Genomic DNA, 55,934 nt, shown 5'->3' with positions numbered 1-55,934 from the left:
CGCGCGGGCGTCGGCACCACGGACATCGCCGATGGCCATCAACTGTTCGAGCGACGTGCCACCCTTGGTGGCGATGCGCGACAGCACGGCGAGCGCATTGCGGTCACCCTCGAGCTCACCCTGGCCGCCGAGCTGCGCGCTGATCCGCTGCGCTGCACGGGAAATGCCGAGGAGGCCGTTGCTGCCGCGATTCTTGGCGTACGTGGGCAGATCGACGATGTCGTCCGAGGCGGATTCAGTCGGCGTCCGGCCGGCAGACGTAGCGTCGATCGACGTGTTCAGAATGCCGTAACGCAGCGCTTCGCTCACGTCCTGTGCGGCGCGCTGAGCGTCGCGATCGTGCGATCCGTGCTGCAACGCCGTGCGCAGTCCCTTTTCACCGGGAAACGCGCCTTCACCCGTGAGCGTGTCGCCCGTCGATTCATCGGTGGTCTGCTCGGTGGCCGCGTCGTCGAGCAGCTTGTCCACGAGCGATGCGCCTTCGGCCGGGAGCTGCTGAATCAAATCGGAGCGAACGCGCGATCCGGCGCCAGAGATGAGCGCCAGCAGCGCGGAGAACTCGGCGCGCGACACGCCGCGCTTTTTCTCACTCTCGGCCGTCGATTCCGTCTCGGTGTGGTCGGTATCCGAGCGCGTGGTGCGCTCGAGTGCCCGCTCGGTAGCCCGTTCCAAGCGTGGTGCGGTCGTGGTGACGGCCGTTGTCACGTTCATAGCGAGCCTCCGGGGGCCTTGCCGCCACCCTTCGTGATCGCAGCGGCGCGCGTTGCGGACATCGACGTCAGGATGGCGGCCGCCTGGCGGTCGTTCATCATGCCGAGAATCGTTCGAACATCGCCGTCGGTCATCTGGTCGAGCACCTTGACTGCGTCTTTCGCGGCCATCGCCGAGAAGATCTTGGCGAGTCGCTGCTCAGGGAGTGCCGTCTGCATTGCGGCATCACGTGCACCTTTGACAATGTTGGCGGCCGCTGTGGTGCTCGCCTTCGCGTCGATCGATGACGGTGGCGGCGATTGCGTCTGCGACTTCAGGCTAGGCGTCGAGGGTGCGTCCGGGGCCGACTTGGCGAGCGTCGCGTGACTGTTGACGGCTTTCCCCGGGGCCGACTTCGACGGCACCGACTTCAGGTCGCGGCGCGCGGCCTCGAGCAAGCGAATACTGTCGGCCGGCGTTAGCGGGGCGACGGATTCATGTGAGCCCGGTACGTCCATACCGCGTGAGGCACTGTCTGCCGGAACGCTGTCGTGCGCTGCTGCGTCGGTGGGCGCCGCCGCGCCGGGCGCGGAATCCGTATGCGCGGAATCCGTATGCGTGGAGTCGGTCGGATGTGCTTTGAGGCTATCGGCGAGCTGCGTCGAGTCGGCCGTGAACTTCGCCGCCGACTTCATGTACGAGAACCCCGTGCCGCCACCAAGGCCGGCCAGAAGTCCTATCACGATCGGGATGATCAGCTGCTTCATGAATGCGAACCATCGATGGGGGTGTTGGTGCTCGCGGCGTCATCCGCCGCATTCAGCCCTGCTTTACGCGAGAACTGCGCCAGAGCGATCTCGTCCATAGCGACACGATCGCCGTGTGCCCTCTCAGCTCGCCAAGTCTCAGCGTGGCGGGACTTTAGGCGATCGAGCACGCGTCGGTCGCGAGCCGCTTCTTCCAGCATTCCTTGCGCTTTCTGCACGTCGTCGTCGGCAAGCTTTGCCGCATCGACGGCCAAAAGCACCCGTTGATCGAGTGAGGCGAGTACGAATCCGAGCTGGTGGAGGTGCCCGATGCGAGGACCGCTGTTCGCGGTCGTCGTGATTTGCTGCTTGCTATGATCTCGCAGGTTCGCGATCGCGTCTTTCGCGAGGTGCGCTGCAACGGCGTTGTCACGGGCAGCGCCCAAGGCGCGGGCCTTCGCCTGCTCATGCTGCTCGCGCAGTTCGAGAATGCGCTGCAACCGGAACTTGAAGCTCACGGGCGTCTCCGCACCGACGACTCAATCGCCTCGGCAATCTGGGCGAGCGCGCTGTACGTGTCGCCGTATGGCGTGGTCTCGTCGGGGCGCTGTTGCAGGAATTCGAGCACGCGCTGTCGATAGATGATGGCCGCGTCGACGTAGGGATCGCTCCCTTTCTGATAGGCGCCGACCATGATCAAATCTTCCTTTTCGCGATACGCCGCTTCAAGTCGAAGCATGGCGCTTCCCGCGCGGCGCTGGATGTCGTTGGTGATCGCGTCTTTCACTCGACTCTTCGAGTCGAGCACGTCGATTGCCGGGAAGTGATTCTGCGCCGCGAGGCGGCGCGTGAGCACGATGTGGCCGTCGAGAATCGAGCGCGAGGCGTCGGCCACCGGCTCGTTGAAGTCGTCACCGTCCACCAGCACGGTGTAGATGCCGGTGATCCCGCCCGTGGTGGCATTCCCGGCGCGCTCAAGGAGGCGCGGCAGGTTGGCGAACACTGAGGGCGGATAGCCTTTCGTAGTGGGGGGCTCGCCGGTGGCGAGTCCGATTTCACGCCAGGCCATCGCGACCCGAGTGACCGAGTCCACCATGAGCAGCACGTGCTTGCCTTGATCGCGGAAATACTCAGCGATCGCCGTTGCCACGAGCGCACCGCGGGCGCGCACGAGGGCGGCCTGATCGCCGGTGGCCACAATCACCACGGAGCGGGCAAGTCCTTCTTCACCCAGCGAGTTCTCGATGAACTCACGCACTTCACGACCGCGCTCACCAAGCAGCGCGATCACGTTCACGTCGGCCTGTGCATTTCGCGCGATCATGCCGAGCATCGTGGACTTGCCCACGCCAGAGCCGGCGAAAATGCCGATACGCTGACCGCGGCCGATCGTGAGCAGTCCATCGATGGCGCGCACACCCGTTTCCAGCGGACGATCGATCGTGTCGCGCGTGAGGGGATTGGGCGGTTCGGCGGAGAGCGGTACGCGCTCCACCGTATCGAGCTTGCCCTTGCCGTCGATCGGATGACCGAGACCGTTCAGCACGCGGCCCAACAGTCCCGGGCCTACATCTACTCCGAAGGTGCGACCGAGCGGCTGCACACTGGCACCGGCGTGCAGTCCATCGAGTTCGCCGAGGGGCATGAGCAGTACGCTGCGCTCGTTGAATCCCACGACTTCGGCAAGCACCGACCGTTCGCGCGAGTGACTGGTGATGCGGCAGAGTGAGCCGAGTCCGACATCGATGCCGGTCGCTTCGACCACCAGCCCAACCACGCGGGTCACACGACCGTACGAACCGAAACGCTCGCTGTGCGCGAGTCGGTCCTGCATTGCCTCGAGCATCGAGTGGTATCCGTCCCCAAACGGCGCCGTGGCGCGTGTTGGCGTCACGACGGCTGTACTCCGCCGAGGCTACGGTACGCACGTTCGAGCGCCGTATCCACACGGCCGTCGATGATTCGCTCGCGTCCTTCCGTCAAGCAGCCGCCGCGCAGGATCGATACATCGCTGATCCAGCGGATTTCGCGACGACCAGCTTCTTCGATCGAGGCGCGGCAGGCGTTGAGATCTTCCGGGTTGATGCGGATCGTGATCTCCTGATCGAGCGGATACTGCGCCATCGCACTCTGCACCACGTCACGGACAAACGACGGATCGGCGTGCACCTCACGCTGCACGATGTGTCGCGCCACCATGACTGCCAGCGCAGCAATGTTCTCTTCGGCGTTGCTGACCCAGCGTGACTCGTGCAACTGCACATTGTTGACTGCTTCGGACAAGAGCGCCATCGCCGACGCGATCTCTTCGTCCACACCGACGCGGGCCGCGCGTTCGCCATCGGCTCGGCCGCGGCTGTAGGCCGTCGCTTCGGCGCGCGACCGCTCAACGGCGAGACGAGCTTGGAGATCCGCTTCCAAGTCGTCCGCCGACTGCGCGGGGATCCGCCGTTCCGCGGGGGTGAATTCGCCGAAGCCGTCGGCCACGGCGAATTCGTCGAGAGACCAGGCTGTTGCTCGCATCGGTCGGTCCTCAGATGATGACATCGTCGGTTCCGGCGCTCAGCACGATCTCGCCGGTCTCTTCGAGTGCGCGGACCTTCGATACGATGTCCGTCTGTGCCGCTTCAACATCGCGCATCTTGACCGGGCCCAGGAACTCCATCTCCTCCCGGAGGCCAGCGACGGCGCGCTGCGACATCGTCTGCATGATCTTCGCCTTGAGCTCGGGGCTGGCGGCCTTGAGGGCCAAGGCGAGCTGTTTGACGTCCACTTCGCGCAGCAGGCGTTGCAGCGACTTGTCGTCGAGCGAGGAGAGATCTTCGAACACGAACATGAGGTTCTTGATCTGATCGCTGAGGTGCGCGTCCTTCTCGGCCACCAGGTCGAGCACTTCCTTCTCGAGCGACGTGCTGACGAGGTTGAGAACCGCGGCCACGGCCGCCGGACCACCGACACTGGACATGCCCTGCGAGAAGGCGAGGTCGGCTTCGCTGCCGATCGCGCGTTCCACCAACGAAATCATTTCGGGCGACACCTTCTCCATCTTCGCGATACGGAACATCACATCGCCCCCGAGTGCGGGTTCGAGCTCGCGCAGAATGGCGGCCACATGGCCCGGATCGAGGTGTGCGAGAATGAGCGCGATGGTCTGCGGATGTTCACCGCGCAGGGTGTTGCCCAGCTGCTGCGGATCGGCACGACGCAGGCGACCGAAGCGATCGCTGTCGGCGAGCTGCCCCTGGATGCGCTTGAGAATCTGCTGCGCCTTGGCTGTTCCGAACGCGGCTTCGAGCACGTCCTTGGCGAACTCCACGCCACCGGCGCTCAGTGAATCGACACCGAGCGTGAGCTCGAGCCATTCGGCGAGCACGGCGTCGACGGTCGACGGCGGAACACGATCGATCTGCGCCATCTCGAGGGCGACGATCTCCGCCTCCTCAGGGTGCAGGCCGGCCGTGATCTTGGCGGCATGCTCCGTACCGATCGCCATGCACACGATCGCCACCTTCTGGCGACCGGTGAGACGATCGGGAGCGTACTTGTCCGCGTTGCTGCTGCCGCGAGGGAGAGCGATCATGGAAGCACTCACGAACGAAGCCAGCCGCGCATCACACGAACGGCAGCGTCAGGACGCTGGTCCACGGTGGCCATGGCCTGCTCACGTTCGGGGGTGGTCGGCGGGGGAGGAAGGCGCACGGGGCGCTTGGGCTCCTCAAGTTCGTCCGCATCGTACTGGTTCATGCCCTGCATTGCGGACTGCATCTGCGAGCTGGCGGGCAGTTCCGGATAGCCGGAGCCTGGCGGCAGCAGATTCGACGCTCCACCCGCGACAGCCTTCGACCTCTTGGGCTTGAGTGCGCTCACACTCACGAGTGCGATGACGAGCAGCACGACGAGCGCAGCGATCGCCACGATCGGCTTCGGGTTCGCTTGCAGCTTGGTCACCATGTCTTGCGGCGGCACTACGGTATCCCGCTGCACGATCGGGGCCGGTATGTCGAACGGGGCGCTCACTACGGAGATCATGTCGCCGCGGGTGGAGTCGACGCCGAGGGCATTGCGCACCAGCGTTTCGATGCGGGCGATCTCGTCGGGCGTGCGCACGGTGATGATCGGTGCCTGCGCCGTCTTCCCGGTGGTGTCGAGTAGTGGCATCGTGACTTTATCGGCTACGAGCACCGCCACGGTGAGCTTCTTCACGTTGCCGATCGCGCCGCTGAAGCTTTCGACACTCTTGGTGTTTTCATAAGACGTGGCGGTCGTACTGTAGCCGGCGCCCTGTGATGGATTGCTCGGCGTGACCTCGGCCTTTTGTTCCGTGGACAGCGCCTGGCGCTCAGGGTCGACGGCCTGCACCGTGCGCTCGACCTTGTCGAAGTTGATCGATGCGGCGACTTGCACGCGAGCATTACCGACGCCGACGAGGCTGTTGAGCAACTTGTCGGCTTTCAGTTCCATGTACGTCTCGACGTCGCGCTGCACGGAGAGCTGACGGCTGGAGAGACCGGCCACCGAGCCTTCGTCCTCGAGCGTGAGTGCCTGTCCGCGTTCGTCGACGATCGTGACGTGCTCGGGATCAAGTCCGCCCACGCTGTTGGCCACCATGCTCGCAATGCCGTGCACGGTTTCGGCGCGCGGCGTCTCGCCGCCGGCCATCTTGAGCGTCACCGACGCCTTCGAGGGCCGCTCGTTCGCCTTGAACATCTGCGCGTCTTCGAGTGCGAGGTGCACCTGCACCATCTCGACGTTCTTCAACTTCCCGATCGTGCGCTCGAGTTCACCTTCGAGTGCGCGTCGGTAGTTCACTTTCTGCGTAAAGTCCGTCATGCCCCACGACGGCTTGTCGAACAACTCGAGGCCGGGACGGCCGCCGGTCGGCATCGCTTCGGCCGCGAGATTCACGCGGGCCCGCGCCAGATCGGCGCTCGCCACCATGATCGTCGAGCCGGTCCGATCGAGTTCGTACACGATGCCTGTTTCGGTGAGCTTGTCGGTCATCGCCTTCACATTCTCGACGGGGATGTCCGCATAGAGCGGCACCATCGTCGGCTGCGTAGCCCAGCGCGACACGCCGAACACGAGCGCCGTGGCAATGACGCCGACCGCGATGATCGCGATCTGCCGTCCGTTGCCCATGCGTCCGAAGAGAGATTCCATCAGAGAGTTCATGACGATCGCTTACTCAGGACTGCATGGCGATGACGGACCGATAGGCCTCGACCATCTTGTTGCGCAACTCGATCATCATGTCGAGCGCGAGTCCGGCTTCTTCCCCGGCTGCCATCACCTGGTGGAGTTCGACGTTCTCGCCGGCGGCGAAGCGCTGGGTGAGGTCACCTGCGCGATCGCGCGCGTCGGACACTTCGTTGATGGCCTTCGTGAGCGTATTGCCAAAGGAGTTCTCGCCTTCACCGATGACCGGGACCTGCTTGGCGATACCGGTGTCGCGTCCGCCGAACTCGGGCATCGCCCGTGTGAGAAGATCGATTCGATTTTGCATGATGATCAGTCGGTGGAAGTCAGAGATCAGGCGCGGACGTCGAGGCGAATCCCGCGCGCCGCCGGCGGCGCAGGATTCGTGACGGCCTTGATGCGGCTATACGTCAATGGGCCGAGCGCGGCGGACTTCGCGAAGAAGTTGCGCTCGTCATTCGTCAACACGCTCCACAGCGTCGGATCGGTTCCGGCGGGCGCTTCAGCCGGCACGGTGCTCTGCGCCGTAGACTGACCAGCGATCGGCGTCTGCGGCTTCAGGGCAGCATTCGGCGACGCATTCTGCGACGCGCGAGCGTTCGTCGTGGCCTGCTGCGCGCGCTCGGCGCCGTTCTGCGCGCCGTTCTGCGTGCGTGCCGTCTCGGGTCGCGACAGCGAGCCGAGGGTGGGAAGCAGCGGGGTGTTGTTGATGCCGTTGACGCTCATGTGAATCTCTGGTGTTCGGTTGAAGCGAGTGCATCGAGTGCAGCGGGACGCGCGGTACTATCAGAAATGCTGCGGGTCGGGGACCGAGTGGTTCGGAGAGGAGGAGGAGGAAGAGCCACACCGATCCCCGGGCCCGCAGCGGACGTACGGTTATGTCATCAGATATCGATCGACGCGCGCAGCATGGACTTGGCGGTCTGAAAGACGGCGGCGTTGGCTTCGAAGATGCGTTTCGCATCCATGAGCTTGACCATTTCTTGTGTGGTATCGATATCGGGGTAGCGCACGTAGCCGGCGTCGTTGGCGTCTGGGTGGCCGGGCTCATACACGAGACGGCCTTCGCCTTGATCTTCGGCGATGCCCGCCACGCGGACACCGAACTCACCGCCCATCGTGCCATTCACGCCGCCGGTGGTCGGCAGCACGGGCACTTCGATCGCTTTCCGGGAATCGCCGGTCGCGATTTCGAAGGCGTTGCTACCCATCACATTGTTGCTGACGGCGGCCGTGCCCATGGTCGACGCAAAATCCCCGGCGTTGTAAAGCGCGTTCTGCGACGTGGCGGCTTCCATCACGACGTCTTTCCGCTTGTACGGCAGTCCGTCGGGGCCGCGAGTCACATCGGCGTTCGCCATGTTCTGGGCGATCGTTTCCATGCGCTGGCGCTGCGCGCTGAGTCCGCTGGCCGCGATGCCCAGCGAGCGGAACATCGGGCGGATCGTCTGCTGGCCCGGGATCGGGAGCAGGGCGGGTCGGCGGGTCGGATCAATCGACATCAGCCGTTACCTCCCTTGATCGCGGTGCGGAGGCTCGCGTACGTCTTCTCGAGAAGGCGGGCGGTGGCGAGGAAGCGGATCTGTTCATCCGCCAGCGCCGTCATCTCGTCTTCCACGTTCACGGGATTCAGGTCGGCCTGAGCCGTGCCGGCTTTCGCTTCGAGGGCGAATCCGTCCGCATTGCCCACGGTTGCTTTGGAGACGCGATCCGCGATGCCACGGGATCGCTCCACACTCTTGTCGAGTGCGCCTTTGAGCGAGGTGGCGGATGTGGTGCGATCGATGAGTCCGAAGAGCATTTGCGTATTCCCGGTGTGAAAGGGCGAGCCTATCCACACCGCTAAAAAGCAATGGCCGGGCCACACGGGCTCGGCCATCCAGAACGCATCTCTTTTTGTTTGTTAACTCGTTAATACTATGAGTTTTAAGTGGCGAGTACCGGCCGCGAACGGGGAGTGATTCCAAGCAAGAGTGAGGTGGCGAATCACGTCAGTGTGGCAATTCTTGCCGGGGGTCGTGACGACTAAATTTGCCGACCACCGCGACTCGACGACTACGCGTCGTCGCTGTCGGCGTCCTTGCCGGGACCGTTGAGCTTATTGCGGAGCGTGCGCACGCTGATGCCCAGCAGTTCGGCGGCCTTCGTACGGTTATTATCGGCCGCTGCCAGCGCATGCTGAATAAGCACACGCTCCGCGTCGGCCACATTCAGCGAGGCGAGCGCGATGTTGCCGTTGGTCGCACTACCAGCGACGAGACCGGCGGAGGGCGTCGCGCGGCTCGCGCTGGTGGCGACACCCGGCACGACGCCTGGGGTGGGGATGGTGCGCGGGCGGATGGAAGGCGCGCCCAGCGAGTGCGCCAAGCCGAACCGTGTCCCTTCCAGGCAGTGCGCATGAATCATCGGGTCCGGCGTCAGAATGACCGCGCGTTCGATCACATGCTGCAGCTCGCGGATATTACCGGGCCACGGATAGTGCTGCATCGCGTCGAGGGCGTCGGGTGAGAGCCCGTCGATCTTCTTGCCCAGCTCGGCCGCGGTCCGCATCGCGAACCGAAGCGCCAGTACCGCGATATCCTCGGGGCGATCACGCAACGGCGGGATCAGGACCGGAATCGTGGAAAGTCTATAGTACAAGTCTTGTCGGAACGTGCCTTGGTCGGCCTCGGCCGCCAGATCGCGGTTCGTGGTGGCCACGATGCGCACGTCCACCTTGATGGGCGAGGTGCCGCCGACCCGCTCGAATTCCTGCTCCTGCAGCACGCGCAGCAGCTTGGCCTGCAGATCGAGCCGCATCTCCGAGATTTCGTCCAGCAGCAGCGTGCCGCGATTGGCGCGTTCAAAGGCGCCCTCAACCCGCTTGATCGCACCGGTAAAGGCGCCCTTCTCATGACCGAAGAGCGCTGATTCGACCAACCCCTCGGGGAGTGCGGCGCAGTTGAGCTTGATGAACGGCTTGTCGCGACGGTCGCTCTGGTCGTGAATTGCCCGGGCGAAAAGCTCCTTACCAGTGCCCGACTCGCCCTGTAGCAGCACCGTGGCCCGCGTGGGGGCCGCCATGGAGACCGTCTGCAGAATCCGACGGATCGCCGGCGAGTCGCCGATGATCTGCCGCTCGTTCCGGAACTGCATCACTTCCTTACGAAGCGTCTCGTTCTCGCGCCGCAGGCGGACGAACTCCAGCGCCTGGTCGACCGCCAACTCGAGCTGCTGAGGACGGACCGGCTTGGTGATGTAATCGATCGCGCCGGCCTTGATGCTGGCCACCGCGTGCTCGATGCTGGCGTGTCCCGTCAGCATGATCAGCGGGATGTCATACCCCTCGCGGCTGAGCAGCTGGATGAACTCCAGCCCCGTCAGTCCCGGCATTCGATAGTCGGAGATGATCAGGTCGATACCGCCCCGCTCGAGGATCTGGAGCGCCTCCGGCACGCTGCGGGCGCCAATCGGCGTGTGGCCGGACTGGGCGAGCGAATCGTCAAGAATGAGTCCGACGCTTGGCTCGTCATCGACGTACAGAATTGTGGCCATGGCGGAGCACTGCTGGGACGAAGGGAGGCGTTCGCAGGGTGCCTCAGCAGGGCACCCGGCAAAAATAGCCGCCTGCTCTGAAAAACGCGAAACAATCAACATCCGACGGACCAAACTGGCCGAGTTGCTAAAGGACGGGCTCACCCGTCCGATACTGGTAGAGGAGTGCCGGCACCGTGTTGCAATCCTTCGGGGATGTAACGGTCACCGATTCCACAGGTCAGATGCGCGTTACCAATTCGATCATCACCCGAAACAGCCAATCGCGCCTGCAGGCCAACCTGCAGGGGCTCGATCGTATTCGGGATGACATTTCTTCCGGCATTCGGCTGCGGAAGATGTCCGACAACCCCACCAGCGGTGGTGAACTCGTGCGCATCGGCAGCTCGATGCGCGCGCTCTCGCAGTTCAAGCGCAACGTGGACAGCGGCATCGCCCGCGCCTCCGCCGAAGAGAACGCGCTCGAGCAGCTCACGAACGCGCTCACCCGCGGCATCGAGCTTGGCATCGGACAGGCGAGCGGAACTGCGAACCCGCAGTCGCGCCTCATCGTGAAGGCCGAAGTCGATCAGCTCATCAACTTTGCCTCAAACCTTGGCAATACGCGCATCGGCGACGAATATCTGTTCGGCGGGAATCGCGCCGGAGAGGCACCGTTCGCGACGCCGGCTCCGGCGACGGGTAGCTTCTCGCGGTTGACGCTGGCTGGCAACCCGGTCAATCCGAGCGGCAATATGACGCTTGAGATCGGTGACAACACGTTCGTCACGCCCACGCACAACGGCACGGAAGTGTTCATCGACACCGACGCTCTCGAGTCGCTTCGCGCCCTCTCGACGGCACTCGGCAACAATGATCCGACGGCCATTCAGGCGGCAGCGGACCGCCTCACGACGGCGAACAGTAACGTGCAGTCGCTTATCGGGACGCAGGGCGCGCGCATCAACGAGTTGGAAACGGCCACGGTCAACCTCAATTTGATGGAGTTGAACCTGAAAGCGTTTCGCTCCGACCTGCGCGACACCGAGATCGACAAAGCGATGGTCGAACTCGTAGGCAAGCAGACGCTGTATCAGGCGGCGATGAGCGCGACTTCGCGTATCCTCGGACTCAGCCTGGCCAATTACCTTTGACGTTGATGAGTCACGCCGTGATGGAAGCCCAAGATCGTAGCACCACGACGTACACGATCACGTCGCCGGCCGTTGGCACGATCGAAATAAGCGGAGAAGCCGTGATGCATTTCACGGAAGCGTTGTGGGGTTTTCCGGAGCGTTCCGCTTACGCGCTGCTGCCCGCGGCGCGACACGGTCTCTGGTGGCTGCTCTCGGTCGACGAGCCGCAGACGACCTTCGTACTCGCCGATCCATTCGTGGGACATCCCGAGTACGGCATCGATCTCGGTGACGCCGAGCGCGACGCCCTGCAAATCGTGGAGCCGACCGACGCACTGGCGCTGGTGATGGTCGCGCTTCCGATGACGCCCAGCGAGCCGATAACCGGGAATTTCCGCGCGCCGATCGTGTTCAACCTCCGCAAGGGCCTCGCGCAGCAGGTGGTGAATCGCGACGAGCAGTATTCCTTGCGGGAGCCGATGGATCTGGCGGACTATCCGGCGCCGGACGACGGTCTGCGGTTGGGGTGAACATTTATCCGAGTACTTCGGCTCACCGGCAGTTCTTGCCGGTGTTCAGATTCGGTGAAATGACTTAAGCGCTGTATTTTCAATGGCTTACAGATTGGCATGGTTGCTGCAATTCTACACTGCATGACAGTTTCGCTCGCTCGCTCCGAACTTCGACGGACGCCCCAGCCCACGCGGCGCGGTCCGGTCGCGATTGGTCGTCCTCAGGTTGGAACGGCAGGAGGGACCGCGTGAGGGACAGCCTAAGGGATTGCACGTCGAATGGCGGCATCGGCAATCACGATCGGTCTGACCTTCCCGTAAGGCTGGTACAGCGGCGAGAGAATCGCGATCTCCTGCAGCATCGACATGAGCGGCCGGTCGTCGAGTTGCACCATGAGCCGGTACAGGCAATTCACGGCGCACTGCCACGGCTCGTTGGCGAAGTAGATCCACTCGATGGACTGTCCGAGCTCCGCCTCGATGCGCTCACGCCAATCGGTGCGGCAGAAATTGATTTCCGAAACCACCACCGGCGTCCCCGCGGCGAGACTCTCTCTCGCGCGCGCGACGTGCTCATCCCAATGCTCACCGAAGTCGTCGTAGCTCGCGTAGCCGGACGCGATGTACTCGCGCATCAGCGAACTCTTTCCGCTGCCAGGTAGCCCCACGATGCCGATGACGTTCATCGTATCCGCGCGGCAGACCGTCCGCGCGATGTTTCAGAATACACGTCCTCACTGCAAACTCTCATGACTGCTCCGACGGTGCCCGGCGATATTGCGGCGTTGGTACGTGCGCTCCCTGAAATCTATCAGTCCATCTACGGACATCCAGAGTACGCTGTCTCGGCGGCGCGCGGATGCGAAGACCGGCTGACCTATCTCGTGGCGATTCACGACCAGCTGCGCGCAGCGCTCGGACGGCCGGTGCGCGTGCTGGATCTTGGATGTGCGCAGGGCTACTTCTCGATCGCGCTGGCCAAACGCGGTGCGTCCGTGCTTGGCGTAGACTTCGCATCGCAGAATATCGACCTCTGCAACGCGTTGGCGACCGAGCATCCCGAGGCGGACCTACGCTTTGTGCACGGCACCGTCGAGGAAGTCATCGGCACGACGTCTCCCGATGCGGTGGACATGGTGCTTGGCCTGAGTGTCTTCCATCATCTGGTCCACGCACACGGCGTCCCTGCCGTGCGCGCGCTGCTTTCGTTCCTCGGAGCGCGCGTCGCCGTGGGCGTCTTCGAGATGGCGATGGCCACGGAACCGCTGTACTGGGGTCCGTCACAGCCCGTCGATCCGCGTGAATTGCTCACCGGCTGGTTGTACATGGCGACCAGCAGCCACTGCACCACCCACCTGTCCAGCGTGGCACGACCGCTGATTGTGGCCCAGGGACACGCTACCGATGGCGGCTTTTGGGACAGCACTCCGCCACTGGCGGCGGGGCTGGGCCTGGCTGACGGCATGCGGTGCGTACCCAGTGTACAATTGAACGCGAACGAGCATCCGCGCTTTCATGTGTTCATATCGGAGAGTGCCTCACCGCTAGGTGCGGTGCAAGAAGCAGAGGGCGGCGTCGAACCCTCCATCCGGCTCTTTCTCGATGCGCAGCTCGAATCCGATGATGTGGTTCTCGACCTCTCGCCGGGAGACGGGTTTGTTGCCTTGAGCGCGGCCACGGCGACCGTCGCACCGTCGGTGTATTGCGCGACCTCGGACAGTGACGCACGTCGGCATCTCGAGCGAGCCGCCCGTGCGGCCTCCGTGGGGCTCACCTTGATCGACAGCGGAGCGACGATCACCGAGAGCTCGCTTCAGGAATTGCGCCGTGATGTGCAGCAGGGTGGGCGAATCTTCGTGCACTCCACGGCCGACGATGTCGCCGCATGGGGCGCGCGTCTCGCGTCTGTTGTGGCGTCAGGACGGCTGATCGCGTGGTGTGTGGGAGGGCAGGGAAGTGATTCGTCGCGCCGCCGTGCACTCGGGATGCTCCGCTCCTTCGGCTTCCTGCCCATGATGCTCGTGGATCGCGATGGTGACCTCGAGTTGTGCGAGGCGGACGAACACGCCGACGCGTGGATCGCCATTCATCAGCCCACGGAAGAACCGATGCGCGAACGCCTGGTCGGCGACGACCCGGTTACCAATCATGCGATGCACAGTGCGGTCATGTCGGACACGCCTGCCCTGAACTTTATCGCGCCGTTCTGTCGCACCGGGTATGGTATCGCGGGTGCGCATCTGCTGCACGCGATGATCGGCCTGAACGCCGACGTGAGCTACTTCCCTCTCGGAGCGGTCGATCCGAGCATCCTGCCATTTCCCGAACTCGAGTCAGCGTTAGCCGCGCAGGATCGCTTCGACACAACGGTGGCCAGCGTTCGCCTCTCGCAGCAGTTCGACTTGGCGCTCCACGTCGGCAAAGGCCCTCGCATCGGCTTCCCCATTTTCGAACTCGATCGTTTCGATCAGCGCGCCCTGCATCATCTCAAGTCGCAGGACCGGCTGCTTGTGTGCTCCGAGTGGGCGCGTGGCGTGCTGCTGCAGAATGGCATCTGGAAGATGCCGGTGGATATCGTGCCACTTGGCGTGGACCGCAGCATTTTCCATGAAAAGCTGCCGACTGGGACGACCGTCGATACCCAATTCTTGAGTGTCGGCAAACTGGAGCCGCGAAAGGGGCAGCTGGAGCTGTTGCGTGCGTTTGAATCGGCATTCACGCCGTCTGATCCGGTGCGGCTCACGTTCATCTGCGCCAATCCCTTCCTCACGGAAAAGGAGATGGAGGCGCGGTGCAAGCCGTTCAGGACGTCGAAGCTGGCACGGCGCATCACGCTCGTCACGCGCTCTTATGCCACCCAGTCTGAGGTCGCTCGGGCCATGGCGATGTCGGATTGCGGCGTATTCATCTCGCGCGCTGAAGGGTGGAATCTCGAAGCGCTTGAGATGCTGAGCTGCGGACGTCAGGTGATTGCGACGAACTACAGTGCGCACACGGAGTTCTTAAATGGGTCGAATGCGCGCCTGGTGGAGATCGACGGCGTGCAACAGGCCCGTGCCGACGCGCTTGGCGCGTGGGCGGCGTGGGATACACGTCAGCACGACGCGCTCGTGGAGCAGTTGTGCGCCGTGCACGCTGCTCGGCGTTCTGGGCCCCTCCCGCTGAACGAGGCGGGGCTGGACACCGCGAAGCAGTTCAGCTGGACGTCGGCGGCGCGGAGCCTTTTGGCGGCCGTGCAGCGCGTTTGATCGCGTCGGCCTGCCGTTGGCGCCAGACCTGTGACAGCAGCGTCTGCACCACCGGCATCCCGATACGGCGAGCCGCGTGCGCGAGCGGCGGGTCGTCAAAACCCACCACCACCTGGCACGCTGCGAGGAGTGCCTCACGCGCCGCCGCGGTGATCGCGTCGGGCAGCAGCACGATCGGCGGTCGCGTGTCCGCGCTACGTCCGGCCAGCTGCGATGCCTCGTTCACCATGCGCAGCAGCGCATCGCGGGACACGTGTTGCGCCGCGTCTTCGGCCAATACGAGCACCACGTCGTCGTCGGCGGTAAATGTCTCGCAATAGCTGCGCATGATGCCTGCGCCCTTCCCCGAGCACCAGTCTGGAAAGGCAAGGAAGCGCGTGGTGTGCGCCGACGGAACCACAGCCGCGGCGACGCCGCTCGTGCGCAACGTGCGAGGTACCTCGTAGGTCGGCGGCACGAGAAGCGCGGACAGCCGCTTGCCGACCTGCTCACGCAGTGCGTCGTAGCTGATGATGTCCATCCGTCCGACGCTCGACGTACCGGATGTCGTCACCTCGAGCGTCAGCTGGGCGGCGGCGGCGTCGCCTGAGGCGGCGAGTTGAACGGCTGGCCGCTCGAACAGGAGGGCTAGGCGATGTACGATATCCGCGCGCACGGTCGTGTGCGGCGACGTGATGACCACGTCCGCCGAACGCACGAAGGCCGCCGTTTCTTCAAGTGTCAATGAACGCCCGTCGACGCGTACCGGCACGCGGTGTTCAACACTGCCCTTCGCCAAGAGGGTCAGTAGTCGGTCGCGGCTGCGCGGGCTGCGGCGCGTGCCCTCATTCGGCAACAGCACCAGCAGCGTCGCCGTGTCGCACGCGAGTGCGCTTGTGGGCCACGCCTCGACCAGGCGAGCGAGATCCGCTTCCTGTTGTTCATCGAACACCGGATAGAGCACCAGCTGACCGGCACGCCCCTCAATCGGCATTCGAGGACCATCCGGCGGACAGCGATCATTTGGTGTGACGAAGGGGGCCTGCCAGAGGCGGTCCGGGTCGACCCCAACCCGCAGGCAGGCGTTTAACGCGTCGTGCGTCGGGGTCCACACTTCCGTGGCCTGATCCCGGAGCGTGCGCACCCATTCGCTCGGCACCGTGTCGGCGACCACGTCTCCCGTATAGACGATCCATGCCCCGTGGGTCGGTGGGATCACCTCGTGCACATCGTCGCGACTCAAAAAAGTGAGCGTGATATCCGACGCAGTGGTGTCGCGATCGTGGCGTTGCATCGCCTGCCATGCCGGGCGCACGCGATCGGACCACGAGGGACGCAGGGCATGGTCGGCGCTGTTGTGAACGACACAGGCGGCCCCGGAAAACTCAGCGACCGCCGATGCCAGCTGCTCCGACGGATAGTGCCACGCGTTGCCGTCGAAGAGCCGGGCGGCGAGCCGGAGCTGTCGATCGGCCGTTGATGGGGCGCTGGGCACTGCTGGTAAAAAGGCCTGATGGCCGGCGATCTGCCGCAGTCGCCCTCTGATGGCATCGGCCGCGCGGCTCCACGGCCAATCGCGCACCATGTCGGCTCGCGCGCGCGTGCCGACAGCACGCGCCTCGCCGGGGTCACCATGCACGCGCTGCAGGAGTTGTGTCAGGTGCGCGGCGCTGGGGTTGGCCCACTGCTGTTCGGCGTAGAGCGGCACTTCGATTCCATCAGCGGGTCCGACATCGTCAAGGTCTATCAGATAGCCGTTCTCGTCATTCAGGAATGCCAAGTGCGCGCTCCAGCGCGTGGCGATCACAGGCACGCCGGACGCCATCGCCTCCATGAAAGGGCGCCCCCACCCTTCGCCGCGCGTTGGCGACACATAGGCATGCGCAATGCGATACAGCGCTGGCATGTCGCGCGCGGCAATCTTGTCTGGGAGCACCACGATCGGTGCCACGTCCGTCCGCGTGCGTCCCCCGCAGGAATGATGCAGGAATTGCGCGATCTGCTCGTTGATGATCGTGAGGTTGTCGCGACCGTCGGCGCGATCGATAGGGTAGGTGCGGATCACCAGTGTCACGTCGTCCGCAGGGGTAAATGCGTCCACCCAGGCGCGCAGCAACACGTCCCAACCCTTTCTCAGCCGCCACTCGAACACCGACAGGAATATCGTTCCGCGCAATCCGGCAATCGGCAGTGGCGCGATCTCGGGGCAATACGTGGTACTGTCGATGCCTCCCGGCACCAGATGGATGGGCACCGTGACGCCCGCCCGCCGGAATGTTTCCGCATTGAATGCACTGGGGAGCCACAGTTCGTCCATCGCATTCGCCGGCTCGACCCATGTAGGAGGAAGTGAGTCGGTCTCGAACATGGTGCGCCCCACCATGTATTCCACGCTGCTCGCTCGATAGAATCCATCGGCGGTCACGTGCTGCACCATGACATACGATTTCGGTAGCGGCTGTGCGATGAGACGGTCCAGAATTGCTCGCTCCGCCGCCGGTAGCCCCTCGCGGAAACCGACCGAGACCCGCTCCATCGGACGCACGGCCACAGGCACCTTGGCCCCGTCAAGCGCGCCAAGGATACCTCGTGCTTCGTCGGCGTAGCCCGACGGGTCAAACACGGGTCCCAGCCAGACGATACCGGGCGTTGCACTCATGCTGATGACGTGGGGAGTGGAAGGGTTTGGCGCAGAAGATCGTGGAGGGGGGTGATCACGCTCTTCCAATCTCGTGGTGCACGCTGGCGGACCAGCCGAGCCGTGGGATACCACGGCGTGTGCACCCCTGCCAGCCCCCAGCGCCAGTCGGGGGAGTGGGGAAGGAGTACGAAGGTGGGCAGCCCCAACGCACCCGACAGGTGCGCGAGCCCAGTATCCACGGTGACGATGCCATCGAGCGTCTCCAGCAGCGTGGCCGTTTCCAGCCAATTCGATGACAGCGTCGGTGTTGCCAGCCGCTCATGCTGCACCGGTGGCGTGGCGCCGTACTGTAGCCACACCCATTCGATTCCGTCGATATCGAGCAGCGGCGGTAGTAGCGCCGGGTCGAAGTCACGCAGCGTCGTGGCGAGAAACGCCGGATTGCCCTGCCACACCACGCCCAGGCGATGGCGACCGGATTCCTGTCGCGCGAGCGCTGGCGACGACTGGTCTGACTCTGTGCGCAGATACGGAACGCGTGCGCCCGCGACGTCGCGTCCGATATCCAGTCGATGCGGCAGCGACAGCATCGGGACATACCAGTCGGTCACTGGTGCCTGACCCATGGGGACCGCGTCGAATCCGCTGGCGATGAACAGCGACCGCGCTCCGACGTGGCATTCGACCACCACGCGCGAGGCGCCACGGGCGACCAGATCGCTCACGAAGCGGATGAACTGGAAATTGTCGCCCTGACCCTGTTCCGACGTAACCAAAATCGTCTGTCCGGTAAGCGGCTCGCCCTGCCACGACGCGGCGCCGGTACTCGGCGGCGTCGGCAAACCCCGGTGTTCAAAGTCCGCCCAACCCGCCGCGGAGGGACCACCAAGCAGCGACGTGAGCGCGCGCTGCAATCGTGTGGGGCTGTGCTGAGGGCGCGCAGCCTCGGCACGGTCCAGCCAGTAGCGCGCTCTGGTGAGGTCGCCCAAAGCATGACGGATCTGCGCGGCGGTGAGCAGTAAGGCCGGCTGCTTGGCGGAGATCGCCATCGCGCGCTGCACGATCGGCCACGCACGCTGCGGATCGCCGGCGGCGCGCGTCGCCCCCGCGAGGGCACCCAGCGCCGCCGGGTCCTTCGGTCGCTGGCGCACGACACGCTCGAACAGTCGCCGCGCTTCGTCGGGGGCCCCGGCATCGAGCAGCGCGGCTCCGAGCTCGTAAACCGCGGTGATGTCGGCGCGCTCAATGGACGCCGTGCCGGACGCCGTCGCGGTCGCGTGATGGAACACCGAGAGCAGCGATGTGCGTACGGCCACCGTGTTGCCGGCGAGCCGCCAAGCGTTGGCGACCATGAGGGCCGCGGTGATCTCACCCGGCAACGCGTCCTGCACGCGCATGAACGTGGCGGCGGCGTCAGCATGGTGACCGGCATCGAGCGCCACCTGGCCAGCCAGGAGCCACGCTTCGATCTCGCTGGGGCGGGACGTCATCGATGATCGACCGTATGCGTGACGGTCCGCGCCAACGCCGAATCGAGTGCACCGAAACTGTGATGATGCGTTCCATTCCGGCCGGGCATTCGAAATCCCTCGCTCAAGTTCTTTCGGGCTCGGACGACAATATCATCTGACCGCGATTCGAGAGTCGGATCGAGGCGAGGCACGGATGCCTCAGAGTATACATCACGGAGGATAGTCTCATGCGTATCAACACGAACGTCGGCGCCATCACTGCTTCGAAGAACATCTTCGTCAACAACATGGCGACGGAGAACAGCATGCGGAAGCTGAGCTCTGGCCTCAAAATCAGCCGTGCGGCTGACGATGCGGCTGGTCTCTCGATCGCAAACAAGCTTCGTACGCAGAGCCGCTCGCTCACGCAGGCGGCTTCGAACGCCGAGCAGGGTAATGCGATGCTCCAGATCGCGGAAGGCGCAGCGTCCACGATCCAGCGCATCATCGAACGTCAGAAGGAACTGATCACGCAGAAGGCGTCGACCGGCAACAACAGCACCGTGTCGGCTACCCTCGGCACCGAAATCGCTACGCTCCAGACTGAGTCGGCTCGTATCCTGGCGGATGCGGACTTCCAGGGCGCCTCGGTGTTTGCATCGCTCACGTTCCAGGTTTCTGACTCTACGAGCAACGGTTCGGTGACGGTGAACGCGGCGCTGACGCTGACCTCGCTCTCGGCGTCGTCAACGCTGGCCGATGCGGATACGGCGCTGACGGCGGTGAACTCCACGCTCGCCAACATCGGTGCTGGTCAGAACGTGCTCGACTACACAGTGCAGAATTTGAAGTCTGCAGTTGTGAACGTCCGCGCGGCCGAGTCGACCATTCGCGACGTCGACATGGCGGAAGAAATGGCCAATTTCACCAAGAACAACATCCTGACGCAGGCTGCACAGGCCATGCTGTCGCAGGCGAACCAGGGCAGCCAGAGCGTTCTGCAGCTCCTCCGCTAAACCCGAAGTTTTCCAGTGGGTGAGTAACCCCGGGGTCGGCGAATTCGCCGGCCCCGGGGTAAAGCCTTAGAACGCAGTCAGGAGGCGAGTATGTCGAGTCCGATCAACATCAGTGGACTGAGCACCGGTATTCAGTGGGGCGACATCGTCGACACGACGATCAAGGCCTATGAATCCCGCCAAGTCAAACCGATCACCGATCGTCTCACGAAGCGCGCGGCGCAAAAGACGGCGTGGACCAAAATGCAGGGCCTCGTCGAAACGCTGAACACGAATGCGCGCAATCTGCGGCGTACCGGGTTCGGCGGATTTCTCGCGACCGTCCCCCCCAGTCCGAGCACATCCCGCACGCTGCTCGCCGCCACCGCATCGCTCACGGCGACGCCGGGGCGTTATCGCGTGGAAGTGCTGCAGCTCGCCGACACGGCGAAGATCGGCGGGAGCTCCGTCTCGGATACGACGGCAGCGCGTGGATTGACGGGATCGATGTCCATCAATGGGACATCGATCGGCATCGTCGGCACCGACACGCTCGCCGACATCCGCACGAAGATCAATGATGCCAACATCGGTGTCACGGCTTCCATTGTGAGCGACGGCGGAACCGCTGGTCGACTGGTACTGACAGCCAAAACCGCCGGCGTGAGCGGTGTGTCCATCACCGATGGCACTGGTGGTATGGCACGCGAGCTCGGCTTCCTCGACACGCGCTCAAAGCCCATCTCGTCGGCGACAACCGCCGCGGCGGTGGCGCTGGGAATGGCCGTCTCCCCGCAGCCTGCGAGCATCCGGGTGGGGAGCACGGTCATTACTGCAGATCTCGCGACGGAGTCGATCACCGCCATCGCCGCGAAGATCAATGCCGCCGGTGGCGCGGCGTCGGTGGAATCCGAGGCGTACGGCAGCGAAACGCGCTATCGTCTGGTGGTCGACGGAAACGTCACGGCCGTGGCCGGCGATGCCAACTCGCAGTCCGTCATCGACGCGCTCGGATTTGCCGCCGGCACCTCCGGCAGCGTGAAGCAGACGGTGCAGACGCCCGTGTATACCAACGCCTCCGATGCCGTGGCCGGTGCTTCGACGTCGCTGGTGGGGCTCAAGTTCGGCGGCTCCGCCTCCAATCTCGCTGTCGGCGACGCGATCAATATCCGCGGTCTGCGCGGTGATGGCACCGCCGTGACGATCGGGCTCGTCGTGGGCGCGAGCGATACGATGCAGACGTTGCTCGACAAGGTGAACGACGCGACCACGGGCTTCGGCTCGGGCGCTCGCACGGCCACGGCGGCGCTGGGCAGCGATGGTCGTATCCGTCTCACCGACGCGATCGGCGGCGCCTCGCGTCTGTCGCTGTCCATGTCGGTGACCCATGCCGACGGCACGACCGGGTCACTCGGTACGGCCAGCACATCGGTGACCGGACGCAGCCGCGCGCTGCAGGTCGGTCAGGACGCCGTGATCCGCGTGGACGGCCGTGAAATCACGCGGTCGACCAACAACATCACCGATGCCATCGCCGGCGTGACGCTGTCGCTGAGCACCGCCGAACCCGGTACCGAGATCGACGTCACCATCGATCGCGATGTGAAGGGGACGGTCGACTCGGTGCAGAAGTTCGTGGACTCGTACAACGAGATTCGGAAGTTCTTCGACGAGCAGCGTGCTTCCGACGCGCCGCTGTACGCCGATACACTGCTGCGCGGACTGGTGGGAACGTTCAACGATGCGCTGCGTACTGACGTGCCGAGCAACGGGACGTACACCAAACTTACGATCGCCGGTGTGACGCTCGATCGGAACGGTATCCTGACGTTCAATCAGGACACGTTCAAGACGGCACTGGCTGACAAGCCCCTCGAGATCGAAGCCCTCTTCGGATTCTCTGGTGTGGGACAGGCGTTCGTGACGGCATCCGACAACGCAACGCAATTCGGCATCGGTACGATCAGTGCGCAGCTCAAGAACATCAATCAGAACACGATTCTGCTGAAGAAGCGTGAAACCGACGCGCAGAAGCGCATCGAACTCAAGCGCGAGCAGCTGGTGGCGCAGTTCACGCGCATGGAAGAGGCGATGAGCCGATTGACCTCACAGAGCAGCTCGCTGCTTTCGAGCGTGCAGGGACTTCAGGGCAACAAGTAGCTGCCGATACTCCAGAGTGAGACGCAGTTCCCGCATCCGTTCCGACTCCAGCCACCGTCCTGATGTCCTACGCCAGCCAGTCCTCGTCGTATCGCGAAATGGAGATCCAATCGGCATCTCCCGAGCGACTCGTCGTAATCGTGTTCGAGCAACTGGTCGTGAATTTGGAGCGTGCCCGGATCGCGATGGATCGCAACGATATCGAGTTGCGGGTCACCTCGCTGCGCCGCGCGCGCGGCCTGGTCGGCGAGTTGCTGGCCACGCTCGATTTCGAGAAGGGTGGTGCACTCGCGCATCAGCTGGCCGACTTGTACCAGTTTATGCTGTACGAGCTCGTGGACGTGGGACAGCGGAAGGACGTGGTCACGCTGCGCAAGCTGGTCAACATCGCCACCTCGCTCCGTGAAGGCTTTACCACGGCCGCGCAGTCGGCACCGACCGGCGCACGCCTGAAGACCGCGTGACTCGAAATCCGATCATGAACGCCTTCGATACGATTCGTAGCGGCCGGTTCGGCCGTCGCGGTCCCGAGGCCCGTCGGGCGGCCGCGCGCGGCGCCCTGGCAATCTGTGCCAACGCCGATGCGCTCGCCCGTGAAGCCGGTGATGTCGTCGGACAGGATGACGACCGACTGTTCAGCCTTCTCGAACAGCGCGACGAGATGTTGCAGGATCTCAGCGAGCACCTGGTCATGCTGCGTCTCGAACGTCCGACCGCCGATAGCCCGCTCTATGCGGCCACGGAACGGGCAGTCGATGACGCGGACGCCCTGCTGACCGACGTGTCAGCCGCGCTGAGCACGTCGCACCGGGTCACCATGGAGCTGGCCGCGAAAGTCGCGCGCCGGACTGACGAAATCCGGCGCGAGCTCGATGCCGTGCAGCGCGCGAGCAATGCTGGATTGGGGTACGCCGTCGCGGCTGGAGCACATCTGGTTGACCGGCTCCGCTAATTCGGGATCTGACGCCAATGTCCGCAAGACCGGCCACCCCCGAGGCGTTTAGCGCTCTGTTGCAGGAGAAGCTGGACGAGCTCGATCAGGCGGCGCAGCATGAGGCGCTGATGGAGCATGACGAGGTCGAACTGCTGCGGTTGCGAGCGGCCTTCCTCGTGAGCGGAACTGACGGCAAACCGTGGCACACTGGGGCCCTGGTGCATTTTCAGCGGGATCGGTCGGGAATGGATGTTCCCGAACCGACACTCGATATCAGCTACCCTGCCCGACGGACTGGATGAACACCTGCACGACCGTCGAGACGGTGGTTTGGTCCCGACCGGTTGCTACCCGCACTACCTGGGCGACAGGGATGTCGCGGAAAGGGATACGGAAATCCTCCCGACCTGTAAAGTTGCGCGCCATTCCTGCCGATAGTCCCAAGTGAGGAGGAGGAACCCCCTATGCGAATACACGGAAGCAGTTTCGATCCACTGCGCCCGACGCCGACGAGCAGCCCCGCCGTACAGCGTCCAGCGCAGGAGATCACGCAGTCGCCGGCCACCAAGCCGGTCAAGTCGGACTCGGTCCAGATCTCGGACGCGGCTCGTCGCCTGAATACTGAGCAGGCGAACGCCCTGAACCCGGAACGTGTGGCCGAACTACGCAACAAGGTGCTCACGGGCGCCTACAACACTCTCGATGTCGTGGACCAGGTAGCACGCCGCATTCTGACGCGCGGCGACCTATAGGTCTGCGTCCCACTCCGACCAGCAGGATCAGGAGACCGGCAGTATGAAGTTCCTTGTGGTGGACGATTCCGCGACTATGCGGCGCATCGTAATCAATTCGCTGCAGCGGATCGGCTTCAACGACACCGTCGAAGCCGGCGACGGTCAGGAAGCGTTGGCGAAGTTCGACAGCTCGATCAAGTTCGTGATCACGGACTGGAACATGCCCAACATGAGCGGTACCGAGTTCACGAAAGTGCTCCGGTCGCGTGATGATGGACGGCAGGTGCCTATCCTGATGGTGACGGCGCGCTCCGTGAAGGAAGACATCCTGACGGCAATGGAAGCAGGCGTGAACAACTACATTGTCAAGCCATTCACTCCGCAGGTGCTGAAGGAGAAGATCGACGCGCTCCTCCCGGCAGCCGCGGCCTGAGGATCTGTCCAATGACCAGCACCCGTGCGCAGGAAGTCCTGTACGAGTCCGAGGCGGCTCTCCGCCTCGTCGATCATGAGCTGACAGGCATGCATGATGTCCGAGATGCAGCGGAGGCGCCGGCGCGAGTCATTCCGATGCTCTCGCTGTCCGAGCTCCCGCAGATTCTCGAACAAGCGAACGCGCAGATCCTGAGCGTGCTGTCGAGACTGCGCGAAAGCCGCGCCGCGCTCCAGACAAGCGCACTCGAGAAACTCGCGACAACGCACGAGAAGATCCGGGAAGTCACCTCGGCGACGGAAGATGCGGCCATCAACATCATGGACGCCTGCGACCGCGCCACGCAGATGGTCGACGAGCTCGATACGATCGATGCGGAAGCAAGCCCCGATCGCGAGAAAGCTGGCGGTATCCGCGCCAACCTTCGCGACGAGCTGTTCCTCATGATGGGCGCACTCCAATTCCAGGACATCACGTCGCAACAGTTGTCGCACGCATCGGCGGTGTTGGTCGAGATGGAGAACCGCCTACTCGACGTGTCCAAGCTGTTCGATCAGAATACGGACCACGTGAAGGTCACTTGGGGACGAGATTGCGCCGCGCCCGATGGAGCGACCTACGATCCGAATGCCACGACGCTCAACGCGGAGACGCGCCAAGCGCTGGCCGACGAAATCTTCACCGCCGTACGCGCTCCCGCGGCGTAGCGTCCCCCCCGCTCCGACGCGTGACCACGACGGCCTGTACCTTCACCGGTATGGGCCGTTCGTCGTTGAGTCGTATCAATGTGTCGACGGCGGTAAACCTGACGGACCGACGAGCCGATACTGGACAGTGTTGATCGTATCCACGTGGGTACTGCCTGCAGACCTCCGACGCTTCGCCTGTGTCCTCTCTGAATCTCGATGATGCCGCCACGCTGCTGATGCAGCTGGAAGCAACCGATACCGCCGATCTCGCGATGCTGCGTGAAGCCCTCACCGATCTCGCGTTCGAGAATCGCGTGCCGCTCCGTGCGCAGCCCTTTGTCGCTCGTGCGGCGCGTGTGCTCGGTACGATCGTCAAGGGCACCGCGCCCGACATTCCGGCCGCCTTCGCCGATGTCAGCCGCGCCATTGAGGACGCCATGCAGGCGAGCGAAGGGAGCGTGTCACCAGGCGATCGCGTGGTGGCGCGCGCCGTGGACACGACCGCCGCTGCCGTCACTGCCAGCGTGCCCACCTTCGAGCTCGACGAGCCCGCTGTGCGCTTCGAGCAGAAACGCTCACTGCAGCACGATGTGGGTATCGATCAGCTGCCCGACGATGCCGATCGCGACTTGCTCCCCGATTTCCTCACCGAGAGCAACGAATGCGTGGTCAACTCCGAAGTGGCGCTGCTGCAACTCGAAGCGTTTCCCGACGACGAAGAAGCGGTCAACACCGTGTTCCGTGCCTTCCATACGGTGAAGGGCACGTCCGCCTTCCTGGGACTGTCGCGCATCGCCGCGTTCGCTCATGAAGCGGAGTCGCTGCTGAGCCGAGTGCGCGACAAAGAGATTGCGTACACCAAGGGCTGCGCAGATTTGTCACTGCGTTCGGCCGATATGCTGAAGGCGCTGCTCATGTCGGCCGAGACCGGATTGAATGGCGACGGTAAGCTGCCGATCCCCGATGGCTATCACGAGCTGCTGGACGCGCTTGCCGGCTACGACCCGGCGCGCGACGCTGCCGGCGTGACACTATCGGTGCTGCCGGCTGCCTCGGTCCTTCCGCGCGTTGTGGCGGACTCAGACGACATCTTCCCCATGTCCAGAATATCGACTCCCGCGACCGTGACCGCGGCCGCCGCACCGGCGAACGGCAACGCAAACAAGGCGCGTGTGGAGTCGAACGCCGACGCGACGATTCGGGTGCGGACCGATCGCCTCGACCGCATGATTGACATGGTCGGCGAACTGGTGATTGCACAATCGATGATCGCAGGCGACGAGCTCTTCGGCGCCGGTAAGCAGCACGAACTGCTGCGCAAAGTTACGCACGCCGGCAAGATCGTTCGCGAGCTGCAGGACCTCAGCATGTCCATGCGCATGGTGCCGCTGCGCGCGACCTTTCAGAAACTTACGCGCGTTGTCCGTGACACCGCATCGAAGGCGTTCAAGACGGTGCAGTTCGTGACCGATGGCGACGAGGTGGAAATCGATCGCAACATGGTCGACGTCCTGGGTGATCCGCTCGTGCACATGGTGCGCAACGCGGTGGACCATGGGGTCGAGGGCCCCGATGAGCGCGAAGCGAACGGCAAGCCGCGCTTGGGCGTGGTGCGGTTGCATGCCTATCATGCGTCGGGGAACGTCGTCGTTGAACTCAAGGACGACGGTCGTGGTCTGCACCGCGACAAGATCGTGAAGAAGGCGATCGAGAAAGGGCTGATCGAGTCGGACAAGGGCATGACCGACAGCGACGTGTTCAACCTGATCTTCGCGCCCGGCTTCTCCACCGCTGAACAGATCACTGACATCTCAGGTCGCGGTGTCGGTATGGACGTGGTCCGTCGCAACCTCGAGAAGATCCGCGGCCGCATCGACATCACGTCGGTGCCGGGCAAGGGTACCACGTTCGCGATCCGTCTGCCGCTCACGCTCGCCGTGACCGACGGTATGCTCGTGCGCGTCGGCGACGAACGCTTCATCGTGCCGCTCACCCATATCCACATGAGCTTCCGTCCGGAACAGGCGATGCTCTCAACCGTGGTCGGACGCGGCGAGGTCGTACTGCTGCGCGGTGAGCTGCTGCCCATCATCCGGCTGCACCGTCTGTTCGATGTCAGCGGCGCCGTGCAGTCGCCGCTGGACGGCCTGCTCATGATCGTTGGCGATGGCGAACGCCGCACCGCGCTGCTGGTGGATGACCTCCTCGGCCAGCAACAGGTCGTGGCCAAGACCCTTGGCGGCGGCCTCGGCAAGGTGCCGGGCGTGAGCGGTGGCGCCATTCTGGGCGACGGTCGCGTAGGCCTCATTCTCGACGTCTCCGAGACGGTGGCGCTGGCGCAGAGCCACGAGCCGTCTCCCGTGCGTCGCGACCGACCGGCCGCGGCCTGATCAGGCCGACAGCAGTACGGGTCCCGGCGACGCTGGGTCCGTAGGGCAACACGTGTTCGAGTCAAGCTCCGACGAGGGGGCGCCGATACCACACAGGATACGGGTCATGTGACCCTGGTACTCTCTTCCATTTCGAGCGAGCCATGAGCACGCACACTGAATCGGTTTCCGCTGTCGCGGCCCAATCCCGCGCCGGCAAGTATCTGACGTTCTTTCTCGCCGCCGAAGAATACGGCCTCGAGATTCTGAAGGTGAGCGAGATCATCGGCATGCAGCCGATCACGCGCGTACCCCGCATGCCGGAGTTCGTACGCGGCGTCATCAACCTGCGCGGGAAGGTCATTCCGATCACGGACCTTCGGAGCAAGTTCGGCATGGAGCATGATGGCAGCGAAGATAGCTGTATCATCGTCGTGCAGATGCGTGGCATTCAGACGGGCGTTGTGGTGGATCGCGTGAGTGAAGTCGTCGCGATCGCGGAGGCGGACATCGAGGACGCGCCGAGCTTCGGCGCTGGCATCCGCACCGAGTTTCTGCTCGGCATCGGCAAGGCCGGTGGACGCGTGAAGCTGCTGCTCGATATCGATAAAGTACTCGTCAGCAGCGAGATCGCGGCGCTGGAAGCCGCGCAATCGCACGCCGCCTGACGCGCGTCCCTTCGTCACTCTCCGTCTTTCCAATGGCCGCCCCGATCGCCAGCCACGCGCTCTTCGCCGAATGCGAAATCTCGCCCACGCAGTTCGCGCGTATCACCGAGGTGCTCCATGAGCATGCGGGAATTCGTATGCGCGAGGGCAAGGAAGGGCTCGTTCGCGCCCGCTTGGCCAAGCGCCTTCGCAAGCTGAATCTCCCGGACTTCGAGGCGTATCTCGACTTCGTGGAGAAGGAGCCGTCGCGTCGCGAGTTCGCCGAGATGATCGATGCGCTCACCACCAACAAAACCAGTTTTCTGCGCGAGGTGTCGCACTTCGACTACCTGCGCGATGACGTCTTCCCTACGCTAAAGGGTCCGGTCAGGATCTGGAGCGCGGGCTGCTCGAGCGGTGAAGAACCGTATACGCTCGCAATGCTCGCCAACGAGAGCTTCGGCAATGTCAACACGCGCGACGTACGTATCCTCGCGACCGATCTCAGTCATCGCGTGCTGGCGACGGCGAAAGCGGCGACGTACCCGGCTGAGACCATGGCCGACGTGCCGTCGGCGTGGATGCACAAGTATTGGACGCGCCGGCGCGACCCCGTGGGTCGCGAGGTGTACGAGGCGGGTACGTCGCTCCGTCGACTGGTCCACTTCGCAAAGCTGAACTTGATGGAACGGTGGCCGATGCAGGGGCCGTTCGACGCCATTCTCTGTCGTAATGTCATGATCTACTTCGATAAAGCCACCCAACAGCAGCTCGTCGAGCGCTACTGGGCACTGCTTCGCCCCGGTGGACATCTGTTCGTCGGACACTCGGAAAGTCTCACCGGCCTCACACACCGCTTCCGGTATGTGCAGCCTGCGGTCTACGTGAAGTAGCCGTGGGCACGATAGCGCCTGTGCGCGCGGTCGATCGGGTCGTGGGCGTCGCCGACGTGAAGGTGTCCAATACACCGGGCGAGCGCCTGATCACGTACGCCCTTGGCAGCTGTCTTGGTATCGTGGTCTATGACCCGGTCGTCTCCGTAGCGGGACTGCTGCACGTCATGTTGCCTACGGGGTCCATCGACGAAGCCAAGATGAAGGACAAGCCCGCCATGTTCGTGGACAGTGGCGTGCCACTCCTGTTCAAAGAGTGCTACAAGCTTGGTGCAAAGAAAGAGCGCATGCAGGTGAAAGTGGCCGGCGGCGCGCATGCCGGCGCTCGTGAAGAAGACGACCGTTTCCAGATCGGCAAGCGCAACATGATCGCGCTACGCAAGCTGCTGTGGAAGAATGGGGTGCTGGTGCACGCGAACGACACGGGAGGCGTGCAGACGTCCCGAACGATGTGGGTGGACGTGACCACAGGCGAGGTCACGCTCAAGATCAACGGCGCCGAAAGCAAGCTTTGATGCACCGGATACCGACTCATGGCCTTTAACGTTCTCGTGGTCGACGACAGTGCCGTCATGCGGCAGATGGTCGTACGCACCCTCAGGATGAGTGGTCTTCCGCTGGGCACGGTCCTCGAGGCCGGCAACGGCGAAGAAGGACTGTTCGTCCTGCAGGACCAGTGGGTGGACCTGCTGCTCCTCGACATCAACATGCCGGTGATGAATGGCGAAGAGATGCTCCGGCGTCTTCGCGCCGTGCCGGAAACCGCCACACTGCCCGTTATCGTGGTCTCCACGGAAGGCAGCGAGACCCGTCTGGCTGCGCTCCACGCGTTGGGCGCGGCGATCGTCCGCAAGCCGTTCGCGCCGGAGACCCTGCGCGACACTATTCTGCGTATTACTGGAGTTACCGATGCCGAGTACTACGGTCCAGTCCCTGTCGCGAGCGACGACAGCGACTTTTGAGGAGCTCGCGCTCCTCTTTCCGGAGCACGAGCTTTCCCCGGAACAGGCCGCGGCTCCGCTCGACGTCGCGGTGTCGGTCGAGTTTCGCGGCCCCCTGCGCGGGCGCCTCGTGCTTCGTGCCTCGTCCCTGATCCTGCCGTCAATCACGGCAAACATGCTGGGCGAAGACGCGTCTCGGCAGCGTCCCCTGCAGCGCGATGCGCTCGGGGAGCTCGCGAATGTGATCTGCGGGAATCTGCTGCCTGCGATCGCGGGCGTGGAAGCGGTCTTTCACCTGTCCGCACCGTACGTGCACGAGGGCGTCGACGACGTCTCACGCGACGCCGACGCACCGACGGCGAGTCTCATGTTCGGCCTAGAAGAAGGCCGCGCCGAAGCGGTGCTCTACGTATTTGGCGACAGAGACGGTGTCGAGTCCATCGCCCAGGGTGCCGTGAGCGCCGCGTGACCACGACGTTCACACCGGGGGCCCCGCTGCCCGGTTCAGGGGTGCCGCCGCGAAGGCCAGGCGTCGTTCGCGTCCTGATCGTGGACGACTCTGCGCTGGTGCGCCGTATTCTGTCCGAGGCATTGTCGAAGCACGACGACATCGAAGTCGTCGGAACGGCCACCGATCCATACGTGGCGCGCGAGCGTATCGCGCAGTTGCGGCCCGACGTGATAACGCTCGACATCGAAATGCCGCGCATGGACGGGCTGTCGTTCCTGTCCAAGTTGATGCGGCATTTCCCGCTCCCCGTGGTGGTGGTGAGCTCACTCACCCCGCAGAACAGCGAGACCGCACTCCGTGCGCTCGCGCTGGGCGCCGTGGAGGTGATCGCGAAGCCGGGTTCCTCGCTCGCCGCGGGCGATGTGGCCGAGGAGCTCGTGCGCGCCGTGCGCGCCGCATCGCATGCACGCGTCGTCAAACTTCTGGACACGGCCGATGCACCGCCGGTGCCTGGCCGTTCGGCGATCGCGTCGCTCAACACCACCAACAAGATCATCGCGCTCGGTGCCTCCACCGGCGGTACGCAGGCGCTCGAACAGGTGATCCGACGTTTCCCGGTCGATGCGCCGGGCACGGTGATCGTGCAGCACATGCCGGAACATTTCACGCTGTCGTTCGCCAAGCGACTCGACCAGGTGTGCGCGATGCGCGTGCAGGAAGCGAAGGACGGCGACTACGTTGTGCCCGGCCTGGCGCTCGTGGCGCCCGGTGGCAAACATCTGGTGCTGCAGGCCAGCGGCGCCCGGTGGGCGGTGCGCGTCAAAGATGGTCCCAAAGTGCATCACCAGCGTCCCGCGGTGGACGTCCTCTTCCAAAGCGTCGCGCGCAGCGCGGGACGGAATGCCGTGGGCGCCCTGCTGACCGGGATGGGCGCCGACGGCGCCAAGGGGATGCTAGCCATGCGCGAAGCAGGCGCGTACACCGTGGCGCAGAATGAGGAAACGTGCGTGGTGTACGGGATGCCGCGTGAAGCCGTCAAGATCGATGCGGCCGTCGATGTCCTGCCGCTTGACTGCATAGCGGACGCACTCCTCAACGCCATCGCCGCCAAGCGCGTGTAGGTCGCGGTTGCGGTCGCGCGTGTCCGGTGTGTTCGTTAGCCGACGGTTCGGTCGGCCGGCATCACCACACGGACGCGAGTGAATGCGCGCGGTAGGGGCGTCCCGGCGGATGTATCATCGGACGCGCGGTCGATGCGTTCGAAATGGAGCGAGCCCCCGAGCGTGTCCACGAACGCGGCCACGATCGCGAGGCCGATTCCCGCCCCCCGCACGCCCTGCTTGGACGTCACGAACGGCTCGGTGAGGCTCGCCCGCAGGTCGGCCGGAACGCCATCCCCATCGTCCTCGACCTCGACCGTAACCGTTCCGTCCCGGACCGCGCTGCGGACCGCGATGCCGCTTCCCGGGGGCGCCGCGTCATGGGCGTTGCGGAGCAGCTCGATCATGACGTCCCGCCACCAGCTCGCATCGGCGTAAATCTGTCCGCCCCCGAGTGTCACGCGCACCGCCCGGTCGCTCTGCTCGGACGCCAGCGCGGCCTGCGCATCGGCGATGCCGTCGTCGACCGACGTGGAGAGCCGACGCATACTTCTCGCGCGTGAAAACTGCGACACCCGCTGGAGATACCGGACCGTGGCGTCGGCGGCCCGATGGATCTCCACCACGTCGGCGTGCATCGGATCGCCGTCGGGCATGTCGGCGAGCAGCAGTTCGCTGTACGTCCGGACGACGGTCGAGAAATTGTTGATGTCGTGCGAGACCCGCCTGGCAAAGCGCACCAGCGCATCGGTGTCGGACACCGCATTTGTGGAGGAGGCCATGTGTGACGTAGAATACGCTCCGCGGCGGCAATCACAACGGTCACTTTTCGTCCGCCCTCTCCGGGAGCCAGAACCATGATGATTCGAACCAGCTGTGTCGTGTCCTGTGCCGCGGCGCTGTCGCTTGCCGGGTCCGCACTCGGCTCCGCGCTCGGTGCGCAGACTGCGCCGCCGGTGGCGGAGCAGATTTCGGCAGCCACGCAGGCGCTCCCGAAGGAGCTGCGCGACGGCGCCGGTGTGATGGGCTATAAGTCGGCTGGCAAACTGGAATGGCTTCGCCCCGCGAAGAACGGCATGATGTGCCTGGCCGACGATCCCGCCGAAGAGCAGTTCCATGTGTCGTGCTACCATGACTCGATGGACCCGTTCATGGCCCGTGGCCGCGCGCTCCGTGCGTCCGGCGTGAAGGGCGGGCAGGTCGACACTGTGCGCTTCGCCGAGGTGAAGGCGGGGAAGCTCAAAATGCCCACGGCGCCGGCGTCGCTGTATCAGATTTTCGGCGCGAAGGATGCCTTCGACGCCGCGTCCGGCACCGTGAAGAAGGGCAACCCGTTGTTTGTTGTCTACATCCCCTTCGCGACGACGGCCACCACGGGTATCTCGACGACGCCGTCCGATACAAAGCCGTGGCTGATGTTCGCCGGCACACCGAAGGCGCACGTGATGTTCTCCTTGACGATGTGACTGGGCGTTGACCTCGGTGCGACTGACGCCACGCCGCCTGCAGGAGGCGGTGGCGGTACTCAGTGCCAACGATCCGACGATGGCGGTCGCCATTGAACGAGTGGGCCCGTGCACGATGCTCCCGCGCGCTGATGGCACGCACTTCGATCATCTGGCGCGGGCCATTGTTTTTCAACAGCTGTCGGGTGCGGCGGCCTCCACGATCTATGGGCGATTCAAGGAGCGCATCGGCGCGGGCACCGACGCCCCCACTCCGGCGCAGATTTTAGCGTCGGATGAGGCCACGCTCCGAGCCTGCGGTCTTTCCACGGCAAAAGCACGCGCGATCGTCGATCTCGCGCGACAGGTCGAGGATGCCCGACTGCCGCTCGAACGGATCGACACGATGGACGACGACGCGGTGATCGACGCGCTGGTCGCGGTGCGCGGGGTGGGCCGCTGGACGGCGCAGATGTTCCTGATGTTCCGGCTCGGCCGCCCCGATGTGCTCCCGGTGCTCGACCTCGGCGTGCGGAAGGGCGCCCAGCGGATTTATCGCCTGCCAGCACTGCCGGACGCCGACCGTCTCGAACAGGTGGCGCGGAACTGGCGTCCGTGGGCAAGCGTTGCCAGTTGGTACTGCTGGCGTGTCCTCGATCTCGAGGACGCCGGAGGCTGGTAGCGCAGCGATGGCGGATGCGGGTCGCCGCCGTGGAGAGTGAACGTGTCGATGCAGGAATTTCGGAAGCAGGTGCAGGCCCCCGTGTCGGTCGAGACGCTTTTCGCGTGGCATGAGCGCGCGGGCGCGTTCGAGCGGCTGTCTCCACCGTGGGATCGCCCCAAGGTGCTGGAGCACACGGGCGGCATTCGCGACGGGGCCAAGGTGGTGCTGCAGGTGCACGCCGGCCCTGTCCCCACCACGTGGACGCTGGAGCATCGCGACTACATCGCGAATCGACAGTTCCGCGATGTGATGCGCGATGGACCGTTCGCGGTCTGGGAGCACACGCACGGATTCGCGCCGATCGACGCGCACTCGAGCACGCTTGACGACCACATCCGCTACGAACTGCCACTTGGTGGTCTGGGCAATGCCGTGGCTGGCGGCTACACGCAACGCACGCTGGCACGGGTGTTCGCGTATCGTCACGCCGTCATGCTCGGGGATCTGGCGCGTCACACCTTGTTCGCCGATCGGCCACGTCAGCGCGTCGCGATCACCGGCGCGTCGGGATTCATCGGCACCCAACTGGCGGCGTTTCTGTCCACCGGTGGACACGAGGTGATCCGTATCGGTCGCGGTGCGCCGAAGCCGGGGAGCCGCGACATCCAGTGGAATCCCGAACGGGGACAGCTTGATCCGCGCGCGCTCGAGGGCCTCGATGCGGTGATTCACCTGGCCGGTGCTTCGATCGCCTCGCGGTGGACGACGGCGCATCGGGCGGCGCTCAAAAACAGCCGGGTGGAAGGCACGGCACTGCTGGCGCACACACTTGCGCAGCTGTCGCGCAAGCCGCGCGTGTTGCTCAGCGGCTCGGCCATCGGCATCTATGGCAGCCGCGGAGACGAACTGCTGGACGAACGCAGCACCTTGGGGGCTGACTATCTGGCTGACGTTGGACGCGTCTGGGAGGCATCGACGGCGCCAGCCGAGAAGGCTGGCATCCGCGTGGTCCACCTGCGCACAGGCATCGTGCAAGGTGCGGCCGGCGGTGCGCTCGGCACGCAGGCCCCGCTGTTCCGCTACGGCGCCGGCGGTACGCTCGGACCGGGCACGCAGTGGGTGAGTCCGATCGCGCTCGACGACGAGGTCGGCGCCATCCACTTCTGTCTGATGCGCGACGATATCCGCGGCCCGGTCAACATCGTGGCACCGACGGCCGTCACGAACGCCGAGTACACAAAAATGCTTGGTGAGGTGCTCGGCCGGCCCACGATTGCGCACGCGCCGGCGTTCGCGTTGCGTTTGTTGCTGGGCGACGAGATGGCGAATCTCACCGTGCTGGCTAGTCAGCGCGTGGACCCGCGCGTGCTCCGCGAGGCCGGGTTCGAGTGGCGACGGCCCCGGTTGGAGCAGATGCTGCGGTTCGAGCTCGGGGAGTAGCCGAACGGCAACATCCAACAGCAAGAGCTACTGCTGGAACACGGAGACCACGGATTACACGCAAAAAGCACAGGATAAGATAAAAACGCGGCGCTCGTCATCTTATCCGTGTGCTTTCTGCGCCATCCGTGGTCTCCGTGTTCCAGCTGATGCTGTTTGTGTATCGTGTTTCAGAACAACAGCTTGGCTCAAGGCTATCGTGCCGAGCTTCCTCTGAAACGGACTGCCTTCCGATTTCTGACACTTTTCGATGCGCGCACCGTATTATTCACGACATATATGAACGCCATCATGCTTGAGAGCGCCCTCTTCATCGCCCTGCTGGCGGTGGTCGGCGCTCTTTTCGTTACGGCGCTGCGCATGACCCCATTTGGTCGCCGGTTTCGACAGTCGGCCAATCGCAAGCGCATCGATCGGCAGGCCGATCTCACCTGCCCGATTCACGGGTTGCAGCGCGAAGAAGAGCTCGTGCGACTTCCTACGGGTGAACCGTTGTGCTCTCATTGCTATAAGGAGGCCGTCCATGGATACATCGATTGATTCGACGCTCGAGCAACTTCGCAGCTCCATGCGGAACCCGTTGACCGGGATGCCGGGCGGCGGCGGCGGTGGCGGCGGCGTGTTCAAGAAGCTCGCCGGGGCGATTGTCGCGCTGCTCGTGCTGCTCTTTCTCGTTCGTCCATCGGTGACGTACATCGAGCCCGGCCACGTCGGCATCGTGATTCATCGCGGGGGTGGCGGCGTCGATCCCACGCCGCTCGGTCCCGGCTTCCACATGCGCAATCCGCTCATGACGCAGATCCAGGAGTACCCGACGTTCATGCAGACGCTGGTGCTCACCAAGGAAAGCACCGAGGGTTCGGAGAACAACGACGAGATCAATGTGAACTCGGTGGAAGGTCAGCCGTTGTCGCTCGACGTGTCGATGAGTTTTGAACTGCGGGGAGACAAGGTGCCGCAGCTGTATCAGACATTCCGCACCGATGTGCAGACGATCTCGCACGGCTACATCCGCCAGGCGATCCGTCAGTCGCTGCAGGAAGTGGTGGGCAACGAGGAAATCGCGGCGATTCTCGGGCCGAAAAAGGCGGAAGTCGTTACGCGTACGCAGGCCAATTTGCAGAAGCGTCTCGACCCGTACGGCATCGACGTGCGACAGTTCACGCTGAACGAGTTCCGCGCACCGAAGGCGGTCATGGACGCCATTTCACTCAAGAATGTCATGCAACAGCAGGCCCTCACGGCGCAGAACGAGCTGCAGAAGAACACGTTCCAGGCGCAGGGTGACAGCATCAAGGCCGTCGGTCGAGCCAAGGCGATCATGGCCGAAGCGGAAGCGCAGGCGCGCGCCAACGAACTGCTCTCAAAGAGCATCACCAATACGCTGGTGCAGTATGAAATGGCGAAGCGTTGGAACGGACAGATGCCACAGGTCACCGGGGGCGCCATGCCGATGCTGCAGCTCCCCGGCAGCAAGACGCCGGAGTAATCGCCATGCCAGCGGTGAGTTTTGACGCGCTCCCTGATGACGGGCGGGCCTGGGTGTTCGGCGCGGCGGCGCCAGTGACCGGCGCTGCCGCGCAGTCATTGCTTGCCGCGGTTGACGCGCACTTGGCCAGCTGGCGCGCGCACGGCGCACCGTTGGTGTGTGCGCGCGAGTGGCGGGACGATCGGTTTCTGGTCATCGGCGTGAACGAAGCGGCGACGGGTGCCACGGGCTGTTCCATCGACGGACTCTTTCACGTGCTGCGCGATATCGAATCGCTCGTAGGCACGACGCTGGTGGGCGGTGGTACGGTGTACTGGCGCGATGCCGCGGGCGCGGTGGTGTCCGGGGCGCGGCCGGCCTTTCGTGAGGCGGCGGCTGGCGGTGCGGTTTCGGCCGAGTCGCCTGTGTTTGACACGACCGTCACCACGGTCGGGGCCTATCGCACCGGCTTCGAAAGGGCGGCGGCGGAGAGCTGGCATGCGAAGTTGTTGTCGGTGGCGCGGTGAGGGAGTGGTGGTGCGACTGAACTGATGACACAGAGAAAAAGAGAACAGGAGAAAACGAGGTCGCAAGAAAATGCATTCTCCTTTTCTCTTTTCCTCTTTTTCTCTGTGTGATCAGTTCAGCTGTCTCGCCTTATCGGAGAAACTCATCGAGCCGTTGAGCCACGAACTCGTCGTCGGCCAGATCGGGATACTGTTCGGTCAGCCGCGCCAACGCCTCACCCTGTCCGGGCGACAGCCGTTCGTTGGTATCGAAGGTCCAAGTGCCGCGCACGAGTCCCTGCAGCCGCAGGATTTCGAGAATGCCCGGCAGGCAGCCCTGATAGTTGTGGGCTGCGTCGAAGATCACCGCGTTGGCCATCGTGAGTGCGGCGCCGCGCGTGAGCCACTTGCGCGGCAACGTGTCGGCGCGAGATGCACGCCATGCCTGAATCTCGCGCAGCATGCGTACCGCGCGCGACGTCCAGACGGCCCACTGTCCCAGTAGTCCACCCACGAAGTGTCGCGTATAGGCGCGGCCGCCGCTGGTGACGGGCACGTCGGTTACCAGATCGGGCACGATGGCGTCGTCGTTCCCCGTGTACAGCGCGATGTCATCGCGACCCGCGTCGGCGAGCGCGCGCACCACATCCATCGTGGCGTACCGATCGAACGGCGCGACTTTAATCGCCACCACGTTCTGAATTTCCGCGAACTCACGCCAGAATGCGTATGACAGCCGTCGTCCGCCGACCGCCGGCTGCAGATAGAAACCGAACAGCGGCAAGACCTCCGCCACTCGCGCGCAGTGCGCGAGAATGGCCGCATCGGTCGCGTCGCGCCACGCGCCCAACGACAACAGCGCGCAGTGATATCCGAGCGCCTGGGCGATCTGTGCTTCGCGCACCGCCTGCGCGGTATCGCCGATCACGCCGGCTACGCGTACAAAGGCGCGCGGATCGCGGGCCAGTGCGTTGTCGGCCGTTTCGGCGGCGAGCTCCAGCACCGGTCGATACAAACCGATTTTCGCGTCGTGAATCGGGAATCCGGTGGTGTGCACGCCGACTGCGATGCCGCCGGCGCCCGCCGCCACGTAGTAGCGCGTGAGCGCACGCTGCTGCCGCTCGTCCATCGCGCGCGTAGGCAACAGCGCCAACGGGTGCGCCGGAATGACCTGACCGACGTGCAGGTGACGTCGGATGTCGAACGCGTCGCCCAACCGGTGCTCAGTATCGGCCATCGCGCACCTCGAACTTTGTGGGCTTATGAAGCAAACGGCCGTCGCCACGAATCCAGTGGACCGCCCACTCGCACAGCGTGTCGAGCGGCAGCGCCGTGTACGGCAGTCGTTCGGTGAGCCGGTTCGTGTTGGCGATCAATGCGTCATCGCGTGGCGCTCCCGCAAACACGGGGCGAACACCACCGATCGCACCGACGCGTTCGGCGATGTCACGCACCGCGACCACAGGTCCGGTGACGTTCAAGGCGACGGAGACATCGGCGGCCGGCACGGCGGTCTCGTACAGCGCGCGCAGCGCCAGCCGATTCGCGTCGCCCTGCCAGATCACGTTCACGAACGCCGTGTCGAGCGAAACGGGCATTCCATGCAGCACCTTGTGGGCGATGTCGGTGACGACACCGTAGCGCAGGTCGCAGGCATAGAACAAGCGGTACAACAGCAGCGGTGTATGCGTGCGTCGCGCGATCGATTCGAACACGCGTTCGCGGCCGATGCACGACGCGGCGTACTCACCGTCTGGCACGAGCGCGTCCCGTTCACGGGCACCGCCGAGTGCGACGGCCTGTCGTCCATATACATTGCCCGTCGAGAAACACACCATTCGCGAACCGGCATAGCGCTGCGCTGCGATCGTGGAAGCCACGACATTCTGGGTCCAGGTGCCGACCGGGTCTCCGGTAGAGCCGAACTTCTGTCCGGCCATCCACAGCACGTTCGGCGCATCAGGAAGCGCCGCCACCGCCGCCGGATCGGCGAGGTCGGCGCGGATCGTTTCCACCCCATGCGTATTGAGGGCAAGGGCGGCCGCATCGTCGGTGAATCGCGACACGGCGATCACGCGTCGCGAGACATCGGCGATGGCACGGCGCGCCATACGGGCCACGGTGGGGCCCATCTTGCCGCCGGCGCCGAGGATGAGCACATCGCCCGCCAGCGCCGCCAGCGCACTCCTGGTGCGCTCGTCGGGCGCCGACAGCAGCGCGTCGAGTGCGAGCTCGTTGGTCGGCGCCCCGCTCGTCATCGCGACATCAGGCCGCGGTTACCGCGGCCGCGTGTGCGCCCACCACCACACCCAACTCGGCGGCCAGCACTCGACGACCCGCCTCGATGCGGTCACGCGTCAGCTGCTTAAGCGTTGCGACGTCGGCGAGCGTCATGCCCGTGGTGGCGATCGGGTCGAGCAGCTGCGCGATCGCGCGGGCCGGCAGAAAACGGAACGTGCCCTTTGCCATGGCGTGACGCGTACCGGCCACGGCGATCGGGAGAATCGGCGCGCCCGCTTCGATGGCCAGTCGGAAAGCGCCGTCTTTGAACGGCAGCATCTCCCAGGTACGCGACCGTGTGCCCTCAGGGAAGATCATGACCGAGACCTTTTTCGCGAGGCGGTCGCGACACTGCACAATTGCATCGGCGGCGGAGTCGCGGTTGCCGCGCACCAGCTTGATATCGCCGGCCATCTGCATCATCCAGCCCATGCACGGAATCTTGAACACGGTGTCTTTGCTCAGCCACTTCATTTCCCACGGGAAGCAGCTGATCAGGAACACATCGGCGTACGACTCGTGATTGGCGACGACCACGTACGGTCGGCGCGCATCGGCGAGCGAGCCGCGCGTGTGGAAGCGCCAGAGGCTATTGAGTCGCAGCGCCGTCACGGCGACCAGGCGGAAGGCGCGACCGGCGGCATAGCGGCCGGGATCGAACGGGGCCGTGCACGCATAAACCAGGGCAACAACGATCGTCCCGAGAATCACGACGAGCACGGTCTCCGTCCAGGCCCACCAGTTCTGCAGCGTTCGCACCAACCGCATGGCGGCGCTCAGCTGGCGGAGGTGACGACCGGCGCGTCCATCGGATCCGCGGGGTCGATGAAGCCCAGCGCCTTGTGAGAGCCGTCGCAAAACGGCTTGACCTGCGACGCGCCGCAACGACACAGCGACATCGGCCGCCCTTCGGCACGGGGCGGAATCACGGTGCCGGCGGAATCGACGAGCACAATCTGGGCAGCGTCGTCGGCGGAAATTCCGAGCGAACCGTTCTTGCGGACGGTGATGGTAATGGGCATGAGTCGAGTATGGAGTGGGGAGTACGGGGTACGGGGTAGAAGTGGCTTCCTACTCCGTCACCGTCGTCGTGCTCTGCGTGGCAAAGCGCTTGAGACGGGCGATCATGGCGGACAAACCGGATTCGCGCGCACCGAGCCCGATGTCCTGCATCAACAGCCGGACGAAGTCCGACGGGAGTGCCAACGTCACGGACGGGGGCTGATCGTTGACGGCCGCGAAGGTGATCGCGAGGACCGCGGCCACCGTCGGAGACTGTCGGGCGTTGACGTCGGCGTAAAAATGGATTGTGCCGTCGTCCTGCCGTTCAGGAAAGATATCCACCCGGGTCTGGCATTCGGGCACGGTAAACGCCGTCCGGTCGAGCGCCGCCAACCGTGCCGGCAGTGGCTCGAGCTTTTTCGACCATCCCAACAGCGCCTGCATCTTGTCCTCCCGCTCCAGCAGACGGAACTGGCGGAGGGTGCGCGCCAGCGGGGGGGGAAGAGGGGCGTCGTTTCCGGCATGTACGTCAGACATGCGCGAAGTGAAAGCCTGCCGCTCCCCCGGGTCAACCCGCTGGCGCCCGTCGTTCGTCCGCCCGCTAGCGAAGCTTCGGCAGATCTATCGCCGGACTACGGCCAAAGAAGCCGACGGGACGGATCGCGAAGCTGTGCCAGGCCACCGGCATCACCGGCCAATCTTCTGGCCGCGGCACATGATGGAAGCCCAGCGTCAGCCACGCGACGACGTCCCTATTGGCGATCGGTCGATTGGCGGCGGTCCACTTGGCGAGGCCATCGCCCGCCACACTGTTCGTGGGATAGTCACCGCTGGCGAAGAGTTCGGTGGGGGAATACGGCGTGACCCACAACGTGTGATCGACGAAGCCGGCGCGCTTCCGCATGTAGTCATCCGGCGTCATCAGCGACATGGCGCCGTGTCCCTCGATCTCATACGCGACCGGATCGCCGAAGGGATTGTTCACGGCTGGATTCGCGATCCGCCAGATCTCCGGGGCATTCATCGACGACATGCGTAGGCCGTCCTTTTCTGTCTGCGCGGTCAGCGTATTCACGGTCCAGATGCTGCGGCGCGGATTGTCGGCCGGGAGCGTCTTCGTCTCCAGGCGGTCTACCAGGAGCGTGTTCGACGGTCCATCGACATCCATGTCGAGGCGGAAATTGAAGAAATGGCTGTGATTCACGCCGATCAGCTTGTTCGCGATCATGCGACCGAAGTCTTTGTCCCTCGCCGTGCCGGATGCCGCTTTTACTTGGTCGAGACCGGTGGCCCCGAGGTTCACGGTGATCGCGCCATCCTGCTGGAAGACCCAGTCGAACAGGTAGTCGTAGTTGCCCGCGTTCATGTACATGCGCAGGACGAGGTCCGTGCGCGGGCGGGCCTCGTTGGTCGCACCGCCGTCGCGCGTGTGCCGCCAGGCCACGTCACCGGTGCTGCGCTCGAACAGACAGCTGGTCCGGTAGCGCTCGCGCGGGCGTCCTTTGTCGGTCGTAACCACGTTGCTGAAATACGTGGCGTACGTCGGGCATTCCACGCCGGGTTCCAGCGAGCTCGCGATGCCGCCGAAAACCGCCGGGTACGTGCCGAGGTCGAAATATCCTTGATAGTTCCACGGGTCGTTCGCGTCCATGTACGGCACGAAGAGTTCAGACAATGAGCCTTGGTACATCACGTCGCGCTCCTTGCCGCCATCGACGTAGCGCACGCGCGAAATCACGAGCCCGCGGCGCCCGTCCACGCGGAAGTGAAATTTCCAGTTTTGCCAGCTCACCTCGTGTCCGTCGAGCGTGTAGGACGGGCCACGCGGTTGCACCATCTCGACGGGATTGACCGCGGCACGGGTGGGCCCAATCGCTTCGGGGTCGTGATCGGCGTTAGGGCCGCTCCGCGGGACCACGCCGCTGTCTACGACGCGCAGCACTTTGTCATTGGTGAGGTCGACCACCACCACCAGGCCACCGAAGTCGTCGGCGTAGCCGGACACCCGCCCGCGCTCGTCGCTGCAGGTCACGTGCAGCACGCGCCGGTCGCGCTCCTCGGGCAAGTCGAAGTAGCCGTTGTTGGCCGGCCCGCAGTTGATGTGCGTGAAGTCGGTGACGCCGCGCTTCTTGAGCGCATCCCGGACGCGCGGATCTTTCAAGGCTACCTTCTCAGCGTCGCTGAACTCAGCGAAACTGGTCATATACTGGCGTCCGGTAACGGCCGTCCATGACACGAGCTGCTTCCCGGTGATATCGACGACGGCCTCGTAACCAGACTTCCCTTGGGTGAGGTGGACGAGTGCGCGGCGCGTGATTGGTTGCCCGGGCTTCCAGGCCAACACTTGGCTCTTCTCTGGTTCGCGGAGCCCGACGTAGAGCAGGTGAAAGGTCGAGTCGAGCTTGCCGGACGCTTGCAGCACGTCATACACGGCCCAGTGTTCGCGCGGTGACAAGCCGTCGAGCGGGTGTTTCGCCGTTTGTGCGGCGAGTGCGGGCGCAAGGGCGGCCGCAAGGGCGGCCGATATCAGCAGCACGGCAAAAGACAGCGCTGAGCGGTAACTCATTTGGGACCTCAGGGATTTGAAACGGGACCAACGACGTGGTGACGGCCGCGAATGTGACGTCGGCGTCGGAGCATGGCAACCGGTTTCGCCATATTGACGCGATCTTCATGGGCCCCAAGCTTGAACAGGGGCCACGCGCTGGTGCGCACGTTCCTCCTCTGACTTGAAACGTCGTGACCATTTGCCTGCGATTGCCTGTATGCTCGCTCGTCTCGTGCGTGATGCCCCTCTTGGTTGGCGTCTCGTGCCGGAGCGCGGAGACGCCGGCGATGGCCGTGGGCACGCTGGAGATGGTCGAGATCGATGTTGGGCCCTTGCAGCCGTCGCGTGCGCTCCGCGTGCTGGTGCAAGAAGGCGATGAGGTTCAGGCTGGCGACACGCTGGTGATTTTCACGACGCCGACCATGGCCAGCGCCACAGCGCAGGCTGAAGCCCGCGCCGCGGCGACGCTCGAGGCTTCACGCGAGCTGACCCGCGGAGCCCGTCCGGCTGAGATCAATCGCGCCGAAGCGGAGCTGCGCTCAGCCGACGCCGACGCTGAGCGCACGGCGGCTGATTTGGCCCGGTTGGAGCCGCTCGCTGTCAGGGGCGACGTGAGTCGTGCCCAACTCGATGCCGTCCGCGCTGCCGCCCGAACGGCGAGCGCGCGGCGCGACGCGGCGAGCGCGGCGCTGCGGCTGGTACGCGATGGGGCTCGCGTAGAACGGCGACTGGCCGCCGCCGCCGATGCGCGGGGCGCCGAAGCTGCTGCCGCCGGCGTGCGGGCAACGGCCAATGACATGGTGTTGCGGTCGCCGGTGAACGGCATCATCTCGAGTCGCAACGTCGAACCAGGCGAAGTGCTGTCGGCCGGCCAGAGCGCGATCACCGTGGCCCAGCCCGCGCGGCCGTGGGCGCGCATCTACGTGTCGCAATTCGTGTTGCCCACGCTGCACCCCGGTGATTCGCTGTCGGCACAGCTCGACGGCGATACCACGGTATTCCGCGGACGTATATCGGCGATCGCGACGCGCGCCGAGTTTACGCCGCGCGTTGCGCTCACCGATCAGGAGCGCGCCGATTTGTTGTTCGGCGTGAAAGTGGAGTTTATCGATCCCACTCGGCGATTGCGTGCTGGCATGCCGATTTCGGTACGGCTGCCGCGCGCCACCCCGTGAGGGAGTTCCCCGACGCGATCGCGCGGGCCATGCCGGACGCCGTCGTGCGCACACGCGCCCTGCGGAAAGCGTATGGTGAGCTGGTTGCGGTGGACGGTCTCGATTTGGAGATCGCCCGCGGTGAAGTGTTCGGAATGCTCGGTCCCAATGGATCGGGAAAGACGACCACGATTCGCATGCTCTGCGGGCTGGTGGTGCCGACCAGTGGCACGGCGGAAGTCGCTGGACTTGATGTCGCGACGAATACCGAAGGTGTACGACGTCGCATCGGCTACATGTCGCAGCGCTACGGGCTGTACGATGAACTCACGGTGGCGGAGAATCTGCGCTTTTACTCGTCGGTGTACGGCTTGGTGGGGCCGGAGCGCGTACGTCGATTGGCCGAGCATGTGGAGTCGCTAGGGCTCGGATCGCGCTTGAATCAGCGAGCCGGGACGCTCAGTGGCGGCTGGAAGCAGCGGCTTGCGCTGGCCTGCGCGACGGCGCACAAGCCGGATCTGGTTTTCCTCGACGAGCCGACGGCCGGCGTTGATCCGGCTGCCCGACGCACGTTCTGGGAAACGATTTATCAGCTGGCGCGCGAAGGTACGACGATTCTCGTGACGACGCACTACATGGACGAGGCCGAGCGCTGTCAGCGGCTCGCATTTCTCTCGCGCGGCCACTTGATCGGACTCGGGACGCCGGCGGAGATCGTGAAGCAGTTCAACGCCGAAACGGTCGAAGATGTGTTCGTGATGCTACAGAAGCGTGATGAGGCCGATGAAGCCGCCGCGGCCTCCCTTTCCGCGACGGGGCGGCGATGAGCGCGCTGTACGAGCGGGTACGACGATGGACGGTGTGGCCGATGCTCTGGAAGGAGTTCCTACAGCTCCGGCGCGATCGTCTCACCTTTGCCATGATGACCGGGCTCCCGGCGATACAGCTGCTGCTGTTCGGCTATGCGATTCAGACCGACGTGCGTCGCTTGCCAACAGTGGTCGTCGACGAATCACGGAGCAGTGAAAGCCGCGCCCTCATCCAAGTGCTGGCCAACACCGACAACTTCACGTTGGTCGCGGCACTCCCCGACCGCGCGACGGCGAAGCGATGGATCGAACGCGGTGCCGCGCGCGTGGCGCTGGTGATACCGCCGGAGTATCAGCGCAACATCCGCGGTGGTCATACCGGGGTGGCGCAGATGCTCATCGACGCGGCCGACCCGCAGAGCTCCGGCGCGGCAATCTCCGGGGCGCAGCTCGCCGCGCAGGCGCGCGGGGCACAGCTGCTGGCGTCGCAGTACAAGATCCGTCCGCCGGTCGAGATCCGTGTGCGCCCGTGGTACAACCCGGCGCAGAAGAGTGCGACGTTCATCGTGCCGGGCATCGTTGGCATTCTGCTTACCATCACCATGACGCTGATCACCAGCACCGCCATCGTGAAGGAGCGCGAACGCGGCACGCTCGAACAGCTCATCGTCACACCGATCAGCCGCACGAGCCTCATGCTCGGCAAGCTCGTGCCGTTCGTGATGGTGGGCTACGTGCAGATGTCGGTCATTCTCGCCCTGGGCGTACTCTTTTTCGACATCCCGATCATGGGAAGTCTCCTACTGCTCTATGCACTCGCGTTGGTGTTCATCGTGGCCAGCCTTGGCGTTGGACTGCTCATTTCCACCGTGGCGCGCAGTCAGGTGCAGGCTATGCAGCTGAGCTTCTTCTTCATGCTGCCGAACATCCTGTTGTCCGGCTACATCTTCCCGCGCGCCGCCATGCCCGAGCCCGCGCAGTGGGTCGGCGCCGCGTTGCCGCTCACGTGGTTCCTCGACATCCTGCGCGGCGTCCTGCTGAAAGGCGTCGGCATGCGCGACCTGTGGACGCAACTCGGTGTGCTTTCCGTGTCGGCGCTCGTGCTGCTGGTCGTGGCGGTGCGGCGGTTTTCGAAAACGCTGGATTGAGGCTACTCGTGACCCTTCACCGCGTGCGGGCGATACGACGCCTCGAGTCGCGTGATCTCATCGGCGGACAACGTGATGTCGACCGCCCCGAGCGCTTGATCGAGCTGATACATCTTGGTGGCCCCGATAATCGGGGCCGTGACCGCCGGCTTCGACAATAGCCACGCCAGGGCAATCTGCGCCATCGGCACGTCACGTTCGGTGGCGATCGCCCGTGTGGCGTTCACGATCTCCCAGTCTTTTTCCCCCTCGTACAGTCCCACCGCGTACGCATCGTGCGCGGCGCGGGTGGTGGAGGTGCGATCGTCGAGCGCGGAGCGCGCGCCGGCCAGCAGCCCGCGCGCGAGCGGCGACCACGGCAGCACCGCGATCTTCTCCGACTCGCACAGCGGAATCATCTCGCGCTCTTCTTCGCGGTAGAGAAGGTTGTAATGATTCTGCATGCTCACGAAGCGCGACCAGCCTTTGAGGTCGGACGTGCCGAGCGCGCGTGCAAACTGCCACGCCCAACCGGAACTGGCGCCGATATAGCGCACCTTGCCCGACTGTACGAGATGGTCGAGGGCGGCGAGCGTTTCCTCAATCGGCGTGTTGGGGTCGAAGCGATGAATCTGATACAAGTCGATGGTATCCACGCCCAGTCGCGTCAGACTCGCTTCGCAGGCCTGCACAATGTGTTTGCGCGAGAGGCCCCGCATGTTCGGTCCGGGCGCCATCGGCCAGTACACCTTGCTGGCCAGCACGATCTCCTCCATGCGGCCGTACTCGCGCAGGGCCCGTCCCGTGACCTCCTCGCTCATGCCGAGGGCGTACATGTCGGCGGTGTCGAAGAAGTTGATGCCGGCCTCGATGGCGCGGCGGAAGAACGGGCGGGCGTCGTCTTCGCTGAGCACCCAAGGGCGCCAGCTCGGGGTGCCGTAGCTCATGCAGCCGAGGCAGAGGCGGGACACGGAGATCCCGGTGGAGCCGAGCGTCGTATAGCGCATGGGGACGAATTGCAGGAAGTGGCCGGACCAGCAATCATCCGGATGCAAATTTCGGGAACCGAACAGCGTACTTGCCGCTAGAATGTATGCACCCTCGACCCTCACTTCGACGTCCATGCTGATTCGCCATCCCGACGACATCCCGTCTTCCGACATCACGCCGGAACCCATGTATCAGAACCGTCGCGCCTTTATGGGCACCGCCGGGGCACTGGCGCTGGGCGGACTGATCGCGCCGTCGGCGCTGCAGGCCATGAGTTTCGATCGCGGTACGGTCGGCCTTCAGGAGAACGACAAGCTGACGCCCGAGGAAGACGCGACCAGCTACAACAACTACTACGAGTTCGGAACTGGAAAGGAAGAGCCGAAGGATCAGGCGAAGAACTTCCGCCCGATGCCGTGGACGGTGACCGTCGAGGGGATGGTCAAGAAACCGCGCCCCTACTCATTCGACGAGCTCGTGGGTAAGCTGCCGCTGCAGGATCGGGTCTATCGCCATCGCTGTGTGGAAGCGTGGTCGATGGTGATTCCGTGGCAGGGTGTGCAGCTCAAGGACGTGGTGGCCCGTTGCGAGCCGCTGCCGAGTGCCAAGTTCGTAGAGTTCACCACGCTGTACGATCCGCGCCGGATGCCGGGTCAGGCCCGCGCGGTGCTCCCATGGCCGTACAAAGAGGCGCTGCGCCTCGACGAAGCCAATAATCCGTTGGCCCTGCTGGCCACCGGCATGTACGGCAAGGCGCTTCCGAACCAGAACGGCGCCCCACTGAAACTCGTGGTACCGTGGAAGTACGGTTTCAAGGGCATCAAGGCGATCGTGAAGATCAGGTTCACGGACAAGCTGCCCAACACGACCTGGAATGACGCTAATCCCAGCGAGTACGGCTTTTACGCCAACGTGAATCCGCTGGTTGATCATCCGCGCTGGAGCCAGGCCAAGGAGCGCCGGATCGGACAGTTCCTGAAAATCCCGACGCTCCCGTTCAACGGCTATGCCAGCCAGGTCGCGTCCATGTACAGCGGCATGGACCTGCGGAAGTACTACTGAGCCCTCGCCTACGCTCAATGCTGGCGCGCGGCGAGGGGCCTATTCGGCGCCTGATCCGTCCTGCGCTGTGGCTTCTGGTGATAGTGCCGGCCATCGTGCTGGTGGCGCAGTTGCTACTCGATCAGTTGGGTGCCGAACCAATTGAGGCGCTTCAACACGCGTCGGGTGAGTGGACCCTTCGCCTTCTCGCGGCTTCGTTGGCGGTCACCCCGCTTATGCGGCTAACCGGCTGGGGCTGGCTGGTCGCGCAGCGTCGGTTTCTCGGGCTGGCCGCATTCTTCTGGGCACTGGGGCATCTCAGCGTGTACATCGTGCTCGACCAGTTCTTCGACTGGCCTGAGATCGTAAAGGATATTCTCAAGCATCTATACATCACGGTCGGGATGCTGGCGTTCGTGCTGATGATCCCCTTGGCGCTCACCTCCAGCAAATGGTCAATCAAGCGGTTGGGCGGGAAACGGTGGAATCAGCTTCACCGCTTGGTGTACGTGTCGGCCATCGCCGGCTGTGTGCATTTTCTCTGGGCAGTTAAGAAGGATCTCGCCGAGCCGATGCTGTATGCAGCGGTATTCGTGGTCCTCTTCGCGCTGCGCTTCATTCTGCGCAAGCCGGGTCCGCGGTCGCCGCCGCCCATGCCTCCCGATGCCTCGGTGACACTGCCAGCAGCGTGACGGTTCGGGCTCGAGGGACGTCCTTGCGTTGGACGCTCCTCGACTCACCCCGACCCCTCGTGCCATGTCCTCACCCGCCGACGCCGGCTCGCGTCGATCGGGCAGTTATCTGACCACCAATCTCCGGCGCTCGCTCGACAGCATCCCGGTCATTGGTGGTCCGGTATTTGGGGTATTCCAGGACCGACTGATCCTGGCGGCTCTGGTTGGATACACCGTCCTGGTGACCGCCTGGTTGGCGGTTGGTGCGCCCGGTGCCGGTCCCGCCAGCTGGACTCGCAGTTTGGCCCCCCAGCTGGTCGCGCTCGTGGCGATTGTCCTTGCGTGGCGCGCCGGTGGAGAGCTGGCCTTCGATCGGGGCACCCGTCGGTTCTGGAAGGTGGTGGCCGGCGCACTTTCGCTCTTCCCGATCGCCCGCATCGCCATCGATTTCGTGGTGCGTCCCCTGTCGCCGGCGACCGCCGACCTCACGGTGATGATCACGCCAGTCGTGGCGAAGGTGATGCTGCTCCTCGCGTTCCTGCTTCTGCCAAGCGCGCCGCGTACGACCGTGGATCGCGCCAAGCTAGCACTCGACATCAGCACCGTGGGCGTGGCCGGTGTGCTCGTTACGTGGTACAACCTGTGGATGATCGGCGGCACCGGCATCGTGGTACGCCCGTTGGCGATCCTGCACGCGCACGCGACACTCGAACTTGTCGTCATCCTGGTGGCATCGGTGTTGTGGCGCCGCACCGTATTGCAGCATCGCGCAAATGTGCTCGTGGTGCTGGCCAGCGCGTTGCTCCTGCAGTTCGTCGTGCACGTGCTGGCCATCGTGCAGATGACGCAGGGTGTTACGAATGTCGATGTCGTCCGCATGGCGGCGCCGATGAGTTTCGCCCTGATCGCGGCGGCGGCGTGGGTCAGTATCGCGACGGTGATGCATCGACGGATTCGTGTTCGCAGCGACCGCGATCAGCTCACCGCGAGTGTCATTCCATTCGTCGCGGTGCTACCGGGTTTCGCCCTGCTGCTCAAGCTCGCGATCTCGGGCGCACCGCACACCGGAGGCACGCAGCCACTGCTGGGCCTCGCTATCGGCGTGGTTGTGCTGACGGCGCTCGCATTCGCTCGCCAGTTCACGTCCACGAAGGACGCGGCGCGCGGGCTCGCCGAGTCTACGGCACGCAACAACGAGGCGCGCTTTCAGGCGCTGGTGCAGCACAGCAGCGATGTCATCATGATCCTCGATCCGGATGGCACCATCCGGTATGCGAGTCCGTCAATGGCGCTGGTGTTCGGTCACGATCCGGCCAAGCTCGTGACTTCGCGTATCGAATCAATTCTGCACCCCGAGGATCTCTCCTCGACGTTGCAGTTTCTCGAGGAGTTGGCCCGGTCGAACCGGTCGCGCACCGGTGGCGCGACGCCCGGTGTGCTGAAGCGGGAATGGCGCATCCGGCACGCGAATGGCGCTTGGCTCACGGTCGACAACGTGGGCACGAATCTGCTCAGCGAGCCGGTGGTTCGCGGTCTCGTGCTCAACACGCGCGACGTGACGGAGCAGAGCGTAATCAAGCAACAGTACATGCATCAGGCGTTCCACGATCCGCTCACCGATCTCGCGAACCGCGCGCTCTTCCTGTATCAGGTGGGACATGCGCTCGCGCGCGCACAGCGGCAGGCGTACGCGGTCACGGTACTCTTCCTCGATCTCGACAACTTCAAAACGGTCAACGACTCGCTGGGGCATGCCGCTGGTGATCGCTTGCTGGTGGAAGCGGCGCGCCGACTGGCGATCTGCGTGCGCGACAGCGATCTGATCGCGCGCCTCGGCGGCGATGAGTTCGCCGTGCTCGTGGAACATACCGTATCGGTCGACGAGGTGTCGGCCGTTGCCGACCGCGTCTGCGAAGCCTTGAGCAAGCCGTTCTTGCTCGGCGGGAAAGAAGTGTTTGTGAGCGCCAGCATTGGTATCTCGCGGAGCGGTGGAGGCGAGAGCACCGACGAACTGGTACGCAACGCCGACGTGGCGATGTACGTGGCCAAGACACGCGGTAAGGGCCAGCACGTCCTGTTCGAGCCGGAGATGCACAAGGCGGCACTCGATCGCTTGGTCGTGGAAGCGGACCTCCGTCGTGCCATCGAGCACGAGGAGTTCATCCTGCAGTATCAGCCCATTGTGGCCCTCGACACCGGCGACATCATCGGCGCCGAGGCGCTGGTGCGCTGGATGTGCCGCGATCGCGGGAAGGTTCCGCCGGGGCTGTTCATTCCCATTGCCGAGGAAACGGGGCTGATCGTACCGATCGGTCGCTGGGTGCTTCGCCGAGCCTGCCGCGAGGCAAAACGCTGGACCGACGAACGCGGGCTTCCGGTGCGGATTTCGGTCAATCTCTCGGGGCGCCAGCTGCAAGAGCCGGGAATCGTGGATGATGTCCGGCAGGCGCTGGCCGATTCGGGGCTGGCGGCGGAACAGCTCGTGCTCGAAATCACCGAGAGCATGCTGATGCAGAACACCGAGCTGTCGATGGAGCGTCTGCATGGGCTGAAGGCGCTCGGGATCTCACTGGCTATCGACGATTTCGGGACAGGTTATTCTTCCCTGAGTTATCTGCAGCGCTATCCGATCGACATCCTGAAGATCGATAAAGCGTTCGTGGATGTCATCGATAAGGGAGGCGAAGGACCGGTTCTGGCCAGCGCGATCGTGGCACTAGGAGAGACGTTGCGGATGCACACCGTGGCCGAGGGCATTGAAACGGAGGCGCAACGCGGCCACCTGCTCACCCTTGGTTGCGAGCTCGGACAGGGCTTCCTGTTCGCGCCGCCGCTGGATGCCGAAGACTTCTGGCATCTGCTGCTCGCCCGAGGTGTCCGAACGCCCTACGCCACACTCCGGCGTCGCGAGATGAGTGACAAAGCCGCATAAGCTGCCTACGCCGCACAAGCCCGACAATTTTATCCCCCCGCGACCGGTCCGACCGGCTCGCGCCACGCGTCCGAACAGCGCGCCGATCCCAACGGTGCCTCCGTCGGGCTTCGATGCGTTCGCGATCGCCGCACCGGGCCTCGCGCCGTTGGTGGCCGCCGAGTGCATCGCGCGCGGCATCACGCCTCGCGACGTCAGTCCCGCCGGCGTGTCATTCAACGCCTCGGCCGAGCAGCTCTTCACCGTGAACCTGTGGTCGCGCCTCGCCAGCCGCGTGCTGGTGCGGCTCGCCGAGTTTGAGGCGCGCGATTTCGCGACGCTCGAGAAGATGGCGGTGCGCGTCCCCTGGCACCTCGTGCTGTCGCCCGGGGCGGCCGTGCGGTTGCGCGTGACGTGTCGTAAGTCGCGCCTGTATCACTCGGATGCGGTGGCCGAACGCGTCGCGCGCGGCATCACGAACAGCATCACGGGCAGCCAAGCCCTCGGTCGCGCCAAGGATGACGAAGAGGACGACGACGGCAACACGCAGCTGATCGTGGTGCGCTTCGATCACGATCGGTGCACGATCAGCGCCGACAGTTCCGGCGCGCTACTGCACCGGCGCGGCTGGCGTCAGGCCATTGCAAAGGCGCCGCTGCGTGAGACGCTGGCGGCGGCGATGCTGGCGTCGTGTGACTGGAACGGTGGTGTGCCGCTGGTGGATCCGTTCTGCGGGTCGGGTACGATCGGGATCGAAGCGGCGCTGCGTGTGCGCCGCATGGCGCCAGGGATGGGGCGCGAGTTCGTGATGGAGCAGTGGCCGGGCGCCGACGCGCCGATGCACTCGCGCGTACGCGCGGCGGCGAAGGCGGAGCAGTTACCATCGGTGGGCACGCCGATCGTGATGCGTGATCGTGATGCCGGTGCCTGCAAAGCGGCGGTGGCCAACGCGGAGCGGGCGGGCGTCCGGCAGGATCTCGTAATCGAGCAGGGGCCGCTGTCGGACACCTCGCTCGAGGCGATCGGCGCGACGGGATTGGTGCTCACCAACCCGCCGTACGGGCTGCGCATCAGCGATGGGGCGGATTTACGCTCGCTGTATGCGCGACTCGGCGATGTGGTGCGTGCCGGTGGCCCCGAGTGGCAGCTTGGTCTTCTGGTGCCCGATCGTGTGCTCGCGGCGCAGACGCGACTCGCGTTCGAGGCGGTGTTGCGAACGGCGAACGGTGGACTGCCGGTCGAGCTGTTGCTGTCGCGCCTGTAAACGCGGAGCAGACAGGCGCGACGGCACCTGTCACACTCGGAAGTGGTCCGGGCGCCAGGTTTTGATGTTGCTCTTGATTTCCTTGCCCTTCATTTCCGGATTCTTGATCACCATGTCAACCAACGACGCGAGCTCGGCGTCGCTCGCGAAGCGCAGTGCGATGTAGTGGCGCGGCGAGAACGCGCCCTGCGCCCGCGCGGCGAGATCGGTCGGCAGCAAGCGGACGTAGCGGAGCTGCTCCTCGAGGCGGATCAGACGGTCCTGCGCGCGCAACGGCGACAGTCGCGAGACGGCCACGACGCCGAACAGAGCCAGCGCACCGACCAACATGTAGGCCGTGTCCGCACCCGGATTGGTGATCAGTCGCTGCACGCTCCAAATCACGAAGATCAGCGCCAGCGGGCTGGCGAAAAAGTGATACATGGGCACGTACTGCCCGTGGTTGGCGAAGTTCTGTGTCTTGTCGGCCATAGCGGTCTATTTCGGTGAAGGTGTTGGCTCGCGGGTCGGTCAGCGATGCGACGCGCGACCCTCGGCGTCGATGAATGTGTCGATCAGTGCGGTGGCCGTGGTCAGTCGTTCCTCCCACGTGCCCCGCACAACGGTAACCGGCGCGCCGAATCGCGCCAGCGTCACGCGAAAAAGCGCCTGCACGTCATCGCGCTGCTCGTCGCGGTCGCGGATACCGTCGGCGATCCAAGGCACGTCGATATCCAGCAGGAGATAGTGCGTCGGGCGACGCGCGATGGCTGCCTCCTCGATGAACTCGGGACAGCGGCCGAAATAGTGTTGGCAATACACGACGGTGCTCACTAGGTCGGTATCCTGCAGCAGCAAGGCGTCACCGCGGGCCAAAGCGCTGGCAATGTGCGTATCTTCCAGTGCCATCTGCCCCGTGGCAATGGGGCCATGGTCACGGAAGTCGAGCGGCGCGCCTTTGGCAGCCGCGTACTGACGCACGAACTCGGGAACACAGGCCGCGCCATAGCGGGCCGCGAGCTGCCTGCCGAGCGTCGTCTTGCCGACCGACTCCGATCCCGTCAGGACAATGCGGGTAAGTTCGGGAGTGAGTTCGCGAGGCGCGACCGCGTCGCGGATCGATGCCATTGCAGGTAGCCGATGATGGCGAGCACCAGAAACACGGCGTACAGCATCGCCGTGAGCGGGAGCTGCCGATTGATGAATAGACCAATGTAGACCACGTCGACGGCGATCCAGAGCAGCCAGTTTTCTAGGAGCTTCCGCGTCATCATGTACTGCGCCACGAGGCTGATCGACACGAGTGCGGCGTCGAGCCACGGCAGCGCGGCGCCAGGCATCCGGCGCGTGATGGTGGCGAGGGTGATCCACGAAACGAGCCCGATCGCCGTCATGAGCAATGCGGTGCGACGCGCGGTGCGCGTGACCACCACGGCGTCGTGATTGGGTCCGCCGCGCAGCCAATGCCACCACCCGTAGAACGACAACACCATATACACGACCTGCAGACCAGTGTCCGAGTAGAGACCGGTGCGGGCGAACACCACGACGTAGAAGCCGGCGTTGAGCACGCCGAGTGGCCAGCTCCAGATATTCTCGCGGGTGACGAGCCAGACGTTGAGCACGCCCGTGATGAAGCCAAAGAGCTCCGGGCAGGAGCTCCCGTGCGCGGCGAGCCATGCGCAGGGGTTGGACAGGAGGTGGAGCTCCGTACTGGTCATGAGACGCAAAGCTAATTAAGGTTCACTGCACATGACCGGGGTGCCGGCGCCGCCAGTGAGCGTCGGCTGAGAGAGTCCCGTAGAACCTGATCCGGCTCGTACCGGCGTAGGGAGTCCAATCGATGTATCCGCACGCAATCGCGCGCCCATGGCGCACGCGGCGACTTTGTGTCGCCAGCCTCAGCACCAGCACCCGCCTGAGTGCTATCCTGATGACCGCCACCGCGGCATCCCTACTGTCCTTTGCCGCTTCGCTCGGCGCGCAGGTCCGTCCCGACAGTGCCCAAACGGCCGCCAAAGCCGACTCGGTACGCCGCATCGAAGGCGTGCTGGTCCGCGCGATCCGTGCCAATGAACAGGCGCCGATCTCGCAGGCCATCATCTCTCGCGCCGCGATCGCGCAGCGGCACTTCGGGCAGGACGTCCCGATGCTACTCATGAATGCAGCCCCCTCGATGACCTCGCACACCGAGACCGGTACAATGTGGGGCTACAGCTATCTGCGGCTGCGCGGTATCGATCAGACGCGCATCAATATCACGCTCGATGGCGTCCCGTTGAACGACATGGAAGATCAGGTGCTGTACTTCGCCAACCTGGCCGACCTGATGTCGAACGTGCAGTCGGTCCAGGTGCAGCGTGGCGTGGGCACGAGCACGGCCGGCACGGCGTCGTTCGCCGGCAGTGTGAACTTCGAGACGATGCCGGTGGCGCGCGCCGATGCTGGTGGTGACTTGCAGCTGCAGCTGGGATCGTTCGGTGCCCAGCGCGTGAGCGCGTCGTTCAACTCAGGGCTCACCGCCGGCAAGTTCGCGGTGTACGGCCGCGCTAGTGCACTGCGTACCAACGGTTACCGCGATCACAGCGGCGTGATGGGACGCTCGGCGTTCGTGGGCGCCGGTTGGTTCGGCGCCCGCGACGTGGTCAAGCTCACGACGCTGGTAGGGCTGTTGGCCGATACGCTCTCGTACACGGGCGCCACACTGGAGCAGCTCAAGACCAACCGCCGGTACAACCCGTTGCAGCCCGACGAGCGCGATAAGTTCGGACAGCAGATGGTGTCGCTGGCATACACCCGCGCGCTGCAGAACGGCGGTTCGGTGAGCACCACCGTGTACCGCAACTCGGCCAGCGGCAACTACGACTACATCGAGCTGCCCGATCGCTATCGCTTCAATCTGGCGCACACATGGTACGGCGTGACCAGTGCGTACAACGTGGAGCGTGGTGCGCTGCGCGTGAATACGGGCATCAACGCCAACACCTATCAGCGCGCCCATCGCGGATACCTCCAGCCGTCGATCACCCTGTACGACAACACGGGCCACAAGCAGGACGCGAGCGCTTTCGCCAAGCTGTCGCTCGACGCGGGCCGGGCCCGCTGGTTCGCCGACCTGCAAGGACGTTACGCCAAGTTCCGCTACGCGCCCGACGCCAACGCCGGCATCGACGA

Annotated in this window: 58 protein-coding genes and 1 riboswitch (1 of these 59 running past the window's edge); of the genes, 32 read left to right on the top strand and 26 right to left on the bottom strand. The window is 64.5% G+C overall.

The genetic code is table 11. The annotated features are described in order from the left end of the window. From ACLL97_RS11905 to ACLL97_RS11850, 12 genes are all read right to left on the bottom strand, one after another. On the bottom strand, positions 1–711 hold the 5' portion of the coding sequence (locus ACLL97_RS11905) for a M15 family metallopeptidase (RefSeq protein WP_411280692.1). 729 nt of this gene lie to the left of the window's left edge; 711 of the gene's 1,440 nt are visible here — the first part of the coding sequence; the start codon lies at positions 709–711; the stop codon falls past the left edge of the window. Beyond that, entirely contained in the window at positions 708–1,457 is a 750-nt protein-coding gene (locus ACLL97_RS11900) for a MotE family protein (protein ID WP_411280691.1), read from the bottom strand. Before ACLL97_RS11900 ends, ACLL97_RS11905 begins: the two co-directional genes overlap by 4 nt. Further along, positions 1,454–1,954, bottom strand: a complete 501-nt coding sequence (gene fliJ, locus ACLL97_RS11895; protein WP_411280690.1) for a flagellar export protein FliJ — start codon at positions 1,952–1,954, stop codon at positions 1,454–1,456. Before fliJ ends, ACLL97_RS11900 begins: the two co-directional genes overlap by 4 nt. Beyond that, positions 1,951–3,282 (bottom strand): FliI/YscN family ATPase, encoded by a 1,332-nt coding sequence (locus tag ACLL97_RS11890; protein WP_411280739.1) that lies wholly within the window; start codon positions 3,280–3,282, stop codon positions 1,951–1,953. Before ACLL97_RS11890 ends, fliJ begins: the two co-directional genes overlap by 4 nt. 44 nt (positions 3,283–3,326) lie before the next feature. After that, positions 3,327–3,959, bottom strand: a complete 633-nt coding sequence (locus ACLL97_RS11885) for a FliH/SctL family protein (RefSeq protein WP_411280689.1) — start codon at positions 3,957–3,959, stop codon at positions 3,327–3,329. A gap of 10 nt (positions 3,960–3,969) precedes the next feature. Continuing rightward, a complete protein-coding gene (gene fliG, locus ACLL97_RS11880; RefSeq protein WP_411280688.1) occupies positions 3,970–5,016 on the bottom strand; it encodes a flagellar motor switch protein FliG in 1,047 nt (348 codons plus the stop codon). Between the two features lie 8 nt (positions 5,017–5,024). After that, on the bottom strand, positions 5,025–6,596 hold the full coding sequence (fliF, locus tag ACLL97_RS11875) for a flagellar basal-body MS-ring/collar protein FliF (protein ID WP_411280687.1): 1,572 nt from the start codon (positions 6,594–6,596) through the stop codon (positions 5,025–5,027). Positions 6,597–6,621: 25 nt separating this feature from the next. Further along, a complete protein-coding gene (gene fliE, locus ACLL97_RS11870; RefSeq protein WP_411280686.1) occupies positions 6,622–6,939 on the bottom strand; it encodes a flagellar hook-basal body complex protein FliE in 318 nt (105 codons plus the stop codon). 26 nt (positions 6,940–6,965) lie between these two features. Then, entirely contained in the window at positions 6,966–7,358 is a 393-nt protein-coding gene (locus ACLL97_RS11865) for a hypothetical protein (protein WP_411280685.1), read from the bottom strand. Positions 7,359–7,516: 158 nt separating this feature from the next. Then, positions 7,517–8,134 (bottom strand): flagellar basal body rod protein FlgC, encoded by a 618-nt coding sequence (flgC, locus tag ACLL97_RS11860; protein ID WP_411280684.1) that lies wholly within the window; start codon positions 8,132–8,134, stop codon positions 7,517–7,519. Continuing rightward, positions 8,134–8,433: a hypothetical protein gene (locus ACLL97_RS11855; protein WP_411280683.1), complete on the bottom strand. Its 300-nt coding sequence runs from the start codon at positions 8,431–8,433 to the stop codon at positions 8,134–8,136. Before ACLL97_RS11855 ends, flgC begins: the two co-directional genes overlap by 1 nt. Positions 8,434–8,687: 254 nt before the next feature. Beyond that, positions 8,688–10,166: a sigma-54-dependent transcriptional regulator gene (locus ACLL97_RS11850; RefSeq protein ID WP_411280682.1), complete on the bottom strand. Its 1,479-nt coding sequence runs from the start codon at positions 10,164–10,166 to the stop codon at positions 8,688–8,690. A 224-nt stretch (positions 10,167–10,390) separates the two neighbouring features. Between ACLL97_RS11850 and ACLL97_RS11845 the strand changes: the two genes are divergently transcribed. Together ACLL97_RS11845 and fliW are read left to right on the top strand one after the other, a co-directional pair. After that, positions 10,391–11,299 (top strand): flagellin, encoded by a 909-nt coding sequence (locus ACLL97_RS11845; protein ID WP_411280681.1) that lies wholly within the window; start codon positions 10,391–10,393, stop codon positions 11,297–11,299. Between the two features lie 5 nt (positions 11,300–11,304). Then, entirely contained in the window at positions 11,305–11,811 is a 507-nt protein-coding gene (gene fliW / locus ACLL97_RS11840; protein ID WP_411280680.1) for a flagellar assembly protein FliW, read from the top strand. 242 nt (positions 11,812–12,053) lie between these two features. On the opposite strand, the gene ACLL97_RS11835 is transcribed toward fliW, so the two are convergent. Beyond that, entirely contained in the window at positions 12,054–12,479 is a 426-nt protein-coding gene (locus ACLL97_RS11835; protein ID WP_411280679.1) for a hypothetical protein, read from the bottom strand. Between the two features lie 63 nt (positions 12,480–12,542). Here ACLL97_RS11835 and ACLL97_RS11830 point away from each other — a divergent pair, with 63 nt between their 5' ends. Continuing rightward, positions 12,543–15,041: a glycosyltransferase gene (locus ACLL97_RS11830; RefSeq protein WP_411280678.1), complete on the top strand. Its 2,499-nt coding sequence runs from the start codon at positions 12,543–12,545 to the stop codon at positions 15,039–15,041. On the opposite strand, the gene ACLL97_RS11825 is transcribed toward ACLL97_RS11830, so the two are convergent. Continuing rightward, positions 14,989–17,679, bottom strand: a complete 2,691-nt coding sequence (locus ACLL97_RS11825; RefSeq protein ID WP_411280677.1) for a glycosyltransferase family 4 protein — start codon at positions 17,677–17,679, stop codon at positions 14,989–14,991. The genes ACLL97_RS11830 and ACLL97_RS11825 overlap by 53 nt on opposite strands. Beyond that, entirely contained in the window at positions 17,676–19,151 is a 1,476-nt protein-coding gene (locus ACLL97_RS11820; RefSeq protein WP_411280676.1) for a tetratricopeptide repeat protein, read from the bottom strand. The genes ACLL97_RS11825 and ACLL97_RS11820 overlap by 4 nt, the downstream gene beginning before the upstream one ends. Positions 19,152–19,360: 209 nt before the next feature. On the opposite strand from ACLL97_RS11820, the gene ACLL97_RS11815 reads away from it, so the two are divergent. From ACLL97_RS11815 to ACLL97_RS11745, 15 genes are all read left to right on the top strand, one after another. After that, the gene (locus ACLL97_RS11815) at positions 19,361–20,128 is read left to right on the top strand and encodes a flagellin (RefSeq protein WP_411280675.1); all 768 of its coding nucleotides are present in this window, start codon (positions 19,361–19,363) and stop codon (positions 20,126–20,128) included. Between the two features lie 90 nt (positions 20,129–20,218). Then, a complete protein-coding gene (gene fliD, locus ACLL97_RS11810) occupies positions 20,219–22,267 on the top strand; it encodes a flagellar filament capping protein FliD (RefSeq protein WP_411280674.1) in 2,049 nt (682 codons plus the stop codon). A gap of 62 nt (positions 22,268–22,329) precedes the next feature. Further along, positions 22,330–22,731 carry a flagellar export chaperone FliS gene (gene fliS / locus ACLL97_RS11805; RefSeq protein WP_411280673.1) on the top strand — a complete coding sequence of 134 codons (402 nt, stop codon included), beginning with the start codon at positions 22,330–22,332 and terminating at the stop codon, positions 22,729–22,731. Further along, positions 22,728–23,219: a hypothetical protein gene (locus ACLL97_RS11800; protein WP_411280672.1), complete on the top strand. Its 492-nt coding sequence runs from the start codon at positions 22,728–22,730 to the stop codon at positions 23,217–23,219. The genes fliS and ACLL97_RS11800 overlap by 4 nt, the downstream gene beginning before the upstream one ends. Before the next feature lie 17 nt (positions 23,220–23,236). Beyond that, positions 23,237–23,503, top strand: coding sequence for a hypothetical protein (locus ACLL97_RS11795; protein WP_411280671.1), 267 nt, complete (start codon positions 23,237–23,239; stop codon positions 23,501–23,503). A gap of 162 nt (positions 23,504–23,665) precedes the next feature. Beyond that, complete coding sequence (locus tag ACLL97_RS11790; RefSeq protein ID WP_411280670.1) at positions 23,666–23,953, top strand: flagellar biosynthesis anti-sigma factor FlgM; 288 nt, start codon at positions 23,666–23,668, stop codon at positions 23,951–23,953. 43 nt (positions 23,954–23,996) lie between these two features. Beyond that, on the top strand, positions 23,997–24,368 hold the full coding sequence (locus ACLL97_RS11785; RefSeq protein WP_411280669.1) for a response regulator: 372 nt from the start codon (positions 23,997–23,999) through the stop codon (positions 24,366–24,368). An 11-nt stretch (positions 24,369–24,379) separates the two neighbouring features. After that, entirely contained in the window at positions 24,380–25,075 is a 696-nt protein-coding gene (locus tag ACLL97_RS11780; protein ID WP_411280668.1) for a hypothetical protein, read from the top strand. A gap of 179 nt (positions 25,076–25,254) precedes the next feature. Then, complete coding sequence (locus tag ACLL97_RS11775; protein ID WP_411280667.1) at positions 25,255–27,447, top strand: chemotaxis protein CheA; 2,193 nt, start codon at positions 25,255–25,257, stop codon at positions 27,445–27,447. A 143-nt stretch (positions 27,448–27,590) separates the two neighbouring features. Then, positions 27,591–28,094 (top strand): chemotaxis protein CheW, encoded by a 504-nt coding sequence (locus tag ACLL97_RS11770; protein ID WP_411280666.1) that lies wholly within the window; start codon positions 27,591–27,593, stop codon positions 28,092–28,094. A gap of 32 nt (positions 28,095–28,126) precedes the next feature. Further along, positions 28,127–28,966, top strand: coding sequence for a CheR family methyltransferase (locus ACLL97_RS11765; RefSeq protein WP_411280665.1), 840 nt, complete (start codon positions 28,127–28,129; stop codon positions 28,964–28,966). Between the two features lie 2 nt (positions 28,967–28,968). Continuing rightward, the gene (locus ACLL97_RS11760; protein ID WP_411280664.1) at positions 28,969–29,481 is read left to right on the top strand and encodes a chemotaxis protein CheD; all 513 of its coding nucleotides are present in this window, start codon (positions 28,969–28,971) and stop codon (positions 29,479–29,481) included. 18 nt (positions 29,482–29,499) lie between these two features. Beyond that, positions 29,500–29,928 carry a response regulator gene (locus ACLL97_RS11755; RefSeq protein WP_411280663.1) on the top strand — a complete coding sequence of 143 codons (429 nt, stop codon included), beginning with the start codon at positions 29,500–29,502 and terminating at the stop codon, positions 29,926–29,928. Further along, positions 29,876–30,376 carry a chemotaxis protein CheX gene (locus ACLL97_RS11750; protein ID WP_411280662.1) on the top strand — a complete coding sequence of 167 codons (501 nt, stop codon included), beginning with the start codon at positions 29,876–29,878 and terminating at the stop codon, positions 30,374–30,376. Before ACLL97_RS11755 ends, ACLL97_RS11750 begins: the two co-directional genes overlap by 53 nt. 41 nt (positions 30,377–30,417) lie before the next feature. After that, on the top strand, positions 30,418–31,479 hold the full coding sequence (locus ACLL97_RS11745; protein ID WP_411280738.1) for a protein-glutamate methylesterase/protein-glutamine glutaminase: 1,062 nt from the start codon (positions 30,418–30,420) through the stop codon (positions 31,477–31,479). Between the two features lie 35 nt (positions 31,480–31,514). Here ACLL97_RS11745 and ACLL97_RS11740 read toward each other — a convergent pair whose 3' ends face one another. Next, positions 31,515–32,240, bottom strand: a complete 726-nt coding sequence (locus ACLL97_RS11740; protein ID WP_411280661.1) for an ATP-binding protein — start codon at positions 32,238–32,240, stop codon at positions 31,515–31,517. Positions 32,241–32,315: 75 nt separating this feature from the next. Here ACLL97_RS11740 and ACLL97_RS11735 point away from each other — a divergent pair, with 75 nt between their 5' ends. From ACLL97_RS11735 to ACLL97_RS11710, 6 genes are all read left to right on the top strand, one after another. Beyond that, the gene (locus tag ACLL97_RS11735) at positions 32,316–32,924 is read left to right on the top strand and encodes a hypothetical protein (protein WP_411280660.1); all 609 of its coding nucleotides are present in this window, start codon (positions 32,316–32,318) and stop codon (positions 32,922–32,924) included. 16 nt (positions 32,925–32,940) lie between these two features. Further along, entirely contained in the window at positions 32,941–33,585 is a 645-nt protein-coding gene (locus tag ACLL97_RS11730; protein ID WP_411280659.1) for a DNA-3-methyladenine glycosylase family protein, read from the top strand. A gap of 48 nt (positions 33,586–33,633) precedes the next feature. Beyond that, entirely contained in the window at positions 33,634–35,007 is a 1,374-nt protein-coding gene (locus ACLL97_RS11725; protein WP_411280737.1) for a TIGR01777 family oxidoreductase, read from the top strand. 165 nt (positions 35,008–35,172) lie between these two features. Further along, complete coding sequence (locus ACLL97_RS11720) at positions 35,173–35,547, top strand: hypothetical protein (RefSeq protein WP_411280658.1); 375 nt, start codon at positions 35,173–35,175, stop codon at positions 35,545–35,547. Beyond that, positions 35,531–36,496: a prohibitin family protein gene (locus ACLL97_RS11715; protein ID WP_411280657.1), complete on the top strand. Its 966-nt coding sequence runs from the start codon at positions 35,531–35,533 to the stop codon at positions 36,494–36,496. Before ACLL97_RS11720 ends, ACLL97_RS11715 begins: the two co-directional genes overlap by 17 nt. 5 nt (positions 36,497–36,501) lie before the next feature. Further along, complete coding sequence (locus ACLL97_RS11710) at positions 36,502–37,002, top strand: hypothetical protein (protein WP_411280656.1); 501 nt, start codon at positions 36,502–36,504, stop codon at positions 37,000–37,002. A 130-nt stretch (positions 37,003–37,132) separates the two neighbouring features. Here the strand turns inward: ACLL97_RS11710 and ACLL97_RS11705 are convergent, their stop codons facing one another. From ACLL97_RS11705 to ACLL97_RS11680, 6 genes are all read right to left on the bottom strand, one after another. Beyond that, a complete protein-coding gene (locus ACLL97_RS11705) occupies positions 37,133–38,218 on the bottom strand; it encodes a dihydrodipicolinate synthase family protein (RefSeq protein ID WP_411280655.1) in 1,086 nt (361 codons plus the stop codon). After that, positions 38,205–39,239, bottom strand: coding sequence for an NAD-dependent epimerase/dehydratase family protein (locus ACLL97_RS11700; protein WP_411280654.1), 1,035 nt, complete (start codon positions 39,237–39,239; stop codon positions 38,205–38,207). The genes ACLL97_RS11705 and ACLL97_RS11700 overlap by 14 nt, the downstream gene beginning before the upstream one ends. Before the next feature lie 7 nt (positions 39,240–39,246). Continuing rightward, the gene (locus ACLL97_RS11695) at positions 39,247–40,029 is read right to left on the bottom strand and encodes a lysophospholipid acyltransferase family protein (protein WP_411280653.1); all 783 of its coding nucleotides are present in this window, start codon (positions 40,027–40,029) and stop codon (positions 39,247–39,249) included. Between the two features lie 8 nt (positions 40,030–40,037). Then, complete coding sequence (locus ACLL97_RS11690; RefSeq protein ID WP_411280652.1) at positions 40,038–40,283, bottom strand: CDGSH iron-sulfur domain-containing protein; 246 nt, start codon at positions 40,281–40,283, stop codon at positions 40,038–40,040. 49 nt (positions 40,284–40,332) lie between these two features. Continuing rightward, entirely contained in the window at positions 40,333–40,800 is a 468-nt protein-coding gene (locus ACLL97_RS11685) for a SufE family protein (protein ID WP_411280651.1), read from the bottom strand. Between the two features lie 64 nt (positions 40,801–40,864). After that, entirely contained in the window at positions 40,865–42,829 is a 1,965-nt protein-coding gene (locus ACLL97_RS11680) for a hypothetical protein (RefSeq protein ID WP_411280650.1), read from the bottom strand. A gap of 221 nt (positions 42,830–43,050) precedes the next feature. Between ACLL97_RS11680 and ACLL97_RS11675 the strand changes: the two genes are divergently transcribed. From ACLL97_RS11675 to ACLL97_RS11665, 3 genes are read left to right on the top strand one after another with little or no spacing between them, the layout of a single operon-like run. Further along, entirely contained in the window at positions 43,051–43,986 is a 936-nt protein-coding gene (locus ACLL97_RS11675) for an HlyD family secretion protein (protein ID WP_411280736.1), read from the top strand. Further along, positions 43,983–44,792 (top strand): ABC transporter ATP-binding protein, encoded by an 810-nt coding sequence (locus ACLL97_RS11670; RefSeq protein WP_411280649.1) that lies wholly within the window; start codon positions 43,983–43,985, stop codon positions 44,790–44,792. Before ACLL97_RS11675 ends, ACLL97_RS11670 begins: the two co-directional genes overlap by 4 nt. After that, positions 44,789–45,922 carry an ABC transporter permease gene (locus tag ACLL97_RS11665; RefSeq protein WP_411280648.1) on the top strand — a complete coding sequence of 378 codons (1,134 nt, stop codon included), beginning with the start codon at positions 44,789–44,791 and terminating at the stop codon, positions 45,920–45,922. The genes ACLL97_RS11670 and ACLL97_RS11665 overlap by 4 nt, the downstream gene beginning before the upstream one ends. 2 nt (positions 45,923–45,924) lie before the next feature. Here ACLL97_RS11665 and ACLL97_RS11660 read toward each other — a convergent pair whose 3' ends face one another. Beyond that, positions 45,925–46,908: an aldo/keto reductase gene (locus ACLL97_RS11660; RefSeq protein WP_411280647.1), complete on the bottom strand. Its 984-nt coding sequence runs from the start codon at positions 46,906–46,908 to the stop codon at positions 45,925–45,927. A gap of 115 nt (positions 46,909–47,023) precedes the next feature. Here ACLL97_RS11660 and msrP point away from each other — a divergent pair, with 115 nt between their 5' ends. The 4 genes from msrP (at position 47,024) to ACLL97_RS11640 (ending at position 52,781) form a co-directional block, all read left to right on the top strand. Beyond that, a complete protein-coding gene (gene msrP / locus ACLL97_RS11655; protein ID WP_411280646.1) occupies positions 47,024–47,953 on the top strand; it encodes a protein-methionine-sulfoxide reductase catalytic subunit MsrP in 930 nt (309 codons plus the stop codon). A 77-nt stretch (positions 47,954–48,030) separates the two neighbouring features. Next, on the top strand, positions 48,031–48,624 hold the full coding sequence (locus ACLL97_RS11650; protein ID WP_411280645.1) for a sulfite oxidase heme-binding subunit YedZ: 594 nt from the start codon (positions 48,031–48,033) through the stop codon (positions 48,622–48,624). A gap of 64 nt (positions 48,625–48,688) precedes the next feature. After that, the gene (locus ACLL97_RS11645; protein ID WP_411280644.1) at positions 48,689–51,538 is read left to right on the top strand and encodes a putative bifunctional diguanylate cyclase/phosphodiesterase; all 2,850 of its coding nucleotides are present in this window, start codon (positions 48,689–48,691) and stop codon (positions 51,536–51,538) included. Further along, positions 51,522–52,781, top strand: a complete 1,260-nt coding sequence (locus ACLL97_RS11640; protein WP_411280643.1) for a class I SAM-dependent RNA methyltransferase — start codon at positions 51,522–51,524, stop codon at positions 52,779–52,781. The genes ACLL97_RS11645 and ACLL97_RS11640 overlap by 17 nt, the downstream gene beginning before the upstream one ends. 30 nt (positions 52,782–52,811) lie before the next feature. Here the strand turns inward: ACLL97_RS11640 and ACLL97_RS11635 are convergent, their stop codons facing one another. The 3 genes from ACLL97_RS11635 to pnuC are packed head-to-tail and all read right to left on the bottom strand — an operon-like array spanning position 52,812 to position 54,481. Beyond that, complete coding sequence (locus ACLL97_RS11635; protein ID WP_411280642.1) at positions 52,812–53,252, bottom strand: DUF6526 family protein; 441 nt, start codon at positions 53,250–53,252, stop codon at positions 52,812–52,814. Positions 53,253–53,291: 39 nt separating this feature from the next. Next, positions 53,292–53,888, bottom strand: a complete 597-nt coding sequence (locus ACLL97_RS11630) for an AAA family ATPase (protein ID WP_411280641.1) — start codon at positions 53,886–53,888, stop codon at positions 53,292–53,294. Then, positions 53,822–54,481 (bottom strand): nicotinamide riboside transporter PnuC, encoded by a 660-nt coding sequence (pnuC, locus tag ACLL97_RS11625; protein ID WP_411280640.1) that lies wholly within the window; start codon positions 54,479–54,481, stop codon positions 53,822–53,824. The genes ACLL97_RS11630 and pnuC overlap by 67 nt, the downstream gene beginning before the upstream one ends. Positions 54,482–54,507: 26 nt before the next feature. Beyond that, a riboswitch (TPP riboswitch) is annotated at positions 54,508–54,611 on the top strand. 82 nt (positions 54,612–54,693) lie between these two features. On the opposite strand from pnuC, the gene ACLL97_RS11620 reads away from it, so the two are divergent. Continuing rightward, positions 54,694–55,934: TonB-dependent receptor plug domain-containing protein (locus tag ACLL97_RS11620; protein ID WP_411280639.1), on the top strand; the 1,241-nt coding region annotated here is incomplete at its 3' end.

The sequence above is a fragment of the Gemmatimonas sp. genome, from assembly GCF_046594945.1.
Lineage (GTDB): Bacteria > Gemmatimonadota > Gemmatimonadetes > Gemmatimonadales > Gemmatimonadaceae > Gemmatimonas.
The sequence above is the reverse complement of the archived record's forward strand: the minus strand, read 5'-3'. Positions and strand labels throughout refer to the sequence as shown.

What these genes read in the sequence shown, in the direction of transcription:
- ACLL97_RS11900 (WP_411280691.1), bottom strand. Translation starts at nt 1,457, where the DNA reads ATGAAGCAGCTGATCATCCCGATCGTGATAGGACTTCTGGCCGGCCTT.
- ACLL97_RS11890 (WP_411280739.1), bottom strand. Translation starts at nt 3,282, where the DNA reads ATGCTCGAGGCAATGCAGGACCGACTCGCGCACAGCGAGCGTTTCGGT.
- ACLL97_RS11885 (WP_411280689.1), bottom strand. Translation starts at nt 3,959, where the DNA reads ATGCGAGCAACAGCCTGGTCTCTCGACGAATTCGCCGTGGCCGACGGC.
- fliG (WP_411280688.1), bottom strand. Translation starts at nt 5,016, where the DNA reads ATGATCGCTCTCCCTCGCGGCAGCAGCAACGCGGACAAGTACGCTCCC.
- fliF (WP_411280687.1), bottom strand. Translation starts at nt 6,596, where the DNA reads ATGGAATCTCTCTTCGGACGCATGGGCAACGGACGGCAGATCGCGATC.
- fliE (WP_411280686.1), bottom strand. Translation starts at nt 6,939, where the DNA reads ATGCAAAATCGAATCGATCTTCTCACACGGGCGATGCCCGAGTTCGGC.
- ACLL97_RS11865 (WP_411280685.1), bottom strand. Translation starts at nt 7,358, where the DNA reads ATGAGCGTCAACGGCATCAACAACACCCCGCTGCTTCCCACCCTCGGC.
- flgC (WP_411280684.1), bottom strand. Translation starts at nt 8,134, where the DNA reads ATGTCGATTGATCCGACCCGCCGACCCGCCCTGCTCCCGATCCCGGGC.
- ACLL97_RS11855 (WP_411280683.1), bottom strand. Translation starts at nt 8,433, where the DNA reads ATGCTCTTCGGACTCATCGATCGCACCACATCCGCCACCTCGCTCAAA.
- ACLL97_RS11850 (WP_411280682.1), bottom strand. Translation starts at nt 10,166, where the DNA reads ATGGCCACAATTCTGTACGTCGATGACGAGCCAAGCGTCGGACTCATT.
- ACLL97_RS11845 (WP_411280681.1), top strand. Translation starts at nt 10,391, where the DNA reads ATGCGCGTTACCAATTCGATCATCACCCGAAACAGCCAATCGCGCCTG.
- fliW (WP_411280680.1), top strand. Translation starts at nt 11,305, where the DNA reads ATGAGTCACGCCGTGATGGAAGCCCAAGATCGTAGCACCACGACGTAC.
- ACLL97_RS11835 (WP_411280679.1), bottom strand. Translation starts at nt 12,479, where the DNA reads ATGAACGTCATCGGCATCGTGGGGCTACCTGGCAGCGGAAAGAGTTCG.
- ACLL97_RS11830 (WP_411280678.1), top strand. Translation starts at nt 12,543, where the DNA reads ATGACTGCTCCGACGGTGCCCGGCGATATTGCGGCGTTGGTACGTGCG.
- ACLL97_RS11825 (WP_411280677.1), bottom strand. Translation starts at nt 17,679, where the DNA reads ATGAGTGCAACGCCCGGTATCGTCTGGCTGGGACCCGTGTTTGACCCG.
- ACLL97_RS11820 (WP_411280676.1), bottom strand. Translation starts at nt 19,151, where the DNA reads ATGACGTCCCGCCCCAGCGAGATCGAAGCGTGGCTCCTGGCTGGCCAG.
- ACLL97_RS11815 (WP_411280675.1), top strand. Translation starts at nt 19,361, where the DNA reads ATGCGTATCAACACGAACGTCGGCGCCATCACTGCTTCGAAGAACATC.
- fliD (WP_411280674.1), top strand. Translation starts at nt 20,219, where the DNA reads ATGTCGAGTCCGATCAACATCAGTGGACTGAGCACCGGTATTCAGTGG.
- fliS (WP_411280673.1), top strand. Translation starts at nt 22,330, where the DNA reads ATGTCCTACGCCAGCCAGTCCTCGTCGTATCGCGAAATGGAGATCCAA.
- ACLL97_RS11795 (WP_411280671.1), top strand. Translation starts at nt 23,237, where the DNA reads ATGTCCGCAAGACCGGCCACCCCCGAGGCGTTTAGCGCTCTGTTGCAG.
- ACLL97_RS11790 (WP_411280670.1), top strand. Translation starts at nt 23,666, where the DNA reads ATGCGAATACACGGAAGCAGTTTCGATCCACTGCGCCCGACGCCGACG.
- ACLL97_RS11785 (WP_411280669.1), top strand. Translation starts at nt 23,997, where the DNA reads ATGAAGTTCCTTGTGGTGGACGATTCCGCGACTATGCGGCGCATCGTA.
- ACLL97_RS11780 (WP_411280668.1), top strand. Translation starts at nt 24,380, where the DNA reads ATGACCAGCACCCGTGCGCAGGAAGTCCTGTACGAGTCCGAGGCGGCT.
- ACLL97_RS11770 (WP_411280666.1), top strand. Translation starts at nt 27,591, where the DNA reads ATGAGCACGCACACTGAATCGGTTTCCGCTGTCGCGGCCCAATCCCGC.
- ACLL97_RS11765 (WP_411280665.1), top strand. Translation starts at nt 28,127, where the DNA reads ATGGCCGCCCCGATCGCCAGCCACGCGCTCTTCGCCGAATGCGAAATC.
- ACLL97_RS11755 (WP_411280663.1), top strand. Translation starts at nt 29,500, where the DNA reads ATGGCCTTTAACGTTCTCGTGGTCGACGACAGTGCCGTCATGCGGCAG.
- ACLL97_RS11750 (WP_411280662.1), top strand. Translation starts at nt 29,876, where the DNA reads ATGCCGAGTACTACGGTCCAGTCCCTGTCGCGAGCGACGACAGCGACT.
- ACLL97_RS11740 (WP_411280661.1), bottom strand. Translation starts at nt 32,240, where the DNA reads ATGGCCTCCTCCACAAATGCGGTGTCCGACACCGATGCGCTGGTGCGC.
- ACLL97_RS11735 (WP_411280660.1), top strand. Translation starts at nt 32,316, where the DNA reads ATGATGATTCGAACCAGCTGTGTCGTGTCCTGTGCCGCGGCGCTGTCG.
- ACLL97_RS11725 (WP_411280737.1), top strand. Translation starts at nt 33,634, where the DNA reads ATGCAGGAATTTCGGAAGCAGGTGCAGGCCCCCGTGTCGGTCGAGACG.
- ACLL97_RS11715 (WP_411280657.1), top strand. Translation starts at nt 35,531, where the DNA reads ATGGATACATCGATTGATTCGACGCTCGAGCAACTTCGCAGCTCCATG.
- ACLL97_RS11710 (WP_411280656.1), top strand. Translation starts at nt 36,502, where the DNA reads ATGCCAGCGGTGAGTTTTGACGCGCTCCCTGATGACGGGCGGGCCTGG.
- ACLL97_RS11705 (WP_411280655.1), bottom strand. Translation starts at nt 38,218, where the DNA reads ATGGCCGATACTGAGCACCGGTTGGGCGACGCGTTCGACATCCGACGT.
- ACLL97_RS11700 (WP_411280654.1), bottom strand. Translation starts at nt 39,239, where the DNA reads ATGACGAGCGGGGCGCCGACCAACGAGCTCGCACTCGACGCGCTGCTG.
- ACLL97_RS11695 (WP_411280653.1), bottom strand. Translation starts at nt 40,029, where the DNA reads ATGCGGTTGGTGCGAACGCTGCAGAACTGGTGGGCCTGGACGGAGACC.
- ACLL97_RS11690 (WP_411280652.1), bottom strand. Translation starts at nt 40,283, where the DNA reads ATGCCCATTACCATCACCGTCCGCAAGAACGGTTCGCTCGGAATTTCC.
- ACLL97_RS11685 (WP_411280651.1), bottom strand. Translation starts at nt 40,800, where the DNA reads ATGTCTGACGTACATGCCGGAAACGACGCCCCTCTTCCCCCCCCGCTG.
- ACLL97_RS11680 (WP_411280650.1), bottom strand. Translation starts at nt 42,829, where the DNA reads ATGAGTTACCGCTCAGCGCTGTCTTTTGCCGTGCTGCTGATATCGGCC.
- ACLL97_RS11675 (WP_411280736.1), top strand. Translation starts at nt 43,051, where the DNA reads ATGCCCCTCTTGGTTGGCGTCTCGTGCCGGAGCGCGGAGACGCCGGCG.
- ACLL97_RS11665 (WP_411280648.1), top strand. Translation starts at nt 44,789, where the DNA reads ATGAGCGCGCTGTACGAGCGGGTACGACGATGGACGGTGTGGCCGATG.
- ACLL97_RS11660 (WP_411280647.1), bottom strand. Translation starts at nt 46,908, where the DNA reads ATGCGCTATACGACGCTCGGCTCCACCGGGATCTCCGTGTCCCGCCTC.
- msrP (WP_411280646.1), top strand. Translation starts at nt 47,024, where the DNA reads ATGCTGATTCGCCATCCCGACGACATCCCGTCTTCCGACATCACGCCG.
- ACLL97_RS11645 (WP_411280644.1), top strand. Translation starts at nt 48,689, where the DNA reads ATGTCCTCACCCGCCGACGCCGGCTCGCGTCGATCGGGCAGTTATCTG.
- ACLL97_RS11635 (WP_411280642.1), bottom strand. Translation starts at nt 53,252, where the DNA reads ATGGCCGACAAGACACAGAACTTCGCCAACCACGGGCAGTACGTGCCC.
- ACLL97_RS11630 (WP_411280641.1), bottom strand. Translation starts at nt 53,888, where the DNA reads ATGGCATCGATCCGCGACGCGGTCGCGCCTCGCGAACTCACTCCCGAA.
- pnuC (WP_411280640.1), bottom strand. Translation starts at nt 54,481, where the DNA reads ATGACCAGTACGGAGCTCCACCTCCTGTCCAACCCCTGCGCATGGCTC.